Origin of the sequence: Nonomuraea sp. NPDC049480, from assembly GCF_044465905.1 — a bacterium.
GTDB lineage: Bacteria > Actinomycetota > Actinomycetes > Streptosporangiales > Streptosporangiaceae > Nonomuraea.
Window position 1 is genome coordinate 286,047 of sequence record NZ_JBITMD010000013.1, and the last position, 41,865, is coordinate 327,911.

31 protein-coding genes and 1 pseudogene (1 of these 32 cut by a window edge) are annotated in these 41,865 nt (G+C 67.8%); 15 read left to right on the top strand and 17 right to left on the bottom strand.

All coding sequences use genetic code 11. The features are described 5' to 3' along the window. The 4 genes in view from ACIBX3_RS33925 to ACIBX3_RS33940 are tightly spaced (each overlapping or abutting the next) and all read right to left on the bottom strand, a layout consistent with a single transcriptional unit that may run on beyond the window. Window positions 1-360 carry the 5' portion of an alpha/beta fold hydrolase gene (locus tag ACIBX3_RS33925; RefSeq protein ID WP_397124204.1) on the bottom strand. Its footprint begins 417 nt before the window's first position, so only the first 360 of its 777 coding nucleotides appear in the window; its start codon is at window positions 358-360; the stop codon falls past the left edge of the window. Further along, the gene (locus tag ACIBX3_RS33930) at window positions 357-908 is read right to left on the bottom strand and encodes an amino acid synthesis family protein (protein WP_397124206.1); all 552 of its coding nucleotides are present in this window, start codon (window positions 906-908) and stop codon (window positions 357-359) included. Before ACIBX3_RS33930 ends, ACIBX3_RS33925 begins: the two co-directional genes overlap by 4 nt. Next, complete coding sequence (locus tag ACIBX3_RS33935; protein ID WP_397124208.1) at window positions 905-1,519, bottom strand: amino acid synthesis family protein; 615 nt, start codon at window positions 1,517-1,519, stop codon at window positions 905-907. Before ACIBX3_RS33935 ends, ACIBX3_RS33930 begins: the two co-directional genes overlap by 4 nt. Next, on the bottom strand, window positions 1,519-2,658 hold the full coding sequence (locus ACIBX3_RS33940; protein ID WP_397124210.1) for an LLM class flavin-dependent oxidoreductase: 1,140 nt from the start codon (window positions 2,656-2,658) through the stop codon (window positions 1,519-1,521). The genes ACIBX3_RS33935 and ACIBX3_RS33940 overlap by 1 nt, the downstream gene beginning before the upstream one ends. Window positions 2,659-2,972: 314 nt before the next feature. Between ACIBX3_RS33940 and ACIBX3_RS33945 the strand changes: the two genes are divergently transcribed. From ACIBX3_RS33945 to ACIBX3_RS34000, 12 genes are all read left to right on the top strand, one after another. After that, window positions 2,973-4,613 carry a BCCT family transporter gene (locus ACIBX3_RS33945; protein ID WP_397124212.1) on the top strand — a complete coding sequence of 547 codons (1,641 nt, stop codon included), beginning with the start codon at window positions 2,973-2,975 and terminating at the stop codon, window positions 4,611-4,613. Window positions 4,614-4,631: 18 nt separating this feature from the next. After that, a complete protein-coding gene (locus tag ACIBX3_RS33950; protein ID WP_397124214.1) occupies window positions 4,632-5,063 on the top strand; it encodes an ester cyclase in 432 nt (143 codons plus the stop codon). A gap of 5 nt (window positions 5,064-5,068) precedes the next feature. Beyond that, entirely contained in the window at window positions 5,069-5,602 is a 534-nt protein-coding gene (locus ACIBX3_RS33955; protein WP_397124280.1) for a flavin reductase family protein, read from the top strand. Between the two features lie 255 nt (window positions 5,603-5,857). Beyond that, window positions 5,858-7,192 (top strand): type III glutamate--ammonia ligase, encoded by a 1,335-nt coding sequence (gene glnT, locus ACIBX3_RS33960; protein WP_397124216.1) that lies wholly within the window; start codon window positions 5,858-5,860, stop codon window positions 7,190-7,192. A gap of 13 nt (window positions 7,193-7,205) precedes the next feature. Next, the gene (locus tag ACIBX3_RS33965; protein WP_397124218.1) at window positions 7,206-8,093 is read left to right on the top strand and encodes a hypothetical protein; all 888 of its coding nucleotides are present in this window, start codon (window positions 7,206-7,208) and stop codon (window positions 8,091-8,093) included. Continuing rightward, a complete protein-coding gene (locus ACIBX3_RS33970) occupies window positions 8,081-8,755 on the top strand; it encodes a hypothetical protein (protein ID WP_397124220.1) in 675 nt (224 codons plus the stop codon). Before ACIBX3_RS33965 ends, ACIBX3_RS33970 begins: the two co-directional genes overlap by 13 nt. 12 nt (window positions 8,756-8,767) lie before the next feature. Further along, on the top strand, window positions 8,768-10,084 hold the full coding sequence (locus tag ACIBX3_RS33975; protein WP_397124222.1) for an FMN-binding glutamate synthase family protein: 1,317 nt from the start codon (window positions 8,768-8,770) through the stop codon (window positions 10,082-10,084). Then, window positions 10,081-11,184 carry an N-methyl-L-tryptophan oxidase gene (gene solA, locus ACIBX3_RS33980; RefSeq protein ID WP_397124224.1) on the top strand — a complete coding sequence of 368 codons (1,104 nt, stop codon included), beginning with the start codon at window positions 10,081-10,083 and terminating at the stop codon, window positions 11,182-11,184. The genes ACIBX3_RS33975 and solA overlap by 4 nt, the downstream gene beginning before the upstream one ends. A gap of 88 nt (window positions 11,185-11,272) precedes the next feature. After that, window positions 11,273-12,592 carry an ammonium transporter gene (locus ACIBX3_RS33985; protein ID WP_397124226.1) on the top strand — a complete coding sequence of 440 codons (1,320 nt, stop codon included), beginning with the start codon at window positions 11,273-11,275 and terminating at the stop codon, window positions 12,590-12,592. Between the two features lie 35 nt (window positions 12,593-12,627). Next, window positions 12,628-13,272, top strand: a complete 645-nt coding sequence (locus ACIBX3_RS33990) for a helix-turn-helix domain-containing protein (protein ID WP_397124228.1) — start codon at window positions 12,628-12,630, stop codon at window positions 13,270-13,272. Window positions 13,273-13,654: 382 nt separating this feature from the next. Then, window positions 13,655-15,580 (top strand): ABC transporter ATP-binding protein/permease, encoded by a 1,926-nt coding sequence (locus ACIBX3_RS33995; protein ID WP_397124230.1) that lies wholly within the window; start codon window positions 13,655-13,657, stop codon window positions 15,578-15,580. A gap of 322 nt (window positions 15,581-15,902) precedes the next feature. Beyond that, window positions 15,903-16,667 carry a hypothetical protein gene (locus tag ACIBX3_RS34000; protein WP_397124232.1) on the top strand — a complete coding sequence of 255 codons (765 nt, stop codon included), beginning with the start codon at window positions 15,903-15,905 and terminating at the stop codon, window positions 16,665-16,667. A gap of 98 nt (window positions 16,668-16,765) precedes the next feature. On the opposite strand, the gene ACIBX3_RS34005 is transcribed toward ACIBX3_RS34000, so the two are convergent. The 4 genes from ACIBX3_RS34005 to ACIBX3_RS34020 all read right to left on the bottom strand — a co-directional run bounded on the left by ACIBX3_RS34005 (window position 16,766) and on the right by ACIBX3_RS34020 (window position 20,430). Next, window positions 16,766-17,086: a GYD domain-containing protein gene (locus ACIBX3_RS34005; protein ID WP_397124234.1), complete on the bottom strand. Its 321-nt coding sequence runs from the start codon at window positions 17,084-17,086 to the stop codon at window positions 16,766-16,768. A gap of 429 nt (window positions 17,087-17,515) precedes the next feature. After that, complete coding sequence (locus tag ACIBX3_RS34010; RefSeq protein ID WP_397124236.1) at window positions 17,516-18,880, bottom strand: MATE family efflux transporter; 1,365 nt, start codon at window positions 18,878-18,880, stop codon at window positions 17,516-17,518. Next, a complete protein-coding gene (locus ACIBX3_RS34015) occupies window positions 18,877-19,734 on the bottom strand; it encodes a phosphotransferase family protein (RefSeq protein WP_397124238.1) in 858 nt (285 codons plus the stop codon). Before ACIBX3_RS34015 ends, ACIBX3_RS34010 begins: the two co-directional genes overlap by 4 nt. Window positions 19,735-20,067: 333 nt before the next feature. Continuing rightward, window positions 20,068-20,430 carry a hypothetical protein gene (locus ACIBX3_RS34020; protein WP_397124240.1) on the bottom strand — a complete coding sequence of 121 codons (363 nt, stop codon included), beginning with the start codon at window positions 20,428-20,430 and terminating at the stop codon, window positions 20,068-20,070. A 687-nt stretch (window positions 20,431-21,117) separates the two neighbouring features. On the opposite strand from ACIBX3_RS34020, the gene ACIBX3_RS34025 reads away from it, so the two are divergent. After that, window positions 21,118-23,652, top strand: coding sequence for a DUF262 domain-containing protein (locus ACIBX3_RS34025; RefSeq protein ID WP_397124242.1), 2,535 nt, complete (start codon window positions 21,118-21,120; stop codon window positions 23,650-23,652). 168 nt (window positions 23,653-23,820) lie between these two features. On the opposite strand, the gene ACIBX3_RS34030 is transcribed toward ACIBX3_RS34025, so the two are convergent. Genes ACIBX3_RS34030 through ACIBX3_RS34045 form a run of 4 tightly spaced genes read right to left on the bottom strand, consistent with a single transcriptional unit; the run spans window position 23,821 to window position 33,106 of the window. Further along, window positions 23,821-26,772: a pPIWI_RE module domain-containing protein gene (locus ACIBX3_RS34030; protein WP_397124244.1), complete on the bottom strand. Its 2,952-nt coding sequence runs from the start codon at window positions 26,770-26,772 to the stop codon at window positions 23,821-23,823. A 7-nt stretch (window positions 26,773-26,779) separates the two neighbouring features. Next, window positions 26,780-30,352, bottom strand: coding sequence for a hypothetical protein (locus ACIBX3_RS34035; RefSeq protein WP_397124246.1), 3,573 nt, complete (start codon window positions 30,350-30,352; stop codon window positions 26,780-26,782). Further along, entirely contained in the window at window positions 30,345-31,493 is a 1,149-nt protein-coding gene (locus ACIBX3_RS34040) for a hypothetical protein (protein ID WP_397124248.1), read from the bottom strand. Before ACIBX3_RS34040 ends, ACIBX3_RS34035 begins: the two co-directional genes overlap by 8 nt. After that, complete coding sequence (locus ACIBX3_RS34045; protein WP_397124250.1) at window positions 31,490-33,106, bottom strand: PD-(D/E)XK nuclease family protein; 1,617 nt, start codon at window positions 33,104-33,106, stop codon at window positions 31,490-31,492. The genes ACIBX3_RS34040 and ACIBX3_RS34045 overlap by 4 nt, the downstream gene beginning before the upstream one ends. Before the next feature lie 113 nt (window positions 33,107-33,219). Between ACIBX3_RS34045 and ACIBX3_RS34050 the strand changes: the two genes are divergently transcribed. Continuing rightward, the gene (locus tag ACIBX3_RS34050; RefSeq protein WP_397124252.1) at window positions 33,220-34,665 is read left to right on the top strand and encodes a serine/threonine protein kinase; all 1,446 of its coding nucleotides are present in this window, start codon (window positions 33,220-33,222) and stop codon (window positions 34,663-34,665) included. Here the strand turns inward: ACIBX3_RS34050 and ACIBX3_RS34055 are convergent. Both ACIBX3_RS34055 and ACIBX3_RS34060 read right to left on the bottom strand, forming a co-directional pair. Further along, complete coding sequence (locus tag ACIBX3_RS34055) at window positions 34,652-36,619, bottom strand: N-6 DNA methylase (RefSeq protein WP_397124254.1); 1,968 nt, start codon at window positions 36,617-36,619, stop codon at window positions 34,652-34,654. The two genes, ACIBX3_RS34050 and ACIBX3_RS34055, sit on opposite strands and share 14 nt — an antisense overlap. Window positions 36,620-36,753: 134 nt before the next feature. After that, window positions 36,754-38,881, bottom strand: a pseudogene (locus tag ACIBX3_RS34060) (UvrD-helicase domain-containing protein). A gap of 125 nt (window positions 38,882-39,006) precedes the next feature. On the opposite strand from ACIBX3_RS34060, the gene ACIBX3_RS34065 reads away from it, so the two are divergent. Next, entirely contained in the window at window positions 39,007-39,396 is a 390-nt protein-coding gene (locus tag ACIBX3_RS34065; protein WP_397124256.1) for a hypothetical protein, read from the top strand. Window positions 39,397-39,469: 73 nt separating this feature from the next. On the opposite strand, the gene ACIBX3_RS34070 is transcribed toward ACIBX3_RS34065, so the two are convergent. From ACIBX3_RS34070 to ACIBX3_RS34080, 3 genes are all read right to left on the bottom strand, one after another. Next, complete coding sequence (locus ACIBX3_RS34070) at window positions 39,470-40,237, bottom strand: hypothetical protein (RefSeq protein ID WP_397124258.1); 768 nt, start codon at window positions 40,235-40,237, stop codon at window positions 39,470-39,472. A gap of 4 nt (window positions 40,238-40,241) precedes the next feature. Further along, window positions 40,242-40,520 carry a hypothetical protein gene (locus ACIBX3_RS34075; protein WP_397124260.1) on the bottom strand — a complete coding sequence of 93 codons (279 nt, stop codon included), beginning with the start codon at window positions 40,518-40,520 and terminating at the stop codon, window positions 40,242-40,244. Between the two features lie 90 nt (window positions 40,521-40,610). Next, window positions 40,611-41,753 (bottom strand): ATP-binding protein, encoded by a 1,143-nt coding sequence (locus tag ACIBX3_RS34080; protein ID WP_397124262.1) that lies wholly within the window; start codon window positions 41,751-41,753, stop codon window positions 40,611-40,613. Between the last annotated feature and the right edge of the window lie 112 nt (window positions 41,754-41,865).

Sequence of the window (41,865 nt, forward strand, 5' to 3'; positions counted from 1 at the left end):
CGCTGCCCGCTCCGGCTCACCGCGGCCGGCGACCGAGCTGACCAGGGTCAGCGAGACGGCCCGGTCCGGATGGCTGATCGCCAGCCGCTGCGCCACCAGCGCCCCGAGCGAGAAGCCCACGACGTGCACGTTCCGCAGAGCCAGCGCGTCGAGGACCCCTACCACGTCCTCGGCGAGGTCATCCAGTGACGTGCCGGCCGCCGCGCGCGGCGACGCCCCGTGGCCCCGCAGATCGACGGCGACGAGCTTGAGCCGGCGGGCGAAAAGCGCCGCGCAGCGATCCCACATCGATCGGTCGAGGCCTACGCCGTGCAACAGGACGACGGCCGGTCCCCGGCCGCACACGTCGTAGCCGATCATCGTTCGGTCGACAGCGGCGCGAGCCGTGCGTGCGGGCGTCCCTGGCCGGCCGCGGCGAGCCCGATGGCGATCTCGTCCGGGTGGGGGGCGTCGGCCAGACGCACCTCGACACTCTGGTGGTGAGAGCGGATGGTGGCGTCGGTGATGTGCTTGAGCGGGATGTCGAAGACCGTGCCGGCGGGGGCGCGCTTCTCCACGGCCGGAAGCAGGGTGGTGGCGTTCGCGGCCTTGCGGAAGTGGTCGCCGAACTTGAGGGTGTGGATCAGCGCCGAACCGTGCTCGATCTCGCCGTTCATGCCCACGATCGCCGCCTTGCCGTAGGCCTCGACCGGAATGCCGAGGGCTTCGACCACGCGGGGAGCGAGGAGCTTGCCGAGGTCGGACGCGGTCGCGTCGATGCCCGGGCCGAGGTCCTCGACGAAACCCTGGCCGGCCCATGGATTGGCCACCACGGCGACCACGATCGCGATCGTGGCGGCGGGTTCGACCGCGCGTCCCCCCTCGATGAGGACTTCCTCGCGGATCGTCACGATCTTCCGGATGTTCACTGCACACTCTCCAGCATGTCGTCGTTGATGATGTCCGCGAGCCGCACTCGGGGGTCGGACGTACGGTCACCGATGCGGGCGTTGGGGCGGCCGCCCGAAGACGCGGCCGCCACGATCACGATCTCGTCGGGACGGGGCGCCTCCGCGACGCGTACGGAGATGGTCTGGTAGTGCGAGCGCGTGGCTGCCTCGACCTTGTGCCACATCGGCACGGTCAGCGGCTCTCCAGCCTGGAGGCGGTCGTCGGAGAACACGATGATGGAGCTCCCGTCGACGAGCTCGCGGAAGAGATTTCCGAAGTATGGAGTGTGGATCAGCGCGGCGCCGTGCTCGATCTCGCCGTCCAGGCCGACGATCGCCGCCTTGCCGAATGCCTCCACCGCTTCGCGACCGCCGAGCGCGTCGATCAGGCGCCCGCTCAGCGCGGTGGCCAGCTTCGGCGCGAGCTGGAGCACCTCGGGCTGCAGGTCCGGCGCGTAGCCGCGGCCGGCCCAGGGGTTGGTGAGGACGGCGGCGGCCGCGGCCCGGCGCACCGGACCGTTCACGGGGCGGCCGAGCTCGACCTCCAGGTCCTCCATGAACGTGACGATCTTGCGGATGCGGAGCGACATCACGCCTCCGCGGGGTGGGTGTCGGCGAACCGCGGCATGACTTCCTTGCCGAACAGCTCGAGGCTGTTCATCGCCTTGGCGTGGTCGAGGCCGGGATGGGTGGTCCAAAGGAACAGATCCTGGAGGTTGAGCTCGTCACGCAACTCGGCGATCTTCTCCGCGACGTAGTCGGGTGTGCCGACGAGCTGGTTGCGAGGATGCAGGAAGTCGAACGACAGCTCGTGCTCGCTGGTCAGCTCCTCGCCGTCCTCCATCAGGTTGGCCAGGCCGCGCCAGTGGCAGATCCAGTCGTAGGAGTTCATCACGGCCGCTTCGAAGTCGGCCTTGGCCTGTTCCATGGTGTCGGCGACGTACACGTCACGCACCAGGGCGATGCCCTCGCCGAGAGCATGCTCCCTGCCGGTCGCCTCGCCGGCGGCTCGGCGGTAGAGCTCGAAACGGCCCTTGAGCGCGGAGACCGGCGGCAGCCAGAAGATGCCCTTGACGCCATGGCGCGCGGCCCACTCGATCGAGGGCGGCGAGTCGATCACCTGCCAGAGGGGCATCTTCTGCTGCAACGGAGCGGGTGTCACCATCATCTTGGTGATCACCCCGTCGGCGGTGAAGTCGGGCGTCGACGGCGACAGCGGATGGTTCCACCGCACACCGGGCGCGGGGAACTCGAAGAACCGCCCCTTGTGCGAGAAGAAGTCGCCGCTCCAGGCTTTCTGGAGCACTTCGAGGGTCTCCTCGAAGAGGGCTCGGTTCTGCTGCTGGTCACGCGGATCGGCGAGCGCGTTGAGGTTGAGCGCTTCACGTCCGTAGAGACCGCGGCCCACCCCCACCTCCACACGGCCTCCGGACAACTGGTCGAGGAGAGCCAGATCCTCGGCGAGGCGCAGGGGATGCCAGAAGGTCACGATGCTGGCCGCCTGGCCGATGCGGATGGTCCGCGTGCGAGCCGCGATGTCCGCGCCCATGAGGACCGGGTTCGGGGTCAGCTCCTGACCCTCATGGCCGAAATGGTGCTCGGTATACCAGACGGACCAGAAGCCGGCCTGCTCAGCGGCGATGGCGAACTCCCGTGCCTCGCTCATCACCTTGTCGTACTCGCCCAGTCGGCCGGGAGCTCCCAACCCATGAAAGATCGAGAAACGCATCAGTGCGTCCTTTCTGTATGCCAGGGGTCTCACGGCGTATGCAGCTTGTGCCATGCCAGACTCAAGCACGTTCTCCTCTGGCATGGTACGGACCATAGGTCGCGCCGGTGTGGGACGTCAACCCTCGGACTGCTCGAACGCGCCCCCACCACTTGATGAGAGCTGCTGTGATGAGCCTACAGCTCATGCGATGGGCGCAACGCCGTGGATGCCGCCATACCCACTCTATTGACATGCCACCTTGGCATGCCTAGCGTCATCTGCCATACAAGAGCGAAGGCGGGGAATTCGGCACCGCTAACCAGGGAGAGCAAATGGTCAGTCGCAACTCTTCGAGTGAAAGCAGCGCAGGCGCGCAGCAGCGGCATGAGACGGGTGGACGCCTGGGCGGCGTGTTCTGGACGTCGGTCACTGTCGCGGCGCTGTTCGTCGTGTGGGGGGTGATGTTCACCGAGAACCTCACCGACGTCACGACGGCCTCACTCAACTGGGTGACGGGCACGTTCGGCTGGGCCTATCTCGTCATCACCATGGGGCTGCTCTTCTTCCTGGTCTTCCTGGCGATCAGCCGTTTCGGCAAGGTGCGGCTCGGACGCGAGGACGATCGTCCCGAATTCAGCAACAGGGCCTGGTACTCCATGATCCTGGCCGCGGTGATGGGCATAGGCCTGATCTCGTTCGGCGTGGCCGAGCCCATGTCCCATTTCGCCACGCCGCCTCATGGGCTCGCCGAAGCCGGCAGCAAGAAGGCGGCCGTCCTCGCCCTGCAGTACTCCTACTTCGACTGGGGGTTGCACGCCTGGGCGGTCTTCGCGGTGTTCGGCCTCGCGATCGGCTACTCGACGTTCCGGAAGGGGCGCCGCGGCCTGGTCAGCCAGCTCTTCCGGCCGCTGCTGGGCGCGAGGGTGGACGGCGCGGCCGGCAAGCTGATCGACGTACTTGCGATCTTCGCCACGCTGTTCGGCACGACGACGTCCCTCGGCCTCGGGGCGCTCCAGGTCAACAACGGTCTGGGCTCGCTCTTCGGGATTCCGGTCTCCACTGTCACCCAGGTGCTCATCATCGCCGCGGTCACCGCCCTGTTCACGCTCTCCGCGGTGACCGGCGTGCACAAGGGCATCAAGTTCCTCAGCCAGACCAGCATGGGGCTGGCGGGCGCGTTGTTCTGCTTCATGCTGATCGTGGGCCCGACGGTCTTCCTGGCCAACCTGTACGTCGAGTCGCTGGGGGCCTACGGCAGTGACTTCTTCCGGATGAGCCTGCAGGGAAGCGCCTTCGGCGACCTGGAGTGGATGCAGTGGTGGACCTACTTCATGATGGCGTGGTGGGTGTCCTGGGGCGCCTTCGTCGGCGTGTTCCTCGCGCGCATCTCGAAGGGCCGTACGATCCGGGAGTTCATCCTCGGTGTCCTGCTCGTTCCCAGCGCAGTCTTCTTCACCTGGTTCGCCGTGTTCGGCGGCACCGCGATCCACCTCGACATGTTCCGGGGCGGCAACATCGCCGAGGCCACCGCCAAGGACCTCAACAGTGCGTTCTTCGCGACGCTGGACGCGTTTCCGCTCTCACAGGTCACCTCGGTCGTCGCGATCATCCTGGTGGTCATGTTCTTCGTCTCCGGCGCGGACGCCAACACCTACGTACTCGGCATGTTGTCGTCGGACGGCTCGCTCCACCCGCGCAGGTCGATCCTCATCACCTGGGGAGCCTTGACCGGCGCGGCGGCCGTGGTGCTCCTTCTCGCCGGTGGCCTCAACGCGCTGCAGCAGACGGTGATCGTCACGTCGGCACCGTTCGTCGTGATCATCGCGGGGCTGGCCGTCTCTTTCTGGAAAGACCTGAGCGCCGACCATCCGGCGCGGCAGGCGATCCCTGCCTCGACGGAGGCGGCCGTCGACGGTTACGAGACCGTTCAGGGCATTGCCGACGGGGCGGTCCCTTCCGCGCCGGCGCGCTGACCAGAAAGGAGCGCAGTGATGGCGCCGAGCAGTGAACGCAAGCAGCGCTTGCTCAAGGCGTGGGCAGCGGCCTGGGACCACGGCGACGTGGACGCGCTGGACTCGCTGCTGAGCCCTCGTTACCGTCGCCGCACGAGGTCGTCGATCGAAGGGCAGACACGCGAGGAGCTCAAGGCGCTGATCCTCACCTCGCGGATGGCCTTCCCCAACCTCACGACGGTGGTGGAAGAGATCGTCGAAGAGGGCGACCGGTTGGCCGTGCGCTGGCGCAGCTCCGGCACCCACACCGGCTTCTTCATGGGCGTTCCGCCTACGAAGAAGCCGGTCACGGTCGCGGGAGCCACCTTCGCGCTCTTCGACGGCGACATGATCGTCGAGGAATGGGTCACATGGGACGCACGCGAACTGCTGAGCGCTCTGGGCGTCCTCACAGTGGGGGAGCAGCGGTGACGGAAATGGAGAACCAGCCGGAGAACGTCCGGCTCGACGCGGACGTGCTGAAGCGGGTCAACCGGCAGTTCGTCACCGGGGTCACGGTGGTGACGACCTGCGACGAGGGCCGGCCTCGTGGTCTCGCGGTCAACGCCTTCTCCAGCATCTCCCTCGACCCGCCGCTCGTGATGATCTGTGTGCAGAGGACCTCGTCCACGTACGAGTCGCTCTTCTCGTCCTGCCACCTGGCGATCAACATCCTGTCCGCCGACCAACTCGACGTGGTCTCGACATTCGCCACCAAGGCTCCCGACAAGTTCGCCCGCGTCGATTGGCGCCCGGGTGCCTGCGGCTCGCCCTTGATCGAGGGCAGCAGCGCGTACATGGAGGTCGAAATCCGGGAGCGGCTCCAGGCGAGCACACATACGATCTTCATCGGCCTCGTCGTCGATGCGGGCGTGACCGCGAAACCTTCGATGATCTACAGCGCGGGCAGGTTCTACGATGGTGCGCAGCTGACTCCGTTGACGCCTCGTGAACCGTCCTCCGCCGGGTGAGGGGTTGAAACTGCCGGCACGGCTGGTCGCCGCGCGGGCCGGGCGGGTGAACATCGTGCGGGGCGGCAAACGGCCGGCCAGGAACCGGCACAACCTCCGCTTCCGGCATCATCAGCCCGCCTCCCGGCGTGTCCCAGGCCTGCTCGGTGCGCTGCAACCGGGTGCTTGCGCAACGGAAACACTGCGGTAACACAGGCACTGTCCACTATCAGGCAACACTGATTCTTATCAGTAAACACCCGCCTGGAGTCCCCCATGACAGAAGCCGCCACAACACCCCTCGACCTAGACGCCCTGGCAAGAGCCGACGAAATCGAGTTCATCCTCGCCGTCTTCGTCGACCTGGCCGGCAAACCCTGTGCCAAGCTCGTGCCGATCGAGGCCATGGCGGAGTTCCGCGACGAGGGCGTGGGGTTCGCCGGATACGCCGCCGGACTGCTCGGCCAGCGGCCCAGCGACCCCGACGTCATCGCCATCCCGGACGCCGCCTCCTACACCCCCCTGCCGTTCATCCGGCCCGGGCTGGCCCTGGTGCACTGCGACCCGCACGTCAACGGGAAGCCGTGGCCGTACGCGCCGCGGATCATCCTGCGCAGCGTCCTGGAGCGCGCCCACACGCTGGGCCTGTCCCTGGCCGTGGGCGCGGAAATTGAGTATTTCCTGGTCAACCAGGACGAGCACGGCGCGCTGGCGACCGCCGACTCCCGCGACACCGCCGCCCAGCCCTGCTACGACGCGCGTGGCCTGACCCGCATGTACGACCACCTCACGGCCGTGTCCAAAGCCATGAACGCGCTCGGCTGGGGCAACTACGCCAACGACCACGAGGACGGCAACGGCCAGTTCGAGCAGAACTTCAAGTACGCCGACGCCCTCACCACCGCCGACCGCGTGATCACCATGCGCTACCTGGTCTCGATGCTGGCCGAGCAGCGCGGCATGATCGCGACCTTCATGCCCAAGCCGTTCACCGACCGCACCGGCAGCGGCATGCACCTGCACCTGTCGTTGTGGCGCGGCGCCGACCCCGCCTTCCCCGACACCTCCGACCGGCGTGGGCTGGGCCTGTCGCCGCTGGCCTACGGTTTCATCGGCGGCATCCTGGAGCATGCCGGGGCGCTGCAGGCGGTGATCGCGCCGACCGTCAACTCCTACAAGCGCACCGGCGCCACCTCCACCCGCTCCGGCGCCACCTGGTCACCGCGCCGGGCCGGGTACGGCGGCAACGATCGCACCCACTTCGTCCGCGTGCCCGACGGCAACCGCATCGAGCTGCGCGGCGGCGACGGTTCGGCCAACCCCTATCTGGCCGCGGCCGCCGCGCTGGCCGCCGGCCTTGACGGCATCGAACGTGCCCTCGACCCGGGAGAACCGGGGGAGGCGTCGACCATCGCCGCCCGCCCGGAGCTGCCGCCGACATTGCTGCACGCCGTCGAGGCGCTGGCGGCCAGCACGGTGATCAGCGGCGCCCTGGACGCTGCCGGACCGGGCGTCAGCGGGTACTTCGGCGCGGCCAAGCGCGAGGAGTTCTTCGACTGGCACGGCACAGTCGGCCCATGGGAGCTCGACCGCTACCTCACCGCCTTCTAGAAGGGTCACGTGCATGTGTGGAATTGTCGGGCTGCATCTGCGGGAGCCCGGGCTCTATCCGCGGCTGGGGGAGATGCTGGCCGCGATGCTCGGCCAGATGGTGGAGCGTGGCCCGGACTCGGCGGGCGTCGCCGTCTACGGCGATCCGCGGCTGACTCCGCCCGGCCGCACGGTGGTCTCGCTGCTGGACACCGACGCCGCCACTGTCGAGGCGGCCCTCGAGGGGCGCATTCCCGATGCGGTGGCGATCGACGCGGGTCCCACAACCGTCGTGCAAGCGCAGGTGAGCCTCGAGGTGCTCGTCGAGGCTCTGCTTGAAGCACTGCCGCGGGCCACCGTCATCGGGTCGGGAGAAGAGGTCGCCGTGCTGAAGGGCATCGGGCACCCCGGCGACCTCGCCCGGGCCTTCGGCCTCGTACGGGTTCAGGGCTGGCAGGGCGTCGGCCACACCCGGATGGCGACCGAGTCCGCGGTGACGCCCGAGGGCGCGCACCCATTCTCCGTCGGCCCCGGCCAGTGCCTGGTGCACAACGGGTCATTCGCCAACCACGCCACCATCCGGCGGGAGCTGCGGGCCGAGGGCGTCGTCTTCGACAGTGACAACGACTCGGAGGTGGGCGCCCGCTTCGTCGCCCATCACCTGGCCCGGGGCGCCGACCTGGACAAGGCGCTGCGGCTGCTGTGCGAGCGCTTCGACGGCTTCTACACGCTGCTGGTCACCACCGCCGACTCCTTCGCGGTGGTACGGGACGCCATCGCCTGCAAGCCCGCTCTGGTGGCCGAGACCCCTCAGTGGGTCGCGATGGCCTCCGAATACCGGGCGCTGGCCGTGCTCCCCGGCGTGGAGTCGGCCCACATCTTCGAACCCGAGCCGGAAGAGGTGTACATGTGGACGCGCTGACCGTGGACCTGGCGACGACCTCGGTGCGCGAGCTCAATCAGGCCCTGCACGCGCCGGACCCGGCGCGGACGTGGCGGGTGCTCAACCCGCGTGGCGCGCACAGCGTCGCCTGTGGCCTGACCCGGGACATCGCCGTGGACATCGAGGGGCATGTCGGTTACTACTGCGCCGGGATGAACCAGCGCGCCGCGGTCACCATCGCCGGCAACGCCGGCGTGGGAGTGGCGGAGAACATGATGTCCGGCATGGTCCGGGTGCGCGGGAACGCCTCCCAGTCGGCCGGGGCGACCGCGCATGGCGGGCTGCTGGTGGTCGAGGGCGACGCCGCCGCCCGCTGCGGCATCTCCATGAAGGGTGCCGACATCGTGGTGGGCGGGAGCATCGGCCATATGAGCGCCTTCATGGCCCAGGCGGGCCGCCTGGTCGTGTGCGGGGACGCCGGCGACGCGCTGGGCGACTCGGTGTACGAGGCCCGCATCTACGTCAAGGGCACGGTGAGGTCGCTCGGCGCCGACTGCGTGGAGAAGCCGGTCCGCGACGAGCACCTGACCGAGCTGGCCGAGCTGCTGAAGCTGGCCGAGCTGGACGAGGATCCGGCGGCCTTCCGCCGGTACGGCTCGGCGCGGCGGCTCTACAACTTCCGAGTCGACAACGCGTACTAGAAGGGGAATGTCATGACGGACCTTTCGGAGTTGCGTGAATCGGCCACGTTCGACCGCGCCACCATCCATGCCATCCAGCGGGCCGCCGCCACCGGCGTGTACGACATCCGCGGCGGTGGTGCCAAGCGTCGCCTGCCGCACTTCGACGACCTGCTGTTCCTCGGTGCGAGCATGTCCCGCTATCCCCTGGAGGGCTACCGCGAGCGCTGCGACACCGACGTCGTGCTCGGCACCCGCCACGCGAAGTACCCGCTGCGCCTCGACATCCCGGTCACCATCGCCGGAATGAGCTTCGGCGCGCTGTCGGCCAACGCCAAGGAGGCGCTCGGTCGCGGTGCCGGCGCGGCAGGCACCTCCACGACCACCGGCGACGGCGGCATGACCCCCGAGGAACGCGGCCAGTCCAAACACCTCGTCTACCAATACCTGCCGTCCCGCTACGGGATGAACCCGGACGACCTGCGCAAGGCCGACGCCATCGAGGTAGTTCTGGGCCAGGGCGCCAAGCCGGGCGGCGGCGGCATGCTCCTCGGACAGAAGATCACCGATCGGGTCGCCAGCATGCGGACACTGCCGGTCGGCGTCGACCAGCGCAGCGCGTGCCGGCATCCTGACTGGACCGGGCCCGACGACCTGGCCATCAAGATCGGCGAACTGCGGGAGATCACCGACTGGGAGAAGCCGATCTACGTCAAGGTCGGCGCCACCCGCACGTACTACGACGTCAAGCTCGCCGTCCACGCCGGCGCCGACGTGGTCGTGGTGGACGGTATGCAGGGCGGGACCGCGGCCACGCAGGAGGTGTTCATCGAGCATGTCGGCATCCCGACCCTCGCGGCCATCCCACAGGCGGTCCAGGCCCTGCAAGAGCTCGGTGTGCACCGCGAGGTCCAGCTGATCGTCTCCGGTGGCATCAGGACCGGGGCCGACGTGGCCAAGGCCATCGCTCTCGGCGCGGATGCGGTTGCGATCGGCACTGCGGCGTTGATCGCGCTCGGGGACAATCATCCCCGGTACGACGCCGAGTACCGCGTGCTCGGGTCCGCCGCCGGGTTCTACGACGACTACCAGGACGGCCGCGACCCGGCGGGCATCTCCACTCAGGACGGCGAACTGGCCGCCCGCCTCGACCCCGTCGAAGGGGGCCGCCGCCTGGCCAACTATCTGCGGGTCCTCACCATGGAGGCGCAGACCATCGCCCGCGCGTGCGGCAAGTCGCACCTGCACCACCTCGAACCCGAGGACCTGGTCGCGCTGACCATCGAGTCCGCGGCCATGGCCCGTGTCCCGCTCGCGGGCACCGATTGGATCCCTGGAGCCCGCCCATGATCGTCGTCGTCGGCGCGGGCTTGACGGGCGCGGCCGCCGCCTGGGAGCTCGCCCGTCGCGGCGTCCAGGTCACCCTGATCGAGGCGTACGGCATCGGGCACCGCAACGGTAGCTCGCACGGCACGTCGCGGATCTTCCGCCGCGCTTACGCCGACCCCTTCTACATCGAGCTGACCGGCCAGGCAGGGGAGTGCTGGCGCGAGCTGGAAGCGGACTCCGGCACGGCGTTGCTGCGCACGACCGGTGGCATCGACTTCGGCGCGGGCCGCGACCCGCAGCGCCTGGCTCGGGTGCTGGCGGCAGCCGGAGTGCCGCACGAACTGGTGCCCGCGAAGGCGGCCGGGGAGCGCTGGCCGAACTTCCGTTTCGACGGTCCGGTGCTGTTCCACCCCGAGGCCGGGGTGGTGGACGCGGACGCCACGGTGGCGGCATGCGTGCGGCGGGCCGCCGAACTCGGCGCCGACGTGCGCACGCACACCCGCGTGACCGGCATCGACGTACGCGACGGCGCGCGGGTGCGCACGGACGACGGGGCGGAGCTCACGGCGGACGCGGTCGTGGTGGCGGCCGGGCCGTGGCTGCCCGAGCTCGCGGGCGGCATCGGGGTGCCGCTCAGCCTGCCGCCGTTGCGGGTCACCCAGCAGCAGGTGTTCCACTTCCGCCAGCGCGACCCCGGCCAGGCCTGGCCGATCCTGGTCGCCAAAGACGAGATGCAGATCTACGGCCTGCCGTCGGGCGGCGACGGGGGGGCGGCGCCCGCGATCAAGGTCGCCCAGCACGACGGCGGTACACCCACCACCGCGAGCACCCGAGACGGCGTCGTGAACCCCGCCTCCCGGGCCGCCGTGTCGGCCTGGGTGGAGAAATGGCTGCCCGGCCTCGACCCGGTGCCCGTCGCCGAGGCCAGCTGCCTCTACACCGTCACGCCGGACGAGGACTTCATCCTGGACAGGACCGGCCCTGTCGTGGTGGCGTCGCCGTGCTCGGGGCACGGCGCAAAGTTCGCCCCGCTGATCGGCCGGATGGCCGCCGACCTGGCACTCGGCAAGGCCGAACCGCATCCCCGCTTCGCCCTGCGCCGCACCGAAACCACGAGTTAACGGTCCGCGCCGACCCTGCGTAACACACCGTCTGTTAACTGACATGAAATGACGATTCCCGTCGTTATACCTGGACTTCGGAGTGCGGATGGACGCTGGAAGCACTGCCTGGATCCTCGCAAGCACCGCCGCCGTCAGCCTGATGGTGCCGGGACTGGCCCTGTTCTATGGCGGCATGGGGGCCGCCAAGAGCGTACTCAACATGATCATGATGACTTTCGGCGCGGTAGCCCTCGTCGGCGTCATCTGGGTGCTCTACGGTTACTCGGCCGCGTTCGGCAACTCGATCGGCGAGGCCGGGCTGCTCGGCGACGTCGGCGAGTACTTCGGCATGAGCAGCCTGATCAAAGAGGCTCCGGACGCGACCATTCCCCCGGCGCTCTTCGCCGCCTTTCAGGCGTTGTTCGCGGCCATCACCACCGCGCTGATCTGCGGGGCGGTCTCCGACCGGATGAAGTTCGGCGGCTGGATGGTTTTCACCGGCCTGTGGGTGACTATCGTCTACCTGCCTGTCGCGCACTGGGTGTTCGCCTTCGACGGCGAAGGCGTGGTCGGCGGCTGGATCGTCAACCAGCTCAAGGCCGTCGACTTCGCCGGCGGCACCGCTGTGCACATCAACGCCGGAGCCGCCGCCCTTGCCTTGGTCCTGGTCCTCGGCAGGCGCGCCGGATGGCCCGCCCAGCAGTCCCGCCCCCACAACCTGCCGTTCGTCATGCTGGGCGCGGGCATCCTGTGGTTCGGGTGGTTCGGGTTCAACGGAGGCTCGGCGCTCGCTGCCGGCAACGCCGCCTCCGTCGTCGTGCTCAACACCTTCGCGGCCACGTGCTCGGCGCTGCTGGCCTGGCTGCTGGTGGAGAAGATCCGCGATGGCCACGCCACCAGCCTCGGCGCCGCCTCCGGCGCCATCGCCGGGCTCGTCGCCATCACTCCCTCCTGCGGCGCCGTCAGCCCGCTCGGCGCGCTGGCGCTCGGCGCCGTCGCGGGCGCGATCTGCGCCCTGGCGGTCGGGCTGAAGTTCAGATTCGGGTTCGACGACTCCCTGGACGTGGTCGGCATCCATCTGGTGGGCGGTGTCGTCGGCACCCTCCTGGTCGGTGTCCTGGGCACGGCCGAGGCGCCGAGCGGCCGGGACGGCCTGTTGTACGGCGGCGGCCTGGGTCTCCTCGGCGCCCAAGCCGTCGGGGTCGTCGCCGTTCTGGTCTACTCGTTCGTCCTCACCTGGATCATCGCCATGGTCCTCGACAAGGTGATGAGCCTGCGGGCCTCGGAGGAGGCAGAGCAGGAAGGCCTGGACATTCACCTCCACGCGGAGAGCGCGTACGAGTTGTCCGGTGCGCTCGGTGGCGATGGCTCCCGCACGCCCGTGACCATGGTCGCACCGGCAGCGCGACCGGTGGACGTCTCCTGACAGGAAACGCCGTTGAATTCGGCAGAATGAAGGGTATGGCCACCGCTCACGAGGAACACGACCTCCCGGATCGGGAGATAGACCCCAGCCAGGCACGCGAAACCGCGAATCTGGAGGCCGTCATCGCCCGGCAAGTGCGCAAATATCGCATAGCAGCAGGTTTGTCCGTAGGCGACATGGCAGCACGCGTCGGCATCTCCAAGGCCATGCTCTCCAAGATCGAGAACGCTCAGACCTCATGCAGCCTCACCACCCTCGGCCGGCTCGCTCTCGGCCTCGACATCCCGGTCACCGCCTTGTTCCGCGGTGTCGACGCCGAGCGTGAGGCCGTCTATGTCCCGGCCGGCCACGGGGCGCAGATCAGCCGGCGGGGCAGCCGGGTCGGCCACCATTACGAGTTGCTGGGAGCATTGCGCGGTCCGCACAAGCGCATGGAAGCCGTACTCGTCACCCTCACCGAGTCCAGCGAGGTCTTCCCGCTCTTCCAGCACCCCGGCACCGAGCTCATCTACATGCTCGAAGGCGTGATGGTCTACGGACACGGAGAGGCCCACTACACCATGCGCCCAGGCGACGCCCTCCAACTCGACGGGGAAGGCACGCACGGCCCGCAAGAACTGGTGGAGCTGCCCATTCGCTTCCTGTCGGTCACCGCCTTCGGGGACCATCCCGACGAGTGACGGGGCCGCGGAAACTGCCTGGCTACGTGGTGCGAATGCCGAGGTCGGGGGGAGGGCTGAATGCCCCTTGTCCCGATCGCTCGTGAGCAGCGACCGCATGCGCGGCGAAACGCGGCGCATGCGGGCGCTCGGCGTCTCCGGAGAACATCTCCATGTCGCCCTCGTCGTACACCTTCAGGTCTCGAAGGGCGTCCACGCGCATCGCCGACGACGGCCGATCCTCGGCGGTTCGGACTGTGCCGAACCGTCCGGCCCGACGACGCGCAAGAGCGAGGCCAGGGTCTTCACCTGGGACATCACCATATGGCGACTCGAGCGACACTCTCCCGCGAGTTGAGCTCCCAAAGGCGCTCGTCACACTCTGTGCCTATATGTTGCCGGAATGGAGTTGTTCACCCCGACGCTCGACTGGGGCGCTGAGATCTGGACATCGCTGGTGTGGATCGCCAAAGCATGGGCGATCGCCGCGGTATGCACTTTGGTGATTCTCGTGCTGATTGGCCTCTTCACGACGTGGGGCAGGCAATTCTGGCGCATCACCGGTGCGTACTTCACGGGTCCGGGGAGCGTCAAGGTCTGGCTCTGGCTCGGCACCCTACTGCTGTCGGTGGTCACCGGCGTCCGGCTGGACGTGCTGTTCAGTTACCAGGGCAACGACATGCTGTCCAGCCTCCAGGTCGCGGTTCAGGGCATCGCCGTCAACGACACTCCGGTGAAAGTCTCCGGCGAACACGGCTTCTGGATGTCCCTGTGGGTCTTCTGCGTCCTGGCGGCGATACACATCGCCCGGGTGCTGCTGGATCTGTTCCTGCTCCAGCGGTTCGTGCTGGCCTGGCGCGTGTGGCTCACCGACAGGCTGACCGGAGACTGGCTCGGCGGTAAGGCCTACTACCGGTCGCGATTCATCGACGACACCATCGACAACCCGGACCAGCGTATTCAGTCCGACATCGACCTGGTCACCGCCGGATACGGCCCCCTGCCCAACCTTCCGAGCAACGGGGGGACGTCCAGCACGCTGTTGTTCGGCGCGATCTCCGCGGTCACCTCGATCGTGTCGTTCACAGCGATCCTGTGGAATCTCTCGGGCACGCTTTCCATCTCCGGGGTCGAGATCCCCAGGGCGATGTTCTGGATCGGGCTGGTCTACGTCCTCATCGCCTCCGTCATCGCCTTCTGGATCGGCAAGCCGATCATCTGGCTGGCCTTCCGAAACGAGAAGTTCAACGCGGCGTTCCGTTACGCCTTGGTGCGCCTGCGCGATGCGTCGGAGGCGGTGGCGTTCTACCGCGGCGAGCTCGCGGAGCGCTCAGGGCTGCGGCGTCTGTTCGCCCCCGTCGTCACCAACTACAAGCGGTATCTGAACAGGACCATCGGCTTCAACGCCTGGAACTACGCGATCAGCCAGAGCATCGTGCCCCTGCCCTATCTCCTGCAGGCGCCGCGGCTGTTCGCCGCCGAGATCCGCCTCGGCGATCTCACCCAGTCGGCATCGGCGTTCAACGAGATCCAGAGCGGCCTCTCGTTCTTCCGCAACGCCTACGACGCCTTCGCCGGGTACCGGGCGGCGATCATCCGGCTTCACGGTCTGGTCGTCGCCAACGAAGAGGCCAGGGCGCTGCCGGAGGTGACGACGCTGCCCGGCGTCGACGGGACTGTTCAGCTCGAGGCCGTCGAGGTCCGCACCCCCGATGGACGGCAGTTGATCAAGCCGCTCGACATGCGGCTCGAAGTGGGTGACACGTTGGTCGTCACCGGGCCATCCGGCAGCGGCAAGACCACGCTGTTGCGTAGCCTCGCCGAGTTGTGGCCGTTCACCACCGGCACGCTGACCCGGCCGTGCGGACCCAACGAGACGATGTTCCTGTCGCAGCTGCCCTACGTACCGCTGGGCGACCTGCGCGCTGTCGTCACATATCCCGGTAAAGAAGGCACCGTCGCTGACGAGACCCTGCGCAGCACACTGCGAAAGGTTGCGCTGTCGCACCTCGTGGACCGGCTCGACGAGGTGCAGGACTGGGCCAAGGTGCTTTCCCCGGGCGAACAGCAGCGGATCGCGTTCGCACGGATTCTGTTGACGAAGCCGAAGGTGGTGTTCCTCGACGAGTCGACCTCGGCGTTGGACGAGAACCTGGAGTTCATCCTCTATCACCTGGTGCGGTCACAGCTGCCCGACACCATCGTCGTCAGCGTCAGCCACCGCTCGACGGTCGAGCGGCACCACACCCACGAACTCGAGCTGCTCGGCGAAGGCGAATGGCGCTTCAGTCCGCTGGGAGACGACGAACCGGAGCCCGCTCGTGCGTAACAACGACGGAGTCGTACTCGATCATCGGCGGCCGCTCATCGGGTGACCTGGTCCGTAGGACGTGCGTGCGCGTCTCCGTGGTGATACTGTCCCGGGCGATCATGCATCTGTGCTCTCGGAAGGGACAGATGGACCTGCAGGACTCCGGCTGCCGGGCGCGCTTCCTGATCCGAGACCGGGCGGGACCTACGGGCACCTGATGCGTGTGGACGGAAAGTGGTTCTTCGTGCAGTTCGCCCGTGCCGGCGGGCGCCTGATGACGGCCGTCCCCAATCAAGCGCAGCTTCGCCGGATCCTCAGCCTCCTGAAGTAGGACGTCCCCATGCCCAGTAGTCCGCTGTCCCCGGAACCTCCGCACCTGTCGTTCGGGCTCTACTCGGAGCACGGAGAGAGGCTGCTGCTGTCGCAGGTGTGTGCGGCGGTCGGCCGCGGCGCGGGCGGGCTGACAGGGGTGTTCGGCGTGGCTCCGCGGGACAGCCGGTTCGAGCTGGTGAGCGACCTGGGCGCGGACTACTACGAGACGGACCTCCCCCTGCCGCGTGCGGCGGCCGTCGTCAGCGATGCCGACCCTGAGCTGCGGGCCGTCAGGGTCGGCCTGCGGCACGAGCTGGTCGGGGCGATGGTCGCCGGTTATGACTGGTCGGACAGCGGCGCCGATCATACCGTCTCCGTCTTGGCGGACGCCGGGCCGCTGGGCATTCCGGACGAGCTCTGGACCGGCGCGGAGAGGCGGCGGGCGAGGAGGCGGGGGGAGCGGTTCGTGGCGCTGATGCGGCGCGTGTGTGACGAGGTGGATCCCCTGTACGGCGCCGTGGGCATCGAGATGTCGATGCCCACACCGCGGCTGCTCGCCAGGTCACGGAACGGGCTGGGGGATCTGTACGTCTCGGATCGCCTCATGTCCCGCTCTCCCGCTCTGCGCGGCGGGTTGTCTGGCTGCTTCGCCGAGGCCCAGGTGGAGACCTGGGGCAACGGCACCTACTTCTCCTCGTGGGGACCGTTCAACGGCGCGGGCGTGAGCGCCCCCCACGCCGAGGAGGTCTCGCGCGAGGCGGTGCGGTTGCTCGGCCGGGCGCTGGCTCGTTGACCGAGGGGCGGTAGCGTCAGGGCCTGCGGCTTCATGTGGGATGCGTAGGAATGACACCTATGGATGACCTCAGCCCTCACCCCACGGGAGGGCCGCCATCACGCACCAGGGGCCCGATACTCCACCTGCTTCCTCGCGGCCTCGTCGATCTCCTCCGGCGTCAACAGGACAACCGTTCTCGCCCGCGCTCCACCGGCTGCCGACACCGCCAACCCGACCGCGGCTGAAGCCACGTTGTCCGGCATGTCGACGATGACGTACGCGTCGTTCTCGCCGAACGCGAAGTACATTTGCTCGACCCGGCCGCCGACGCTCTCCGCCATCCGCTCCACGGCTTGGCGCCGTCCGGTGCCTCCATCGCGGAGCACTCCTTTGAGGCCGTCCGCGGTGTAGGTGGCCTGAATGAGGTATTTGGGCATGATGAACCCCTCCCGTACTACCGTCCGAATGCGGTCACGTGGATCGAAGTTCTCAGCTCCGGTTGACGGTAAGCCCAGCCAAAGGGCTGCATTCCGGCAACCGGGGACGGTGAGCCGTGAGCCTGCTCGACCTCGACGACACCAGGAGGGATGGGCGTCATGACCGACCCTGAGTTCACGCACGTCTGCAGACGCCCCGACGCGGCCAACGCTGAGCCGTGGCGGTGCCCGGACTGCGGCCGGCTATGGGAACCGCTGCCGCCGTCACCTGTCGAGCAGCCAAGGCCGGCAAAGGGGCGGCCTCGGCTCTCGGCAATGGCGGTCGCCGGCGTGATCGGGCTGCTCGTGTTCGGGATCGGGGCGGCAGGACCGCTGCTGTTCGTCCCAGCCGTCGTCGTGGTGTTGCTTTGGTGGTGGAGATCACGCCGCTCATGACTGAGCGGGCTGGATGCGCGCGCGATGGCGGTAGAGCAGGATCGCGGCCGGCGCGGCCGAGGCGAGCTCGCCGGCGGCGAGGCTGATCCAGATGCCGGTCTCGCCCAGGGAGCTGAAGCCCAGCACGAGGGGAATCTTGATGAGCAGCAGCGTGCCCAGGGAGATCAGATAGGACGGCCGGGCGTGGCCGAGCGACTGGAAGTAGGCCGACGCGAGGGGTGCGACGCCGGCGGCGGCGATGCCGATGGCGATGATGCACAGGGCGTTCGCAGTGGCCTCGGTGACGGCGGGTTCGTCGACGAAGATGCCGGCGAACGGGTAGGCGAACAGGACGAGGGTGACGGCCGCGAGCACGCCATAGCCGACGGTGGCGCGCAGGGCGAGGGTGCGGGCACGGCGCACGCGGTCGCCCAGGCGGCGCCCGGCGTTGTAGCCGACGATGGGTTGCAGCCCCTGGCTGATGCCCGCCTGCGGCATGGTGGCGAAGGTCTGGATGCGCCCGCAGACGGCGTAGGCGGCCAGGGCGGTCGCGCCGGCGGAGGCGGCCAGGGCGTTGTTGACCAGCACCACCAGCAGGGTCGCGCCGAGCCCAGCGAGGAACGACGGTGCGCCGATGCCGAGCAGGGCGCAGACGGTCGGGCCGTGCGGGCGCAGGTCGCGGGCGCCGATCCGGTATGACCGGCGGCGCTGCCCGAAGAAGAACCACAGGCTCATCACGGCCGACACCGTCTGGCCGCCGACGGTACCCAGTGCGGCACCGCGGACGCCCATGTCGAGACCATAGATCAGCAGCGGGTCGAGGACGATCTGAACCACCACCGCGACGACCCAGAGCGCGGTGGCGTAACGCAGTCGGCCCTCGGCGCGGACCAGGCCGGAGAACCCCGTGTACGACAGCGCGCCGCACAGTAACACCACGGTGTAGTCGCGGCTGTGGTCACGGGTCCCCTCTCCCGCGCCGAGCGCGGTGAGCAGCGGTTCCAGGGCGAACAGGCCGATCACGGTGACGGCGAGCGCGGTCAGCCAGTAGAGCGTGAAGGCGTTGCCGGCGGCCCGCGCGGCGCCGGCCGGGTCGTCCGCGCCGAGCCGCCGCGACACCAGGGACGCGCCGCCGGCTCCCACCGTGGTCGACACCGCGCCGAGGACGAGCAGGACCGGGGCGGCGAGGTTGACCGCGGCCATGGCCTCCGCGCCGACCCCGTGCGCGACGAACCAGGCGTTGGTCAGGGCGTAGATGCCGTACACACCGACCGACAGCGTGGTCTGCGAGCAGGTGTGCCAAAGCAGCCGCCCGAGCTGAGCGGTGCCGAGGGCGGCGGTCGCGTCGAGCGGAGGCTGCGGGCGCTCGGCCCCCGTCAACCCGCGCGCTCGTCGAGCATGGCCATGGTTTCGCGCAGGCGTGCACACGCCCAGTCGTACTGCTCGGTGCTGGTGTGTGCCCGGAAGTTCGTCTCGATGATCTGGACGAGGACGAGGTAAAGGTTGTAGAGCCGGCGGCGGACCCGCTCGCCGCCGGTGAACGGCTCGTGGCCGTAGCCGCGGATGAACGCAGCCGAGTCCCCGAAAGCGCTCAACTCGCTCGCGGTGAAACCGTACTCCATCAGCGGATCGCCATAGAACGCCCGCTCGTGGTCAAGGATCGCGATGATCTCTCCATCGCGCACCATGCAGTTGCCGGCCCACAGGTCCCACTCGACGAACCGGGGCTCGGTCACCTCGTCCAGAGCATCCGCATGGGCGGCCACGACCTGGCGGACGACGTCATAGCCACAGCCCAGGTTGACGCCGCGCCGCTCGCCGTCACCCAGGAGCTCTTCGATCATCCGTAGGAACGCCGCCCGCCAGCTGCGCTCGCCCGGCCCGGCGAGCGGTCCGAAGGCCGCGCCCCGGATCTGGTTCAGCTCGCGGGTGATCGCGCCGAGAGCCTCGTCGTACGCGTCGAACTGCGCCCGCGACAACGATTCCCGGATGACGCTGAGGTTGTCCGCGTCGACGTACGCCATGAAGAAGTAGTCGGCGTCGCACAGCTCGTGAGTCTGATCCGCGTAGTCGACCGCCGGCACCGGAACCTTGGTGTTCTCCTGGATCAGCCGCAGTGCCGCCAGTTCGGTGGTCATGGCTCCGCGCTCGTAGGTCATGACCTCGACGTCCGGCGGCGGCGCGATCTTGAGTACGACCTGTGCGCCGGATCGCAGCCGGATCCGATAGGCCACGTTGAACCAGCCGTGACCCAGTTCGCTGACCCAGTCCTCATCGGCGTCGGGCACCTGCTCCGGCCCGTAGGCACGGGCGACCATCGCGCGAATCGTCTCGACCGGCTGCCGATTCTTGGTGATGCTCTCCATCAGTCCTCACGTGTTCAGCGTGGTCATGACACAAAGGTGGGGTACGAGCGGAGATTGCGCCGGACGGGAACGGGCGCCGAAGGATGATCGAAAGTACAACTGAGACGGGTGCTCATAAACCATTCTTGATCGTCCAGCTTGATCTTGTTAGAGGTGTGGGCAATCCCGGCCATTGTGTCCGATATGCCGTCTGCTGTGGAACTACTTGCTCGCTCTGCCGACGCTGGTGATCATCCTGGCGGATGTTGTGTGGATGCCATGGCAGCCCTTGGGATAGCCGTGGGGCCGGTTCTCGCCGCTGAGCGTGACCAGCGCGGCCAAGTCATCGGCGACCTGACGGTCGTAGCAGGTCTCGAAGTCTTCTGTGCCGTTCCTGTCGCCGCCGATACGCCACTTGACCAGCCAGGACTTCGCCCTGTTCTTGGCCGTTCGCTCGATGATCCGCGCCACCTGTGCCCCCCTCGACTCGCTGATCGCATGGTGGCGGAGGTCATCGATAACGAACCGCTGTGACGCGCGGAGACGATTGAAGGTGGGCCGCCGCATAATGAGATGCGGGAACACGGGGAACATGATCTTGAAGTGATCATATTCGACCCGCAGACGTTGTCCAAATCAGGCCATTGACCTCCGGTGATGTCGGTAGGGCGGGTAGGGCTTGGACCCACGACCCACGGATTATGAGTTGGCTCGATTGGCGTTGGTCGCTACCGAAAAATGTCGTCTTGTGATGCTGTGGACAGGATTTACCGTGCCGCCGTGTCGGCCTGTGATGGTGCGTGCCGTCCAGCGCCGTGGACGTGCGAGCAACCACAGAGAAACCGCACTGTCTTTACCTAGTGCCGTTATGCGTAGTATGTGTGCATTCCCTTGTGTAATACCGCCGCTGCGCCACATGAGATGCGATGGCTAGCGAATGGAAATGAGCAGCCGTTGAGCAGTCTGCGATCGGTCTTATCGACATCATGGGAGGTTTCTCTGCGTTGCCCGCGACCAGCTACGACACTGCCCGGTTGCCAACCTCTGCGACGGTCCAAGCGTCTGTCATGAGCACCTAGGTGAGCGAAGCGGGGATACTAATCGAGGGCATCTCTGCCGGTCCGATTGTTGCATTCACTCGCTGTCGTATGGCGCCGTCGTATTGCGCTGGTGCTGCCGTCTATCGCCAATGTGGACCTTGCGGCTGTCCAGCAGTGCGTCGTAAGTTGTGTCTTTGGATGCACCGATTGCTCGGGCAATGAACGGGACGGCATGAAGGCGAACGAAACCACCCTTCGCAAGCTCATTCAGGGCGACCAGCAATTACTGGTCCCCCTCTACCAGCGTCAATACACCTGGGAACGTCCGCAGCTCACTCAACTGTGGTCCGATATCACCGCCCAGGTCGACGTGCTGGCCGAGCAACGGCAAGATGCACCCAGCCACTTCTTGGGATCGGTGGTCCTCGCCCCGGGGCCAGAGCTGGCGCCGAGCCGGTCCCAATGGATCATTGTGGATGGACAACAGCGTCTCACCACCTTGATGCTCGCGCTCTGCGCGATCCGGGATCACCTGATGGCCGAGGATCCCAGAGCTCTGGAACGCATCAACGAACTGCACCTGATCAACAAGTTCCAGCAGGGAGAACTGCGCTACCGGCTCCTGCCCACCCAGGCAGACCGAACGGCCTTCAAGGCTTGCGTGGACGGCACGCTGGAGGGCAAATCCGACAGCTTGATCGGCACCGCCTACCAATTCTTCCGCGGGGTGTTGAAGGAGTTCGACGATCCAGCCGACCCACATGACATCGCGCGCGTGGAGTCGGTGCTGCTGAACCGGCTCAACCTCGTGCAGATCCTGGTGGAGAAGGACGACAACGCGTTCCGCATCTTCGAGTCGATCAACAATACGGGCATGCGGCTCAGCCAGGTGGACCTGATCCGCAACTACGTCTTCATGTGCCTGCCCACCCGGGGCCAGCACGTCTACGACGAGTACTGGAAGCCGATCCAGGACCTGCTGGACGCCAAGGCCATGGAACAGCTGATGTACCTGGTGCTGGTACTGAAGGAAGGCGACGAGGCCCAGTACAACGCCGTCTACCGCGGCCACCAGCAGCTGCTCCTAGCGCTGTCCGGGGACGAGCACCGCATCGAGGAGTATGCCCGCGACCTGTACCGGCGTGCCCGGCATCTCAAGCAGATCCTCTTTCCCCCCGACGACCTGCCGTTCGCCAGGCGGCTGCGTTTCCTCAAAGAGTGGCAGGCTTCGACCGCCTACCCGCTGGTAATGCGCCTGCTGGAGTTGCGGGAGGATGACTACATCGGCGACGAGGAGGTGGATGAAGCGCTGGCCTATGTCGAGAGTTTCCTCGTCCGCCGCCTGATCGCCGGAGTCACCACAAGCAACCTCAACCGCATCTTCCAGCGGCTCGCCGTACAGCTGGTGGCCGAAGAGGAGGTGCCACAGGCGATTCGGACCGCGCTTTCGCCCGCCAGACTGTACTGGCCTTCGGATGAGCAGCTGAGGGAGGAGATCCGCAGCCGCGCCTTTTACTGGCAGGGACGTACAGTCCAGCAGAAGCTCGTCCTACGGCGCATCGAGGAGTCGCTGGGCAGCAAAGAGCGGGTAGACCTCGCCGACAAACGCATCACCATCGAGCACGTCCTGCCGCAGTCCATGACCGCTGATTGGCTGAGCGAACTCTCCAACGGGGGAGACGACGCCGATCTTCTGCATCGCCAGCTCGTACACACTTTGGGCAACCTCACGCTCAGCGGCTACAACTCCGAGCTGAGCAACAACTCCTTTGTCGCCAAACGCAAACAGCTGGGCCAGAGCGGGCTGGTGATGAACCAGGAGATCGCCGCCTGCGATCGCTGGGGGAAAGCCGAAATCCTGGCCCGCGCCGATCGCCTCGCGGACCGGGCGATCGCCATATGGCCCGGTCCGGAGGAGTCCGGCCGGGGCAGCGCCGCCTCCCGCGATTGGACACAACTGCACAGCGCCTTGGCCGCTCTGCCGACCGCCACCTGGACCTCGTATTCGGACCTCGCCGAGCTGATCGGCTCGCATCCGGTACCCGTCGGGGTACATCTGGCGAGCGTCCCGGTGCTCAACGCGCACCGGGTCCTCACCAGGTCGGGACAGGTGTCCGACGGTTTCCGCTGGGTCGATCCCGACGACGATCGAGACGTGCACGAGGTGCTGCGCGCGGAAGGACTTGTCTTCGACGAAGCCGGACGCGCTTCCGCGGACCAGCACATCAGCGTACGTGACATCGCCGAGCTACTCGGCCTGCCCATCGCCGCGGATCTGGCCGAGACCGAGGCCGCCGGCGATGAGTCCCTTTCGCCGCAAGCGTTGACGGCACTGGAACAGCGTTTCCTGCGTCAGCTCAACGAGCAGAGCGGGCCGCAGGCAGCCGGCGCAGTTCAGCGGCTGCTGGAGCATTGGCGCGCACGGGGCGGCGAGCTTCAGTACGGCACCTCCGCCAACGCCTCCTGCGCGCCGATCATCAAGGTAGGCGGACAGTCCCTGTATGCCATCCGCTTTTACGCCAAGAGCGCCGAGATCCCCTTCGGACTGCTGCGCAACCGCAAGCCGTTCAACGATCTGGCGCTGCGAGAGGAGCTTCGGCAGCGGCTCAACGACGCACCCGGCGTGGACATTCCCGTCGCCAAGCTGGAGCTGTATCCCCCCATCAAAAACAGTCAGCTGGCGAGCGTCGCTGTGTTTGACGTGGTCGTTGCGGTGCTCGACTGGTTCAGGGCCAAGGTGACCGCATCGGAGGAGCAGGAGGGGTGACCGATTCCGTCGCTCGTTCTTCGGGACGGTGAGGCACCGGACCAAGATCTCCCGGAAGCCCTCCAGCCATGCGAGTAGTGATGGACGAGCTCACCCGGCGAAGGGTCCTTCGCCGGGTGAGCGAAACGGCTGGGGTGGTCGTCGATGACCAGGCTTCCAGTCCGTACCTCACACGTCAGGAGGTGACGCTTGCCGATCCTCCTCGGGATCCGGCTCCGTGAAGAGTCCTGCTGCCATGGCCGGGTCCGGGGCGCCGTCATCCGCTCGGATCACGTCGGCATCTGTGGGTTGCGGATCCTCGACAGCGGAAGCCTCATCCTCGACCTCCTCCGCGAGCGTCGGCAGGACGTATTCCTGGCCAAGCCCCGCCAGATGTAGCGGCAGGGGCAGAGCGAGAGCCTGCGGGTAGTCCGGCGGCTGACGCAGCTGATGCACGGCGAGCGCCAGCGATTCCGGATCGTCACCGTCGTCCTGATGGCATCCGAGAACGGCGATCTCCACCAGTCCCGGATTCCAACCTGGGATGTTGGTGTCAATCCTGGTATCGCCCTTGTGCTCGCCGGCGTGGCGGGGGGCCAGTTTGTCGGCCTCAATGGCCGAGGTCCTGAACTGTGCCGGCTTGGGCGTGGTGCTGTAGAAGACGCGACTCGCTCCGTCGCACTGCGGCACCCACAGGTGGGACGGCAGTCCGTTCGCCTTGTCCTTCGGATTGACGCCCCACCACTGAGGGGTCTCCCGGCCCTGCACGGTTCGCACGCGGACGAGCCGCAGGTTCGGGTGCAGCCGGCGAGCCGGCGCGTGGCCGTCGCGGATGCGGTCTGGTTCCACGTGGCCGTCCTGAAGCCACGTCCAGTGCGAGCGGGCGTTCTGCCCGTGGGCGAGGAGCAGCGTGGGAGCGCCGCGCAGGGAGCGCAGCACTTTCTGCAGCCACTCCTCCGTGTCGCGCCGCTGCTTGTCCATGGCGCGGTAGTAGCTGCCCGGCTCGCCGTTCTCGGTGCCGGGCACGGCGACCTCCGCGAGCCGCGTCAGCTTCAGCAGCAACGCGGGGTACGGAATCCACGCATTCGCCTCGGGGTCCCATCCCTGGACACCGGCGATGCCGCTGCCCGATCTTTGCGGAGTCACGAGCACAGCGATTGGGACGTACGCCGCCCACCGATTGCGTGCCGTGCGATTCTTCCTGACGAGCCAGACCGCGGCGTACCGCAGGCCGACGGGAAGTTTCTCACCAAGGCCATGCTCGGGGTGCACACGGATGCCGAGCTGTCGCAGGCCGTCGTCCCAGGCCATGGAAACGCGGTGATCGACGGTCTTCACCGAGTCGTATCGCCCGGCCTTCTTGGGCACCGTCACGAACTGGGTGACTGCGCCGGCGTCCGCGAAGCCGAGCCTGAGCGCGAACTTGGGGTCGTGGTCGCCGGTCTCGAAGTCGGCCCTGCGATCAAGTTCCACCAGCGCCAGCGTGGGAGCCATGCCCGTGATGTCGTCGGCCAGCCAGGAGCGGGCGCTGGTACGCCGGTCACGGACGGCCGCGCCGATCGCCGAGGAGGTACGGGGCTTCCCCTTCGGCGGGAGGGCGAGCCCTTCTCCGAGGCCGGCCGTCAGCTTGACGCAGCGCAGCCGCACGGTGAGCTCGGCGGACTGCCACTCAAGGGTCACCGGGTCGCCGGGGCGTGCGGCCTCGTACTGCGCCTCGGTGAAGACGCCGCCCTCGCCCTTCAACCCGAGGCGGTCGACGAGTCCCGTGACCGCGGCCTCGCGTAGCTCACGGGTCTGCCAGAGAAGCCGTGCCTCCAGTGTGGGAAGCGTTCCCGGATCGGCCTCCGGGGTCAGCCAGGACATCGCGAAGGCTGCGCCTACCCGCCGTTCCTCCGCCCTGCGGGCGTCTTCTTCAGGCTTGTCCTCCTTCTTCACGCCGGTGGGAGGAGCATTGAGGGGCTTGGCGGACTTCACTCGCCGCGTGCGGACCAATGCGGAGGTCGCCCGCACCTCGGGGGAGAGGGCTTGCTCAGCCCACTCGGTGAGCTCAGAACGCTGATGCGACATGAGGCCCGCCTTGACCTGGTGGCCGCCCATAGCCGTGCTGTACACGATGCCCGCGCGCAGCCCCTGGTCCAGCCACTCCTCCGGATGGGAGAGGATGTCGTCCGCATCAGGGAAGGGCTCGGCCAGCGAGATCCCGTGCAGGATGCCGGTCGGTCCGCCGTTCACCCAGCCGGTGGTCCACTCTCCTCGCTCCTTGTCCCAGCGGCGTTCCACCTTGGCCAGCGCGTAGCGCTCACTGAGCGGGGCGCCCGGCAGGTACGGCACCCGCGGCCGCAACAGCACAGTCGTCCTGCGCCGGTACGGCAGGTGGACCCTGCCGGTCGCCGAGCTGACCCGTGTCGCCCAGCGGCGGATGCCGAAGTGCAGGTGAAAACGGGGGAGAGGGTCGAAGGGAACGGTGTGCAAGGTGATGTTGAGAACGACCGAATACCACCAGGTACGTGTGCCGGACGGGGACGGAAGCGGTTGAGAGACCAGTTCGGCACCCTTGTCGCGAGGGCCGCGGGGCACGGCGCGGAAATGGAGCCGGCCGGCCGCGTGCTCGTACGGACCGAGGGCCAGGACGCGTCTTGCCAGCCAGTCGGTGCTGAGCGGGAATTGGTGCGCGAGGGGTGCGGCCGTGCCGCCGACCGGGGTCGTGGGGCAGCGGAGCAACTCGGCTTCGACCGCTTCCCAGATGGGCGGGGACGCCGACAGCTCGGCACGGACGTCCTTGAGGAAGGCACGGTGTTCCGGCTCCGGCCGTAGGTCTCTCAGCCAGCGGTCCAGCAGCGCACGGAAGACAGGGTCAGGCAGCGGCTCCGTGACCTCCTCGGGCACGTACAGCCAGTGCTCGGACGGACGGGGCAACACCAGGAGGTCGGGAGCGAAGGCCTGGATCACCTGCTCAAAGCGGTAGGTGGGCACCGTGCGGTAGAGCTCGGCTCCTTCGGGACGGCCCAGGTTGCAGAGCGCGAGGATCGCGTCGCGCCAGTTCTCGGGGAAGCGTAGCGCGCGGTAGCGGCCCACCATGGTGGCGTCCGGCGAGACGGGTTGCCAGGAGGAGGTGCGGATGGAGTCGTAATTGACGGGCACGGTGTCCTCAGCGGTGGTGTTCGAGGTTGGACAGGGCGTTGTACAGCGGTTGGTAGAGCAGCCAGGCGAGAGCCGGGTCCGCCGGGTCCGGGAATGCCGCAGAGTCGGCTCCGGCGTCGAAGTATGGGGTGAGGATGGAGCGGAGGGCTGCGAGGAGGCCGTCCTCGAGGGGGACGGGGCCCGTGGCGCCGGGGGACAGCGCGCGGGCCATCTTCGGGGCGAAACTGGCGTCGACGAAGACGACCTGTGCAGGCACCCCGCCCCGTACGAGCCGGCCGATGACCTGCCACATGGTGACCAGCTGATCCCAGGCGAAAGCCCGCTTCTCCCAGGGCGACAGCCGTGAGTAGACATAGCGCCGGGACAGCAGGCGACGCCATTCCTGCCGCGCCTCGTGGCGGAAGTCGAGCCCGGCCCGGTCGAGTCCGGCGGCCTTGGCGACGAGCTCGCCGAACGTGGCCGGACCCGTGCGGTTGTCGGGCCGCCTCTGGTCGCGGACGAAACGGCAGACCCAGTCGTTCACGGCGAAGATCGCCAGCGACAGGTCGTCGGGACGGGGATGTGGCCGAGCCAGGAACAGGGCGGTGCCGAAGGCCGCGTTGCGATCGGTGTTGAGGATGTTGTGCCCGCGCTCGACCGCCAGCAAGGGCGCCACCAGCAGTTCGGCATCGTAGTCCTCGGCGAACATGGCGAGGTCGCCCCGCCGCAAGGTGATGGCGTGCTCCGCGACCGCCGGGTCCGTGCCGCGTACGGACTGATCGAGGTCGGCGTCGTCGGCGGCCAGGACCCGTACCCTGCCCCGCCAGCGGTCCAGCCCGTGCAGAGTGTCGGCGACGGCATTCGCCTCCTTGTAACTACCGACGAGCAGGATCGCCCGGCGCCGGTTGTCGTCTCCGACGAGGGCCAGCTCCTCCTCCAGCGGGCTCGCTCCGCCACCTCGTCCGGGGCTGCCCAGGCGCATGGCGAGAGCCCTGGCGGCCGCTGGCCGGACCTTGGGGTCGGTGCCGGACAGGCTCATGGGCGATCCGTCGGCGTCATAGAGGAAACGCGTGGCGAACCGCGACTTTCCCACCGCGTCGAGCGAGCGTTCCGACGGCATGAGCACGGCGCCCACAGGCGCCAGGACGTGGGCGCGGGTCGACGCTCCGGCCCAGCTGGTGCCCGACATGAGCACCACGTGCGGGCCCGGACGTCCCTGCCCCGGGTCCGCACCCAGGTCGTGGAGGGAGAGAAGCAGTTCCCGCCCCACACCCGCGCACCGGAAGAAACGCAGGGTGCCGCTGTTGTTGCCGTCTTCGTCGCGCTCCCGCTCGTCCGGGAGGTACTGGAAACCGAGGACGTTGCCCATCGGGGCCTCGGGGATGAGCGGCGCGTAGTCGAGCGGCGGTCGCCTCGCCAGTTCGTTGCCGGTGGAGTCCAGCCGGAGGGCGGCCTCGACCTGGGGCCAGAGGAACGTCAGACGTTCCAGGCGCTGGTGGAGAGCTGACAGCACGAGCAGGAACTCGAGCCGCCTGCAGGTCAGGTCGCGCCAGGCGTCGTCCCGTTCGGAGGCAGGTGTGTCCTCGATCAGCTTGTCGAGCAGAGCCTTGACGCGGGCGCGGGTACGGGCCGTGTTGAGGGTGTGCAGGAGGTCGCGCGTGGTGTCGATCAGGTCGTCGGTGCTCGTGTCGTACGGGCCGGAGTCGCCCAGCGGATCGTCGCGGAAGGCGTCCAGCAGTTCCGTGAGCTGTGAACGGAGAGAGTCCAGGAAGAGGTGGCTCTCGTCGGCGTCTGGCGAGTCGTCGTCGTAGGGCTCGTACAGCTGCCGTTCGTCATGCACGCCCTCGGGGCCCGGGTGCTGCTCGTCGAACCAGTCCCCGAGCAGCTTCTCCTGCAGGGTCCACGGGCTGAAGTACTCGATGTCCGCCCAGTCACGCAGCTCCTCTTCCGAGATGAGCAGCCGGTAGAGCCGGTCGGTGGCGGCGGTGACGACCGTCAGCGCCGAGTTCCACCGCTCGATGTCCTGGTCCGTGAGGGGCAGCCGGCCGCGTCGCGAAAGCTCCTCGATCTTGTGGGTGTGCAGCTGGTCGAGCCAGGATTCGGGGCCTGGGGAGACGAGTGTCGCCGAGGGAGCGAAGATCTCATCCAGCTTCATCTGGACCGAGTCGGCCTCGTCGACGATGACGATGTCGCTGAGCAGGCAGGCGAGTTCGAGATAGCGTAGTCGCTCCTCGTTCAGGTGTTGCGGGACAGCGCTCTGCACGAGGCTCGCCGGGTTGGCGACCCAGATCAGCCCTTCGACGAGATTGCGCGCCGCGCGGTGACGCGGGCATCTCGCCCACACCGGGCAGCCGCGCTGGCTGCCCCGCAGCTCGTGGGCCGGGCGCTTCTGCGCGGCCTCGCCCGGCTGGTACGGCTCAGGCAGGACGATGTCGGAAGTGTGCTGAACCTTTCGCTGCTCCGGGTAGAGAGCAGTGCACGGCGCGTCGGCGTACCGCAGCGGCTGGATGGCCTCCGTGCCCCGCAGCGCATCGATCACGCATGCCGTGCTGAGGTCGTCAAAGCCCGCCGCGTCATGATCGAGAAGGTTGTCCAGGCCGCGCGAGGCGAGCCGGCGATGCAGCCGCTGTACATGGGTCTCACGCGTGGTCGGCCCCAGGACCGGTACGGCGGGCAGTTCCAGATCGTTCAACAGCTCGCAGAGCCGCAGCTGCTCGGCGACGTCGCCGACGACGAGGGTGACGCGCAGGTCTCGCCGGGCGGCCCAGACCGCGACCAGCGTCATCAGCGTGCTCTTGCCCGCGCCCACCATGCCGGCCAGATGCATGAGCCCGTTGAGGTGAATATCGTCCCGTTCGCTGAAGTTCCGGCCGTCGGCATCGCGAGGCGCGAACCGCAGCTCGCTGATCCTCTCCTCCCAGTTACCCGGTCGCTCCACGCTCAGCTTCCGTTCTCGCTCATCCATCCAGACGGCCGTGGCGAGCAGTTCCGTGCGCTTGATCGTCAGCGGGGCACCTCCGCCCGGCCGTCCCTGCGCCAGGTCGTGACCGGGGACGGGATCGAAGATCAGCGCCTCGGGGATGGTGACGGACGTGGGGCGGCGGCGGTCCATGAACCCGCTGCGCCCCGCAGGGGCGAGGGGAAGTGGCTTGCGCGCGTGTTGCGGCAGCCGGGCGAGCGCGTCGTCGTAGACCGTGACGCGGTCGAATGCGATCGTCGGGATCAGCGGGAGGGCGGGGCTGCCGTCCTCCGGGACTTCGTAGGCGCGCAACCTCGCGGGCACCTGGCGGTACAGATCCAGTGCCTGGTGCCAGGCGCGGCGCCGTCGTAGCGTCCAGAGCAGGTGCCGGGCGGCGATGAGCATCGTGTCGTCCTCAGCCGTGCGGGCCAGACCGGCGGCGCGGGCGAAGGGATAGCCGCCGAGCAGCGTGTAGACGCCTTCGGCGGGCTCCCTCGGGGCCAGCCGTTCCAGGAGCCGCAGGGCCAGTTCGACCTGGCACAGGTGGGCCGGTTTCATGCCTTGCAGCGCTGCGGGCAGGCCGTTCCAGACCTGGCCGAGCTCGCGGCTGACCGGTCGGTGCCAGCTCTCGCGGTCACGCACGGGCGTCCCCCTTCTGCTTGCGGACCCGGGCCCTGGCCCGTCTGATCAGGTCTGTGTCGGTGAGGAGAGGCAGACCGCGGGCCTGGGAGGGGCGGTTGCGCTCGTACACGGAGAGGTAGTCCCGCCTGGCCGCGACCCGGTGGTGGGGTACGACCCAGAACGCTTCGTCGTACGGAGGCTCCTGCGGCACGAGACGGGCCGAACGCCCGAGGAAGAGCGGGTTCGCCCAGTCCTTCACGTCGATGGCCCAGTGGTGACCGTCGGGAAAGGTGACGAGCAGGTCATAGGCGTCATAGCCGGGCCACATGCGCACCGCAAGCCCCAACGCCGACAGCTCCTTTTCCAAAGCCGCCTCGGCGCGTCCCGGCCCGGTGACGAACTGCCGCACCGGCCGCTCGACCTGGTGCACCTCGCCCGTCTCCTCCGGACGCAGCCGCGTGCCCAGGGGAGCGGGCCCTTGACGGCGGCAGCGGTCGCGCTCGCACCACCACTCCCCGTCGTGCACGGGGACGAGTAGCGTGAGACAGCGCCCGCAGCAGACGTATTCACCGTCGTACAGATAGCTGTCGGGAACCGGGAGGTAGATGCGCCGGATCAGTTCGTGAACCGGCTCCAGGACCAGGTCGTTGAGGACTTCGAAGCTCTCCGGCGCGGTCAGGACCGGGCGGTTGACGAGCAGCCCGCGGAAGGCGGTGTAGGCCTCCTCCTCGCCGAACGCCCGGCACAGGCGCAGCGCGGTGTGGATGATTTCACGGTCGCGGAAGGCCAGCGCGCTGTCGCGCGTGCGCTCGGCCCATTCGTGACAGAGCTCGGTCGGCCGCCCGGAGTCCGCGTCGAGCAGTCGGTCCTCCGGGCCGATCGCGTCCGCGGGAAGGTCGACCGGCCAGTCGGCCAGGGGCACGTGCTTGCACCAGGAGACGAGCTCGGTAAGGCTCGTCGGCGGAGTGGCCTCCCTGAGCAGGCAGGCGAGAATCGTGCGATCCAACGCCCGCTGGGCCTCCGGCGGGTAGGGCAAGGTGAACGCGTCGAGCCCGGTCTGCGCGTCGAGCGCGAGCATGGCGCCGGCCAGCGTACGGACCAGCGGCATGCCCTGGTGGGCGGCCCAGTCAGCGGCGGCGTCAGGCAGCGTGTCGGTGGTCATCGGGGTTCTCCTGAGGCAGCGCACCAGCGACGCACTTCGCAATCAGCGCAGTGGTCGCCGGGGGTGGGGGAGTAGCTCTCGTCGCTCGCCCATCCGGCGGCGAGCCCGGCGACGACTTCGCGTGCCTCATCGCGGGTGGCCTGGTCGAACGGGTCGATCTCCTCGAAGACCGCCCCGTTCTCCCGAAGGATCTCCAGCTCGATCCGTGAGCGGCGTGGATCGCCGCCGGGGACGCCGGCAGCCATCAGCAGGACGGCCAGCGCGAGCTGCGGATATTCGCGAAGCAGGGAACGGCGCTCCCAGGTACGTCGCGACGCGGTCTTCGTCTCACGCCACACCCAGCCGCCCGATTCGGTGTAGAGCAGGTCGGGATCGGCGATCACGACCGCATCTACGACCGGGTCGTAGGCGGCCAGACGCCACTGGGTACGGACGAGTTCGCTCTCCGGCAGCCCGTCGAGCGGGCAGAAGGCGTGGTGCTCTTTGACCATGCGGACAGCGGGGCCCAGTTCGTCCTCCGTCAGGCCCGGCAGTTCCGTGGGCAGTGTCACGTTCCGGCAGGGGATCCGGGGATGTTGGCCGTGCCGGTCGTTCAGCCAGGCGTCGACGGCGCGGCCGCGACGGATCGCCTCGTTCTCGGTCCGACCGTCCTTGATGTACAGGGCCCGAGTCAGATGGAAGCGTGCCGGGCAGGACTTGTAGGCGCGCAGGTCGCTGATGGAGACGCTGCGCCGCTTGCGAGGTCGGCGAGGGGCAGGTACGCCGAGCAGCCCCGGAACTTCGGGCAGGGCCGTGCAACCGAGGAGCCCCTCACAGGTGGTGCAGTCCGAACCCGGGCGCAGCGCCCGGCCGTCGAGGACGGCGGCGTACTGCTCCTTCGCATGTTCCTCGAACTGACGTACTGCCTCTTCGGCGTCCCAGTCCGCCAGGACGAGGGGCTTGCCGTCTGCGAGGCCGACGCCGATGACGCGGACCCGCTGCGGCTTGACCGCATCGGTCTCGACCTTCCGGTAAGGCTCGCCGAAGGACCCGCGAGCCGGTACTCCGGTCGCCGCGATCGCGGCGGCGGCCGCGATCTCCGCCTCCGACCGGTTCTCCTTGGCCGAACCAATGGACGGAATCCAGATTTCCCGCACCGAGCCGTCCCGGGTGGCGTACCGTCGGCCCCAAGCGGTGCGCTCGTACTGCTGAACCCCCCTCGCGTCCGGCTCGCGCAGCCGGTTGAGCCCCACCCACTCGGTGTTCACGGGGAATGTGGCCGGGTATCCGGCGGCCTCGTGCCGAGCCCGGGCGGCGAGGTAGGTCGGCACGGCGTCGAGTGCCCACGCGCGGTGGACGGGGTGACAGTTGCGGGTGTGCCGGCTGTCCGCCAGCGCGGCCTGCACGCTGCTGCCATTGTGCTCGATCGCGTCGAGCATGCTCTGAACCGGTGTGAAGAAGAAGTCCTGGACGGGCTTCCAACGGGAGCGTTCGGGGGTCTGCGTCAGGAGCGGGCGTGCCCGCAGTGCCCGCCCTCGGGCACAGGCGTCCGCCTCCTCGCGGAGCAAGGGCAGGCCGATCCTGACCACGTCGGATCGGCCGGTGAGGCCGGAAGGCATCGGGAAAGTGCTCACGGTCTTAGAGAAGCTGACTCTGTGAACTAAGTCAAGCGAGACTCTGTATTCTGTAAGGGGAACGCCAAGTGTGAACGCCATGCAATAGGGGAGACGCAGTGCGGCCAGGAGACGTGCTCTTCGAGAGGTTCCGGATCAGCGCCACCCTGAAGGCGGGTGGCATGGCGCGCGTATGGCTGGCCGAGGACCTGCACTCAAGGAAGACAGTGGCGGTCAAGGCGCTCGGTCGCGACTACTGGTCGTCTCCGTATGACGTCGATGAGCGAAGTGTCCGCAGCGAGGCGTTCAAGCGCTTCGAGCGGGAGCGTGACCTCCTGGACAAGTTCGCAGGCCCCGGCATCCCGCGCCTGCTTGACTACGGCCGTTTCCGCGGGGACCCGTGCCTGGTGATGGAGTTCATCCCGGGAAAGAACCTGCGCGACTTTCTCTCCCTTCACCGGCCCTCGCTGGCCGCGGCCGCCGCGATCGGCGTGCAGATCCTGGAGATCCTCGACAGGATCCACAAAGGCGGCGTCGTGCACCGCGATCTGAAGCCGCAGAACGTGGTGCTCGCGAGCAACGGCGCCGTCCACATCATCGACTTCGGCATCGCCCTGCCCACCGACCCGCAGGCCACCCGCTACACCCGCCACGGCCACACACCCGGCAGCACCGGCTACATGGCGCCGGAGATCATCCGAGGAGTGAAGGATCCGACCGTTGCTGCCGACCTCTACGGCTTCGCCTGCATGCTGTACGAGTTCATCACCGCGAAACAAGTATTCTGCGATCTTCCTGACCGGAGCGTCGAGGAGCGGCACCGCAGCGATTCTCCGCCGCGTCTCGACCCTGCGCAGTACCCCGTGGGCGCCGACCTGGCCGACCTGACTTGGGGGATGTTGCAGAAGGAGCCCGCGATCAGGCCGAGCCTGGCCGACGGGCTGGAGGTGCTGCGCCGCTACCTTCCCCGGCTCGGGGATCCCGCCCCCTCGCCCCGGCTGGACCCCGATCCCACTCTGCCGTTCAGAGAAGGCCGCGACTCGCCGCCCGTGACCGCGAAGCCGGCGCCCGTGCAGCGGCAACGCCCCTCTGTCAGACGCAGGACGATGCCGAGCCGCCGCGAGTTCGGCGACCTGCTCGACGCCGCCGAGCGCGAAGTGCTGGAACAACGGCCCGGCCCGCAGGCGGAGCAGGTGGTGGCGCAGCTGAGGGAGGTGGAAGCGGCCTGGGGTCCGCGTGAGCGCCTTGTCGTACGGGCTCAGCTGGTCTGCGCGGATCGTGCCCGGCTCGAAGGGGACTGGCCCGGAGCCGGCAGGCTGTACCGCACCGTGGAGCGGACGCCTCTCGACGCGGAAGACGTGGACCTTCTCTTGGAAGCCCGCGTCGGCGTCGCCGAATGCCTGGTGCCGGAGAAGGACGACAGCGAGGCGGCCTTCAACATGTGGAAGGCGGTGGTCGCCGAGCTTCGCGGCCTGTCCCGGTCGTCCCTCAAAGTGCATCGGCGCTGTCGCGAGTTCGCTGCGGAACTCGCCGAATGGGGCCACCGCGACGAGGTCGAGACGATGCTCAGCTCTCTCTGAGCCGCCCGGCGGCCAGAAGTTCCGTGAGCGTCCGGCTCAGTGACGCACCCACGTTGCCCACCTCCGCTACGGCCTGTTCGAAGCGCACCAGCCGCCGATGGATGTCGCCGTATCGGCGCTGTTCGTCGATGGGGAGACGAGGTACCAGGAGACGCCGCGGATCCACTCGCGATGTGGTGGTGGCGTGTGTACCGGCCTGCCGTGCGTTGAAGTGCGCACGCAGGCAGGCGGCCAGGAACCATGGGTCGAGACGCTCGGTGTCGGGCCGGAGCCGATGGATGTGCGGCCCCAGGACCGTGGGTGCCGCAACGTCCACCCATGCGCCGAACTCGGCCGACGGAACGACCACCACCACGTCGTTGGATGAGGTCACGGTGATGCCCTTGTCCCGTTCGAGCTGCTCGACGTCCTCGGCGGTTATCCAGAACTGGGGTGGCTGCCCTTCCCGCACGTCCGCGACGGTGAGCACCGGAACCCCGTCATCGGGCCGCTCACCCCGCCGTATGTATCCGTCCGGGACGGCCTGCCCTGGTGTCAGCACGAGCGTGCCGGCTTGCTCCAGGTCGGCGACCGCGACAGCGTGGGCGTCCGCCACTTCCCGCACCACCTCGAGATCACGCAGTATCTTTCCCAGATCCTGAGCTTCCTGCAGGCTCGAGTCGAACTGCCGCCAGGTACGGCGATGATTGACGACCGATACCGACACGCTGGTGGGCGCATGCCGTGCGGGAGTCAGGTCGGTCTCCTCGCCCAGCAGGTCAAGAACCGGTATGTCGATGCTGCTCTCTCGCGCCTTACCTGCCATCGCGCCGAACACCCGATCTCGGACGGCGTCCCAGTCGACAGCCTGAGCGCGGGCGGCTGACAAGGTGGCCCGGCAGTCGGCCGTGTCCACCATGAGGACCGAAGGAGCGGTTCGGCGCTGGGCCGGTGGCTGCAGGATCCACAGGTGCAGGCCGACCCCGAAGGGTGGAGCCGCACCCGGGGGCAGGGCGACGACAGCTCTGAGCGACCCGGCACGCAGCATCGCCGCCCTGATGCGACGGCCCGCGCGGCGTGAGGCCACGGCGGGCGGCAGAAGCACGACGGCGACGCCGTCATCGCCCAGCTCGGAGACGATGTGCTGCACCCAGGCGAGTTCGGACTCGGTTCGTGGTGGCAGGCCGAACAGCCATCGTCGATCGGTGGCCAGTTCCGCGTGTCCCCAGTCGCGTTCATTGGTGGGCGGATTACAGAGGATCACATCAGCGGTAGCGGCCGGGGATTCGCTCCGCAAGGTGTCGGTCGTTCTGAGGTCGATCTCGGGCGTCTCGGCCAGCAGCGACAACCTGGATCTCGCCAGCATGGCGAGAACGGGCTCTCGTTCGTGGCCGAGAAGCCGACATGCGCCCTTCCAACGTTCCGCGCCGGCCAGGAGCAGTCCGCCGGCACCGCAGGCGGGATCGAGCAGTGTGTCGATCCCGCCTGGTCTGGCCCGGGCCGCCATTTCCGCCATGAACGAGGCGAGCGGAGCCGGTGTAGTGGTGATCTGACGTATATGCGTGCCGAGCCACCGGTCGAGGAGGTATTGGAAAGTCTCGCGGCCGCCTTCATGCAGGGAGAGCTCAAGAGCCTGATCGACCAGACGCTCTTCGTTGGGATCGAGTTCGCGATGAGGCGCGTCTCGCAGTCGGGCGCCGAACTCGGCGATGACCCGCCCCATGCGATCACGATCGCCCAGAGCCTCATAAGCCGGCCAGAGGCGTTCGAGTGAACCGGTGGACGACCCGAGCTTGTCGTGCTCACGCAGCCACTCCTCGACCTGGACCAGGGAGAACTGTGGGCTGGTGTCCGTACCGCTGACAGGGGAGGGGAAGGTGTGATGCCGTCTTCGCCAATTGCTGACGGCGGCCCGTCCGACCCCTGCGATGCGCGCGATCTCGGCGAGTGTCACCACGACAGGGCGCTCGCCCATGAATATCAAGCCCTTCCTGAAACCAGCCTGCTTCGAGTCCCAGGATCCGAAGCGACTATGTTGACGCAGTTTTCATCATACCCTCCAGTAGGTGGAGTAACCAGAAAGATCGCACAGGTGTTCTAGATTCACCGTTAAGGCTGCTGCGAGACGAAGGGGCTGGGCGTGCCGCTCCACGACACGTAGAGCGCCTCGCGCGCCCGCGTGCAGGCTACGAACAGCACGCACCGCTCTCGCAGCATGTCGCTGTCGTGCTGGAGCCGGTCCACTTCTACCGGTGTGATCTCCTTCGCGAACGGTACGGCGCTCGCGGTCACCCCCACCACGGCCACGCAGCGGAACTCCAACCCCTTCATGGCATGCATGGTCGCCAGCCGCACGCCCTCGGCATCGGCCGACGGCTGATCCTTGACCTTGACCGCCGGGATGCCCTCGGCCGCCAGCCGGTCGTGGACCTTGTTCAGCAGGATGTTGAAACGCGTGCACACGGCGATCTCGCTCGGCCGCACCCCCTGCCCGAGCCACTCCCGCACCCGGTCCACGATCGCCGCGACCTCGGCCTGCTCGCCCGGGAAACCGGCCGTGCGCGGGCGCTTGCCGTGCAGCAGGGACCGGTAGCCGGACAGGCTCTCGTTGCCCTGTCCGCCCAGGTCCTCGACGAGCGACCCGTCGAGCAGGCCGGTCGACCAGGTCAGGATCTCCGCCGTACTGCGGTAGTTGATGCGCAGCCGGCCGCTCCGCCCAGCCACGGAGATGCCGAGTGAGCCGAGCGAGACCTTGGAGTCGTAGATCCGCTGGTACGGGTCACCCGTGATGAAGAGATCGTCCGGGCCGTCGAGGACGGCCGCGCGCAGCACCCGCCACTGCGCCGGGTGCAGGTCCTGAGCCTCGTCCACGATGACGTGGTCGAAGCCGTACCGCCTCAGGTTGGAGCCGCCGAGCAGCAGGGTCGCCTCCGCGCAGAGCTGCAGGTGGGTGCTGACACCGCCGCTGCGGAGCTCCGCCGTGAACGCCTCGACCGCATCCCAGACCTGCTCCCGCTGCCGCGGCCCGATCGCCGTGCCCCGGCCCCGCCGGGGCGCTTGAAGGTACTCGGTCCGCGAATTGATCCGCTGCGCGAGGACGACATGCCGGTACTCCTGATGCAGGAACTGCTCGGTCCACGGCAGGTCCAGCCGCCGGATCACGCGCCGCCAGAGCTGCCGTTCGTCGGCGTCCCGATCATCTTCGGCGTGCGGCCGGCCAGCGCCCGCACGACGCGGTAGGCGTAGGCGTTCACCGTGGTGACATCCACCCGCGCGAGCTGCTTCTCGTCGTCCAGGAGCTGCGCGAGGTTCTCACGCAGCGTCGCTGCGAGCGCGGTGGTGTACGTCGTGAGCAGGATCCGGCTGCCGGGCGAGCGCGTGAGCAGGTGCTTGACCCGATGCAGCGCGACCACCGTCTTGCCCGTTCCCGGGCCGCCCGTCACCTGCGCCGGCCCGTTGTAGGAGGGCCGGTACGCGACGCGACGCTGCGAGGGATGCAGGAAGACCCGCCAGGCGGCGAACGGCTTGCTGAGCACGTCGGTCAGCTCGTCCGCGCTGCTGACCAGGGTGATGCGGGTCGTGGTGTTGATGATCGCCCGCTCAAGGCTCTGGTCCGCGTCGGCAGAGGAGTCGGCAGGGCGGCGCTCGGCCACGACCTGCTGGTAGACCTCCTGGGGCGAGAACCCCTCCGCGAGATACTGCAGCACCTCGAACTGGTCCTCCGGCAGCAGCGAGGCGAACGCGTTCAGCTGCGGCTTGTCGATGATGGTCCGGACGGCGCGCAGAACCTGGTCGTCGATGCCGAGATCACGCAGCACGGTATCGGAGTGCTTCGCGAACAGCAGCGACGGCGCCTCGGCCGCCGCCTGCTCCAGAGTCGGGGTGAGCTGCTCGATGGCGACGACGTTGCGCACCTCCAGGGCGTGCGTCGCGAGAGCCGCTTGGCCGCCCACCCGTAGGCCTCGTCGTGCGGCACGACGTTCAGCAGCAGGAACGTGTCGGTGCCGTCGTCCGGCGCCAGGACCACGCCGCGCCAGAACTCGGTGACGCGGATGGTCCGCATGCGCGGGTCGCGCGCGTTCACCACCGACTCCAGGTGCAGGCCCTTGTCGGCGTACAGCTCGGCGATGGCGAGCTGCTGGAACCGTTTCATGGCCTTGCGCACGCCTGCTTTGACCGGCTTCTCCAAAGCGTCGAAGCTCTCCCAGAAAGTGTTGGCGAAGGCGAGCTGCGGCACGCGAAACCTCCCGGGGCGAGTGATGGATCACTAGGGTATGGGCGAGCGGTTCACCGAGCCAGGCATCTCAGAAGATCGCGATGCTTCAGGGCGGATTCTGGATCGACGTCAGCTGAGGAGATCAAGTGAATCTCATCAAGCACCCCCTGACGGAGCTCGAGCAGCGCTTCGTCAACGTCGCGGCCGACAGGGGATTTGAACTGACCCACCTACTGGTAAAGGTCTGCGAATTAGGCCATCCGACAAGCTGCGTGACGTTTTATCTCGACCGCGAGCGCACCCTCCGCCAGCTGATCAGAGTTAGGATCCATCCGGAAACCCCCTTCGGGACGCTCGAGGCGATCGAGGCCACCCAAGGTTTGAGCATCAGCCCTGACTTGTTCCACCATTCCAACTTGCGTCGTTTTCCGAAGAGACTGAACGGAGGCAAAGAGAAGATCCCCTTCGCTCGTTCGGTCATATGCGCCGATATCACTGCCTTCGATCGCCTGCTACAGGCGCTTACGGCTGGCTGATCCAAGCCGCGGGCCGGGAGCCTCCCAGCGGTGGGATTGGCTCTGCGCTCCGTCGAAGGCGGCCGATGCCTCCCTAACGCACCTCGTCGAGAAGCTGTGACGCTGCCTTAGGATCCATCAGATTTGACCAGACTTGTTCGGCGGGTAGCAAGTCACGTTCGGGCAGAGTGTATTCAGGAAACCAGGCATCAAACGCGCAGCCGGGAACGCGAGAAAGGATCATCGCAGTGAGGTTTGTCGGGACTGAGCCGGTGATTCGGATGGCGACGTAGGTCTCGTGACCATCATCGGCGCGGACGACAACGCCAAGACGGAACGTTGGGAAGTCGGCGGCATGCTCGTGGCCGTCATGTAGTGAGCCTCGGATGAGAGCGCGCAGCTCAGTGTTGAGGCGCAGTGCGAGTCGAGTGCCTGCCTCCAAGAGGTAACGATCGTGATCGTCCTGATTGGGCAGGAGGTGACTCACATAGGTGTCAGTGGTCAACGGCTTGTCGTGCTCGGCGTTGTATCGCTGTCTGGCAGTACGGGCTTCCCTGTGCAGGGAGGCGTAGAAGTCGTCGTTAGATCCGTCCTCGCGGATGCCGGCAGCCACAAGCCAGTCCCGCACCTCGGAGTCGGGTTCGTCGGCGAGGACGGCACCCCGCCATCGGCCGGTCTTGACCTTGAACAGGACGACATCGTCGATGGCCCGGATCCGCTCATGCGGGCTGTCAGGGGCGGCGAACTGCTCGCTTGCCTTCTTTAGTAGAGGATGGTCGACCTGGTCGAGTGTGGTCTGGGCCGACGGGACGGGTAGACATAGGTCGTCGCGCAGACATCTGAGCGTGGGGCGGACCGACATGAGGTCAGTCCTCCCACTCGCCGACGCCGCCGAGTCGGTCGATCTTCTCGCGTGACAGCCCAGTGAGTGCGGCGACACTTGAACCGAGCGAGCCGTCCAGCACCTTCATAGACTCGATCATGCCTTTGCGGATCTCCTCACGGCGCTGCTCCAGGTAACCCTTGACGGCTTCGGACACGAGGTCCTTCTTGGTCATGCCGAGGAAATGGGCAGCCTGGGAGATCAACTCGTCCGTCGCGGGGTCGATCTTCAGGGGTGCTTGACGCTTCGTGGCAGCAGCCATATCTATCCCTCCCCGTCCATGGTACCTAAGTACCTCAGGGTTGGCCTGAGTTGACGTAGGTCGCGTCACCTCGACGGTCGTAGTCGGAACTCAGCAAGGCCTACTCGGAACGTCGCCGAAATCTGCCGTTCCGAAGATTCTCAGGCGAGCCTGGATCAGCGCCTCGTCGGTGAAAGGTCCGTGCTGTTCTCGGCGCAGCAGGTCGGCGCACAGAGGCGAGTGCCGCAGCAGGAACTCTCGGTAGATCGGGTTGGCGATCTCCGGTGCTCCGGTTCCCCAGATGAGGCCCAGATTGCGAACGTAGGAGACGTCGTCGTCGAAGGGAGCGTCCGTGCCCGGCAGTGTTCCTTCCATGATCGCCCGGATTGTTCGTTCCGCCCGCGGCTCGTACAGTCGTGTCATGAGGGCGTCCAGGTGGACGGGGCGCTTCAGGATCAGCCGCTCCTTGGCCTCATCGACCTGTGCGGTGGTGATGGCGCCGCTCACCCCCATCTCGGCAGTGATCTCGTGGGCGAGGGCGTTGACCAGCCAGGGTTGTCCCTTGGTCAGCTCGAAGACCCGGGCCACGGCGTCCTTCGTGAACTCCTGGCCGGTCGCCTGGGTGTGCTGGTCGTAGAGTTCGGCGATCTGGTCGGTGGTGAGGTCGCCCAGACGCACTGAGTCAGCGAGGATGTTGAACGAGCTGGCCGGGTTGAGCCGGGCCGGGTCGCCGCTGGAGGCAACTTTGTAGTCGCGCAGGTCGCGCAACCCGCACAGCACCACCGAGGCGGGGAACGGAAGCCCCTTGTGCCGCGCGTTGTAGCCGTGGCGGAGCTGGCTGAGGATGCTGATCAGGCTGGTGCCCTGCAGGGCGTCGAAGTCGTCGAGGAACAGCACGACCCGGCGCGGGCAGCGGCGGCACCACTCGCTCAGCGCCTTCCCGAACCGGGTGCCTGCCTGCTCCTCCGGCCAGGAGTCCGGCGGCAGCAGTTCCTCGGGCCATCCCGACAAGTCGGCGGTCTCGCGGAGCGAGTCCAGCAGAATCGTCTCCGTGGCGGCGATGTCGTCGCTGAAGACCTTGGCGCGCTCGCAGGAGAACGACAGGGCGGCGATGTTGCCCTCGGCGGTCAGGCCGGAGGCCAGGGCGTCCAGGATGGTCGTCTTGCCGGTCTGCCGGGGCGCGTGCAGCACGAAGTAGTGGTCTCTCTCGATGAGTTCGCGCACCTGCGGGAGCTGCGGCGCGGGCGGCAGCATGTAGTGGCGCCTCAGATCGCAGGGGCCAAGGCCACGTAGTTAAGTGGCGGGGGTGGGCTGTCAAGTCGGAGATACGGCTAGTTGTGGTGCCCGGTGGGGAGGTCTGGTATGC

Bases quoted from the DNA above. Each gene is read 5' to 3' on its own strand.
- ACIBX3_RS33985 (WP_397124226.1), top strand. From the start codon at position 11,273: ATGGACGCTGGAAGCACTGCCTGGATCCTCGCAAGCACCGCCGCCGTC.
- solA (WP_397124224.1), top strand. From the start codon at position 10,081: ATGATCGTCGTCGTCGGCGCGGGCTTGACGGGCGCGGCCGCCGCCTGG.
- ACIBX3_RS34055 (WP_397124254.1), bottom strand. From the start codon at position 36,619: ATGGGCGAGCGCCCTGTCGTGGTGACACTCGCCGAGATCGCGCGCATC.
- ACIBX3_RS33990 (WP_397124228.1), top strand. From the start codon at position 12,628: ATGGCCACCGCTCACGAGGAACACGACCTCCCGGATCGGGAGATAGAC.
- glnT (WP_397124216.1), top strand. From the start codon at position 5,858: ATGACAGAAGCCGCCACAACACCCCTCGACCTAGACGCCCTGGCAAGA.
- ACIBX3_RS33945 (WP_397124212.1), top strand. From the start codon at position 2,973: ATGGTCAGTCGCAACTCTTCGAGTGAAAGCAGCGCAGGCGCGCAGCAG.
- ACIBX3_RS33950 (WP_397124214.1), top strand. From the start codon at position 4,632: ATGGCGCCGAGCAGTGAACGCAAGCAGCGCTTGCTCAAGGCGTGGGCA.
- ACIBX3_RS33955 (WP_397124280.1), top strand. From the start codon at position 5,069: ATGGAGAACCAGCCGGAGAACGTCCGGCTCGACGCGGACGTGCTGAAG.
- ACIBX3_RS34005 (WP_397124234.1), bottom strand. From the start codon at position 17,086: ATGCCCAAATACCTCATTCAGGCCACCTACACCGCGGACGGCCTCAAA.
- ACIBX3_RS34025 (WP_397124242.1), top strand. From the start codon at position 21,118: ATGAAGGCGAACGAAACCACCCTTCGCAAGCTCATTCAGGGCGACCAG.
- ACIBX3_RS33995 (WP_397124230.1), top strand. From the start codon at position 13,655: ATGGAGTTGTTCACCCCGACGCTCGACTGGGGCGCTGAGATCTGGACA.
- ACIBX3_RS33940 (WP_397124210.1), bottom strand. From the start codon at position 2,658: ATGCGTTTCTCGATCTTTCATGGGTTGGGAGCTCCCGGCCGACTGGGC.
- ACIBX3_RS34080 (WP_397124262.1), bottom strand. From the start codon at position 41,753: ATGCTGCCGCCCGCGCCGCAGCTCCCGCAGGTGCGCGAACTCATCGAG.
- ACIBX3_RS34000 (WP_397124232.1), top strand. From the start codon at position 15,903: ATGCCCAGTAGTCCGCTGTCCCCGGAACCTCCGCACCTGTCGTTCGGG.
- ACIBX3_RS34070 (WP_397124258.1), bottom strand. From the start codon at position 40,237: ATGTCGGTCCGCCCCACGCTCAGATGTCTGCGCGACGACCTATGTCTA.
- ACIBX3_RS33935 (WP_397124208.1), bottom strand. From the start codon at position 1,519: ATGTCGCTCCGCATCCGCAAGATCGTCACGTTCATGGAGGACCTGGAG.
- ACIBX3_RS34075 (WP_397124260.1), bottom strand. From the start codon at position 40,520: ATGGCTGCTGCCACGAAGCGTCAAGCACCCCTGAAGATCGACCCCGCG.
- ACIBX3_RS33975 (WP_397124222.1), top strand. From the start codon at position 8,768: ATGACGGACCTTTCGGAGTTGCGTGAATCGGCCACGTTCGACCGCGCC.
- ACIBX3_RS33965 (WP_397124218.1), top strand. From the start codon at position 7,206: ATGTGTGGAATTGTCGGGCTGCATCTGCGGGAGCCCGGGCTCTATCCG.
- ACIBX3_RS34040 (WP_397124248.1), bottom strand. From the start codon at position 31,493: ATGACCACCGACACGCTGCCTGACGCCGCCGCTGACTGGGCCGCCCAC.